The organism is Affinirhizobium capsici, assembly GCF_977018625.1.
The window spans coordinates 1,929,249-1,986,451 of sequence record NZ_CDRNXD010000004.1; the positions used below are offsets into that span (position 1 = coordinate 1,929,249).

The window sequence follows — 57,203 nt, forward strand, 5'->3', positions numbered from 1 at the left end:
GCCAATTTCAGGCAGACTTACCGGATGACGCGCCAAAGCGCAATCATCCGGTCAGAGACTTCACTTACTCGCGGCCAATTCCCGCAGCGCCTGGGCATCCCGCGCAGAGACATCCGGGTAGTCGGGATCGGAGCCGACATCCTTCGTGATCTTCCACGAACGGGCGCATTTCGTGCCTTCCGCAAGCTTGGGCTCAACGGCAACCTTGGTGCCATCGTCCAAACGGAATGCATCGGATGGGCCTTCACCTGCCACCACGGAAATATCCGAGGTGATGCAGATTTCCGCGAAATCCAAGCCATCCAAAGCCTTCAACAGCTCATCATCGCCCACATGAACGACGGGAGCCGCTTCGAGCGAAGAACCGATACGCTTTTCCTTGCGCTCGACTTCCAGAGCACCCGTCACCGCACGGCGAACGGCACGAACGCTTTTCCACTTGTTCGAAACAGCATCGTTTGCCCATTCAGCCGGAACCACCGGGAACTGTTCCAGATGAACCGATTCCGCCTGTGGATTGCGCGAAAGCCATGCCTCTTCCGTGGTGAACGGCATCATGGGCGCAAACCAGAGCACGAGGCAATCAAACAGCTTGCGGATGACATAGAGTGCCGCGCGGCGCTTCAGGCTGGACGGCGCATCACAGTAAAGCGTGTCCTTGCGGATATCGAAATAGAAGGCCGACAGTTCCACATTGGCAAAATCCGACAAAGCGCGAACGATGCGCTTGAAATCGAAATCGTCATAGCCCTTTCGCACCAGCTGATCGAGTTCGCTGAGGCGATGCAGCATGAGCTTTTCAAGCTCTGGCAGATCGGCGTAAGCAATCTCATCGCCGTGGTCATGCGCCAGCGTGCCAAGCATCCAGCGGATCGTGTTGCGGATCTTGCGATAGGCATCGATATTGGTCTGGATGATCGTCTTGCCGAGGCGCTGGTCCTCCGCATAATCCGTGCTCATGACCCAGAGACGCAGGATATCGGCACCCGATTCCTTCATCACATCCTGCGGCGTCACCGTATTGCCGAGAGACTTCGACATCTTGCGGCCATCTTCCGCCATGGTGAAACCATGCGTGATGACAGCATTATAGGGCGCGCGGCCGCGGGTGGCGCAGCTTTCGAGCAGCGAGGAATGGAACCAGCCGCGATGCTGGTCTGAGCCTTCCAGATAGACATCGGCTGGCCATTTCAGGTCTGGCCGGTCTTCCAGCGTAAAGGTGTGGGTGGAACCGGAATCGAACCAGACATCGAGAATGTCAGTGACCATCTGCCACTTCTCACCGTCATGCTCGGTTCCGAGGAAACGCTCTTTCGCGCCCTCGGCAAACCAGGCATCGGCCCCTTCCTTCTCGAAGGCTTCGAGAATGCGGGCATTGACCTCCCCATCCTGAAGCACATTGCCTGCCGCATCGGCAAACACGCAGATCGGCACACCCCAGGCGCGCTGACGCGAGAGAACCCAATCCGGGCGCTGCTCGATCATGGCGCGAAGGCGGTTCTGCCCTCCGGCGGGAACGAAACGCGTCTGGTCGATGGCGTTCAAAGCGCGGGTACGCAGCGTCGTGCCGTCGGAGAGGTCCTTGTCCATATAGACGAACCACTGCGGCGTGTTGCGGAAGATAACCGGCTTCTTGGAGCGCCAGGAATGCGGGTAATCATGCTTGATGCGACCACGGGCAAACAGGTTGTTCGCAGCAATCAAGGCTTCGATGACGCGCTTGTTGGCATCGCCCTTCTTGCCGTTATCGTCGATCACGCGGGCAGCACCACCTTCAGCCGATGGGCCGAAACCGGGTGCTTCTTCCGTATAGAAACCGGCATCGTCAACCGGGAATGGAATCTTGGTGTCAATGCCGCGGACTTCGAGCTGGCGGACATTTGCCATCCAAGCCTCAAAGTCTTCGCGACCATGCGACGGCGCGGTGTGAACGAAGCCGGTGCCAGCGTCATCGGTGACGTGATCACCGTCGAGCATGGGGACGTCAAACAAATAACCGTCAGCGAGGTTCCTGAGCGGATGTGCACATACCACGTTGCCCAACTCATCGCCACTTACGTCACGGATGAACTTGAAACCTACCTTGGCCTTTGCAGCCGCTTCTTCAGCAAGTCGCTTGGCGAAGATCAACTTTTCACCCGGCTGTGGACCAAACTCATTCGTCGCTTCGGAGACCTCGTAGAGACCGTACTCGATCTTCGAGGAATAAGAGATCGCCCGATTGCCAGGGATGGTCCAAGGTGTGGTGGTCCAGATCACCACGTATGCTTCCTCTTGCACCAGAGGGGCATTGACCTGTTCAGGGGTAGGACTTGTTCGGTATCCTTCAGTCACTCCCCGCACTACCGGGAACTTCACCCAGATCGTGTCGCTCTCAACCTCGGCATATTCCACCTCAGCCTCGGCCAGAGCTGTGCGCTCCACAACCGACCACATGATGGGCTTGGAGCCGCGATAGAGCTGGCCGCTCATGGCGATTTTCAGGAGTTCGCCTGCGATGCGGGCTTCCGAATGGAAGGCCATGGTCGTGTAGGGATGATCGAAATCGCCTTCGATGCCAAGGCGGCGGAATTCTTCCGATTGGATATTGATCCAGCCTTGGGCAAATTCGCGGCATTCCTTGCGGAATTCGTTGATCGGAACTTCGTTCTTATCCTTGCCCTTGGCGCGGTAGGCTTCCTCGATCTTCCACTCGATCGGCAGGCCGTGGCAATCCCAGCCGGGAACATAGTTGGAATCGAAGCCGCGCATCTGGAACGAGCGGGTGATGACATCCTTCAGCACCTTGTTCAGCGCATGGCCAATGTGGATGTTGCCGTTGGCGTAAGGAGGGCCATCATGCAGCACGAATTTTTCGCGGCCAGCAGCGGAGGCGCGCAGGCGCTTGTAAAGCCCCATCTGCTTCCACTTCTGTGCCATTTCCGGCTCTTTTTGCGGAAGACCGGCGCGCATAGGAAAATCCGTTTGGGGCAGGAAAAGCGTGGTGGAGTAATCTAGTTTGTCCGTGGTCTCGGTCATGATCTTGCCATTGAATGGGCGGCCTTCAAAAAGCGCGCCTCGAACTGAAATGTAGGAGAGCGAGAAGCGTCGGGCGGCAGTCACAGGCGCCAGATCAGCGCAAACAGCCGGGAAACGCCAAAAACCCGGACCTTTCAGCGCCGTCAGGCTGCCAGAAAGGCCGGGCCAATAATTCGAAGCGTGCTTATTGGCTTAAGCTGTGTCATCGGGCGGTTGTTTAAGCGGTTTTGCCCGGAAAGAAAAGAGACAAGTCCGACCCTTAAAAACGAAAGAAGCGGAATGTCCAGCCATTCAGGCGAGACTATTCCGCTTCAATTTAAAAAGATGGGTAAATCAGGCAGCGCGGGATAGGCTTGCATTGCCGCTCATGAGCTCTACCACTGTAGAAGCGGGAGCGCGGCGAATATCCCTTTGGTCCTTGCTGACGAGTGTTGCATATTTCAGCGCTGCTTCCTCGCTGGCGAAAAGACCGCCGAAACGATTGGCTTCATCCTGAAGGACCCAATAACCGTGCTGGTCGCGGCCAATGGTAAAACGTGGAGAAGACCGGAAATTTGAACGCTGATTTGCAAATTCACTCATGACACGCACTCCTTCTGGTAAAAGGCCGGACGCCATGCCCGGCCATGAAGGCGCATCTTTTAGCGCATCTTGAACACAAAAGCCTATGACTTTCTGCAATCCTGTCATGCAACTTGTTCAAAGACCAATGTCAAAGGGCGAATGCTCAAGCTTCGCTGGCTGCGAAGGCAAGCTTTCGGTCGAGTTCGGTCAACGGCTGCACGCCGGCCAGAAGCGCCCGCGCCTCTTCCTCATCCCGTTTCATCTGCGCTACCAGTGGGTCCAACCCATCGAACTTCAGTTCTGGCCGCAGATAACCGAAGAAGGAAACGGCAGCGGTTTCGCCGTAAAGGCTTCCTGAAAAGCCAAAAACGAAGGTTTCCAACAGTGGCGCGCCATTATCCGTTACCGTCGGGCGGCGACCGTAGCTTGCCACACCATCAAAAATCTCACCGTTTTGCCTGCGAAAGCGCACAGCATAAATGCCGGGTTTCAAACCAGCTTCTGCGGCAATGCGCATGTTGGCGGTAGGATAGCCCAATGTGCGACCCAGTTTTTCGCCGTGCACCACTTCCGCTTCCACCGTGTAGCGATAACCCAGCAGCCCTGCTGCCTGCACAACATCACCATCGGAGAGACAATCACGGATGCGGCTGGAGGAAATTACCTCGGCATTCTCATCGCGGAAGGCATCAACCAAGGAAACTTCGAAATTATGCCGACGTCCCGCTTCAATCAGGAATGCAGGCCCGCCTTCGCGCCCCCGCCCGAAGTGGAAATCAAAGCCGGTGACCACAGCGCCCGCCGCCAGCCACTCCACCAGCACGGCCTGTACGAACTCTTCGGCGCTACGCTTTGAAAACTCGCGGTCGAAGGGATATTCAAGCACCGCATCGAAGCCCATCGCCTCTAAAAGACGCGCCTTCAAAGGTGCTGGCGTCAGGCGGTAGACAGGCTGATCAGGCTGAAACAGGGTGCGCGGGTGGGGCTCAAACGTCAGCACGAGGGCCGGCACGCCCCGCGCCTTTGCAACTTCCAGCGCTTTTTCCAGAACGCTGCGGTGGCCACGATGCACACCATCGAAATTACCGATGGCAATCACGCCGCCCTTTAAGGCTTCGGGCAGCGCTTCCTTCTGTTCATTGCGGTGAAACACGGTCATCAGTCTATCAATTCCATCAGGCCAGACGTGGCATCCACCATTTCGGCGTTGCTGCCTCACGCTTCAAGTAAGCGTTCAAAATTGCCTCGTCGGTTTCACCATTCACTGTGTATTCCGCCGCGTGAATGCCGCCGGAAATGTAGAGAAGATCGAGCCCGTAAGAGAGAGCGCCCTTTACATCGGTCGGCATTCCATCTCCCACCGCAATCACCTTTGAGAGATCCACTTCGCCCTTCACCTCACGGGCGGCGGCAAGCGCTGCCTCGTAGATCGGGCGGTGGGGCTTGCCGGCAATGCGGGTTGAGCCACCCAGCTGTTCGTAATAGGCGGCAACCGCCCCGGCGCAAGGGATGATGCGATGACCGCGCTCCACCACCAGATCAGGGTTGGCGCAAATCAGCGGCGCACCCTTCTCTTGAAAACGCGTCAGCATGTCATGATAATCTTCCGGCACTTCCTTTTCGTCATCGAAAAAGCCGGTGCAGACAATTGCATCCGCCTCTTCCTCACCGGTGACCTTAACATCCAGTCCATCGAAAAGCGGCATATCCCGCTCAGGCCCAAGCAGGAACACGCTTTTGGGACCTTCCGCGATAAGTTTACGCGTTACGTCGCCGGAGGTGACAATCCGGTCATAGGTGCCATCCGGCACGCCGATATCGCGCAGCTGGTCGATGACGCCGGGTGCCGGACGCGGCGAATTGGTGATGAGAACAACAGCGAGACCCGCCTTGCGCGCCTCACCCAATGCCTCTGCAGCAGCAGGAAATACATCAATGCCGTTATGCAGAACCCCCCATACATCGGACAGGACCACGTCATAGCCTGTCGTGATTTCGCCAAGGGTATTGATGCGCTTTGCCATAATGATCCGGTCTGTTCTGAATGCGTTTCTGCTGACATGGCAAAGCTGAGGGCCAATGGCAAGGAGTTTTGCCCCTAAAGCGTGAGGAGTGAATCTGAAAGATCGCGGCACGCTTTAGTGGCCGAAGGAGTGCCACGCCATACCGAGTGCGGCGCACAGAAGAAGCACCTTCACCATGCCCATGTTGAAGCGCATCAACAATAGGGCCGAGAGAGCAAACAGAGCAAGCGCAGCCGGATCGATGCTTGAGGGGCTTGGCCACCAGAGCCCCGGCCCATTGGGCCAACTTTCTCCCAACAGCGGATAGTGTTTCACTTCGGCAAAAATGACATGGAGACCAAACCAGAGCGCGAGATTACCGATAACGCCGACCACGGCAGAGGTAATGGCCAAAAGCGCGGCAGACACCTTGGCATTGCCCTGAAGGCGCTCGATGAAAGGCGCGCCTGCAAAAATCCAGATGAAGCTTGGAACGAAGGTGGCCCAGGCCGTCAACAAGGCGCCGATGATACCGCCAAGCACGGGATCAAGCCCCGGCACACCGCGAAAACCGACGAGATAGCCGACAAAGGAAAGCACCAGCACCAGAGGGCCGGGCGTCGTCTCAGCCAGAGCCAATCCATCCACCATCTCGCCGGGTTTCAGCCAGCCGTAATTCTCCACCGCCACCTGCGCCACATAGGCCAGCACCGCATAGGCGCCGCCGAAGGTGACCATGGCCATTTTGGAAAAGAAGGTGAACATAGCCGCCAGCCCTTCCGCCCCTGCAAGTGACCAGAGAACCAGCAGCGGCAATTGCCATATCACAACCCAGAAAATAAGTGAAAGAGCCGAGCGTCCAGGCGAAAACCGCCCTTCCCCGGCGCTAGGTGCGGCAGGCGAATATTGCGCGACTGCACGTCGGCTGCGCAAATAGCCTAAAATGCCCGCCACCAGCACCACCAATGGGAAAGGCAGGCCCAAAACAAAAAGCGATAAGAAGGCCCCAACGGCCAAAACAGCCTGGAAGCCCGTCTTTAATGTCTTGGCCGCAAGCCGCACCATGGCTTGTACGACAATGGCGAGAACCGCAGCTTTCAAGCCAAAGAAAAGCCCGCTCAACCACTGCGCATCCTGATAAAGCGCATAGGCTGTGGACAAGGCGATGATGACGGCCAGACCCGGCAACACGAAGAGCAGGCCAGCAACAATGCCACCGCGCACGCCAAACTTCATCCAGCCAATATAGGTGGCCAATTGCTGTGCTTCCGGCCCTGGCAGCAGCATGCAATAGCTGAGCGCATGGAGAAAACGCTGCTCATCCACCCAGCGGCGCTCTTCCACAATGGCCTTGTGCATGAGGGCGATTTGTCCCGCCGGACCGCCAAAACTCAGGAAACCAATGCGGGCGAACACTTTGACAAGCTCTGAAAAACTAGGGCTTTCAGCGACTTGGGCCGTGTCATCAGCCTGCCATGATGATGAACGAAAAAAATTGGACATTTTTTGATGCGACCCGTTCTTGACTCGGCGGAAGCCCAATCTTATCTCTGCGCCGCTGGCACTCGAAAGTGACGAGTGCTAACAGCAGAGATACGGGTCTCTAAAGCCCGTCAATGTCATTTGATCGAGGGAATAGACAATGGCAAGCACCAATTTCCGCCCGCTGCACGACCGCGTTGTCGTTCGTCGCGTCGAATCCGAAGCAAAGACGAAGGGTGGCATCATCATTCCTGACACCGCGAAGGAAAAGCCGCAGGAAGGCGAAATCGTCGCCGTCGGTTCCGGCGCTCGCGATGAGTCTGGCAAGATCGTAGCGCTCGACGTCAAGGTTGGTGATCGCGTTCTGTTCGGCAAGTGGTCCGGCACGGAAGTGAAGCTCGACGGCGAAGACCTTCTGATCATGAAGGAAGCCGACATCATGGGCATCATCGGCTGATTTTTGCCGACTGACACGTCCACCACAAGATTCGAACGACAGTGAGCTTGAATAGCTCAGAGGAGTTTTAAAATGGCAGCTAAAGAAGTAAAATTCGGCCGCACAGCCCGCGAAAAGATGCTGCGTGGCGTCGACATTCTCGCTGATGCCGTCAAGGTAACGCTCGGCCCGAAGGGTCGTAACGTTGTTATCGACAAGTCCTTCGGCGCTCCGCGCATCACGAAGGACGGTGTATCGGTCGCCAAGGAAATCGAACTGGAAGACAAGTTCGAAAACATGGGCGCCCAGATGGTTCGCGAAGTAGCGTCGAAGACCAACGACATCGCGGGCGACGGCACCACCACTGCAACCGTTCTTGCCCAGGCTATCGTTCGCGAAGGCCAGAAGGCCGTTGCTGCCGGCATGAACCCGATGGACCTGAAGCGCGGTATCGATCTGGCCGTTGCTGAAGTTGTCAAGGACCTGCAGGCCAAGGCAAAGAAGATCAACACCTCTGAGGAAGTTGCTCAGGTTGGTACGATCTCTGCTAACGGCGACACGCAGGTTGGCAAGGACATTGCCGAAGCCATGCAGAAGGTTGGCAACGAAGGTGTTATCACCGTCGAAGAAGCCAAGACTGCTGAAACCGAACTGGAAGTCGTCGAAGGCATGCAGTTCGACCGCGGCTACCTTTCGCCTTACTTCGTCACCAACCCTGAAAAGATGGTTGCTGACCTGGAAGATGCTTTCATTCTCCTTCACGAGAAGAAGCTTTCCAACCTGCAGGCCATGCTGCCGGTTCTCGAAGCCGTTGTTCAGACTGGCAAGCCGCTCCTCATCATCGCTGAAGATGTTGAAGGCGAAGCTCTTGCGACCCTCGTTGTCAACAAGCTGCGTGGCGGCTTGAAGATTGCTGCGGTCAAGGCTCCTGGCTTCGGCGATCGCCGCAAGGCCATGCTGGAAGACATCGCGATCCTCACCGGCGGTACCGTGATCTCTGAAGATCTCGGCATCAAGCTCGAGAACGTGACCCTCGACATGCTTGGCCGTTCCAAGAAGGTTTCGATCTCCAAGGAAAATACCACGATCGTTGACGGTGCTGGCCAGAAGTCCGACATCGAAGGCCGCGTTGCGCAGATCAAGGCTCAGATCGAAGAAACCTCTTCCGATTACGACCGCGAAAAGCTGCAGGAGCGTCTTGCAAAGCTCGCTGGCGGCGTTGCCGTTATCCGCGTTGGCGGTGCAACGGAAGTGGAAGTGAAGGAGCGCAAGGATCGCATCGACGACGCTCTGAACGCAACCCGCGCTGCTGTTCAGGAAGGTATCGTACCGGGCGGTGGTACTGCTCTGCTGCGTTCTTCCACGAAGATCGCCGTCAAGGGTGCAAACGACGACCAGGAAGCTGGCATCAACATCGTTCGCCGCGCTCTGCAGGCTCTGGTTCGCCAGATCGCAGACAACGCCGGTGACGAAGCTTCCATCGTTGTTGGCAAGATCCTCGAAAAGAACGAAGACAACTTCGGCTACAACGCTCAGACCTCTGAGTATGGCGACATGATCGCCATGGGTATTGTTGACCCGGTCAAGGTTGTTCGCACCGCTCTGCAGAACGCAGCATCCGTTGCTTCGCTGCTGATCACGACGGAAGCCATGATCGCAGAACTGCCGAAGAAGGACGCACCTGCAATGCCAGGCGGCATGGGCGGCATGGGCGGCATGGACATGATGTGATAGGCGACAAGCCTATCACAGGACAGGTCCATCCAAGCCGCCCATCATCTAAAAGTGGTTCAGTGCGTCAAGCGCACTGAACAGGCGGCATGGACATGATGTAAGACCTGCGGGTCTTTGCATCTGGGCCATCCGGTTCAGGAATACGGAAAGGGCGTCGGGAAACCGGCGCCCTTTTTGGTTGCCCGCAACGCTGCCGGACTTGTAACCAATCATGGTACCGAGAATATCGGGGGGAGAAAAACAATCATGAGCGAGCGACCGCCAATTTTTCTCATCAGGCACGGCGAGACCGTCTGGAACTCGCTTGGGCGCTACCAAGGCCGACTGGATTCACCGCTTACGACGAATGGACGCGCCCAAGCCGAGAAGGTTGCGGCACTGCTGAAAAGCCAGATTGGCCACTCGGCTTCAGAGATGAATTTTGTTGTAAGTCCGCTTGGAAGGACGCAGGAGACCGCCAAGATCATCACGGCCCACACAGGCTATCACTTTTCGACGGAGGAGAAGCTTGTGGAAGTCTCAATAGGCCGTTGGGATGGGATGACCCGATACGAGATCGAAATGGAATACCCGGTTCAAATCGCAAATTCCAATGAGTTCAATTGGTTCTTCCGATCTCCAGATGGAGAAACCATTGAGGCCGTGCTGGACCGCGTCCGTCTCTGGTTCGACACTTTGACACAGCCCACTATCGCAGTTTCGCACGGTCTACTTGGGCGTATGATCCGCGGTCTCTATTTAGGAATATCGCATCAAGAGATGCTGAGCCTGCCCGTACCTCAAGATGGGTTGTTTCGCCTATCAAAAGGCATGGTTGAGACCATCAACTAGAAAGGGAGGGCCAATGCCCTCCCCCAAACCGGCTGTATTTAAATCTCAGTAGTAGCCATATCCATTATGGCTCTTGCGGTAGATGTTGCGAGAGGCGCGATCCTGCATCCGCTCTATTTTATGGCGCTCGCGGCGGGTGACGTAGCCATCGCGGGCGGCACGCGCCTGGGCGCGATCAATGCGTTGCTGCTGGCGCATGAGCCTATGGGCTTCACGCGGCGTCAACTCGCCTTGGCGCAGAGCCCGATGGATGCGATGCTCCTGTCGATATTCCCGCGCCTCTGAGCGATAGGTCTGCGCAAACACCGGCACAGACGACGCCATGACAAGAGCTAGCGCGCTGATGATGAGCTTTTTCATGAGTATCTCCTTCCAATCTTTATTTTGTTAGAGACAGGATGAAGTAGCGTGGCTGAATGCGAGATGAAGTCGTCATTCATGAAATGGCCGGTCACGACGGCTCACACCCCGATCACGGTGATGTCGTCAACCATTATCGAACAATGCGTCTCCTACTGTTCATCTTTCTTGCTGCGACGTTCTGGCGCATAGTCCGTCCATCAAGTTAACGCCGCCACGGCAAATTCGGAGACATCCTATGTCCGCCACCAATAATGCGCTGATCCTCGTCGCGCGCATCCTGCTCTCCTACATCTTCATCACATCCGGTTTTGGCAAGTTGACCGATCCTGCTGGTACGGCTGGCATGATCACCGGCGCTGGCCTGCCTGCTGCCACGGCTCTGGCCTACCTTGCTGGCGCATTCGAGCTGCTAACCGGCCTTGCCGTTCTGGTTGGTTTCCAGACCAAGATCGTTGGTTTCGCCCTTGCTGCCTTCTGCATCTTCACTGGCGCTGTTTTCCATTCCGGCACGGTTGCCGTTCCTGGCTGGCCTGATGCGGCCCTCGGCTGGATCAATACGCTGAACGGCATCATGATGATGAAGAACTTCACGCTGGCTGGCGCTTACATCCTGCTTGCTGCTGTCGGTGCTGGCGCTTACTCCATCGACGCCCGCCGCGGTGCAGCACCTGCCATCGCATAAAGCTTAGTCTGACCTCCCAGACATGAAGAACCCGCCGGAAGCCACTTCCGGCGGGTTTTCCATGCGATAATCTGACGAAAATCAGGTGTCTTGCAGTCAGCCGTTAAAAACCACGGCAATTTTATTACCTGTTGGGTCGCGCATGTAGGCCGAATACCAGTTTGCCCCATAATCTGGCCGAGGTCCGGCGGCTCCTTCATCTGTCGCACCAAGTGCCATAGCGCGCGCGTAGAACGCATCAACTTCTGAGGAAGATGCCGCAGGAAAGCCTACCATGGTTCCGTTTCCGCTGCTGGCCGGTTCATCGTTAAATGGCTGACGACCCAGACCGTTATGCCGTCTTTTTGTCCCTTGGCGGAATAGCCGCGCCAACTGCCAAATGTTGTATGGGCCGACCAGCCAATCGTTGCCAGCACTTCATCATAAAATGCATGTGCTGCCGCTGCATCGCAGGCACCCAGTGTGACGTAGAATTGCATTGGCTTTCCCCCTCGCGGTGAGAGGAAAAGCTAGCGCAAAGATCGGAACAAATAAAGAACAAAATTTCCGACGCTGGCGCGGTTAGCCACGCCACCGCCAGTCGCACCATTTACAACACGCTTTGAATAGCCCTGACGATGCGGGCGACGGTTTCATTGCCCTCATGCTCCGGCTTTCTGGCACGCACGAGGCAGGCTTCAGAGCGCAGGATCACGCCATCGGAAAGAAGCTTCAGATGGTTCGCCTTCAGCGTGGAGCCGGTGGAGGTGATGTCCACGATGATATCCGCCTGCCCTGCCGCTGGTGCGCCCTCGGTGGCACCAAGGCTCTCGACAATGCGGTAGAGCTGGATGCCGTGGCTGTGGGAAAAATGCTGCTGCGTTAGCCGCCAGTACTTCGTGGCAATCGCCAGACGACGACCATGGCGGGAGCGGAATTCCGCTGCCACATCACCAAGGTCCGCCATGGTTTCCACATCGAGCCAGATGTCCGGCACGGCCACCACGACATCCGCATGGCCAAAGCCAAGGCGGGCGGCAATCTCTACACGCTTATCCGCTTCCGCTAAACCTTCGCGGATAAGGTCTTCGCCAGTCACGCCGAAATCGACCGTGCCATTGCCGATTTCGCGGGAAATCTCCGAGGCTGAGAGGAAAGCGATTTCCACATCGTCCCAGCCTTCGACGCGCCCGCGATAGGAGCGGTCATTGCCAACGGCGACGATCTTCATGCCTGCCCGCTCGAACACGGCGGAGGCATCGTCCTTCATGCGACCCTTGGAGGGCAGACCGATGGTAATCGTCATCGTGATGCCTCCACCGACTTTTCAATTCTGTCCAGCCACATGGAAAAGCCCACGGCTGGAATATGATCTTTCGCGCCAAGCAGCGTCAGCATCCGGTCATAGCGACCGCCACCCACCAGCACATCATGGTCGCCGCGCACGGTGATCTCGAACACAAGTCCGGTATAGTAATCGAGCGGACGCCCGAAGGCCGCCCGCCAGGTGATATCGGCCAGCGAAGCGCCTGCTTTTGCCAAAGCCGCGACACGCGCGTCGAAGCCCGCAATCGCCTCATCCAACGGCAGACCGGCGGAGCGGGCAAAATCCGCCAGCACGCCCGGCGCATAGCGCAGCGATACATTGATGGAGAGAAACTCCTTCAGCGCATCGAGCTTTGCAGTATCCAGCGAAGCGCCAGCCAGCAGCCGCTTTTCCTTCAGGCGACGCACAATTTCTTCCGGCGCACGGCTGGCATTGGTGAGGTAGCCGGTGCGCTCCATCTCACCCTTCAGGTGCAGTGTAAGGCCCGCGTCATCGCCCGCTTCCAGCAGCATTTCCACTTCAGGCGACAAACCGGCGACAGGTTGCGGCTTGGCGAGACGCGCAATCATCGCTTCCAGCACATCGGTCTGGCCGAAGGCGCGCACAAGGCGGCGCTGCCAGCCGGAGGGCAGACCAAGAGCCGCGACGACCGCCTCGAACACCGCCTGATCACCAATGGTGACGGCAAAGGCGCGGCCCGGCAAAATCTGCTGCAGGCAGGCCAGCGCGTCCGCCACGCTGCGGGCATCGGCTGTTGCTGCATCCTTCTCGCCGAGATCCTCGATCCCCGCCTGATAGAACTCGTTTGCGCCTTCGCGGCGCTGGCGAAACACCTGCCCCAGATAGGAATAACGCTTCGGCGTGCCGGTTGCGGTTTCGATATGGCGCAGACAGACGGGAATGGTGAATTCCGGGCGAAGGCAGAGGCTGTCTCCCCGCTCACTCTCGGTCAGGAAAATCCGGCGGCGTAGATCCTCACCGGCCATATCCAGAAACGGCTCGGCGGGTTGAATGACCGGCGTATCCACCCGCGACGTGTTGCGGGCGGCGAACTCGCTCAGGATCGTTTCGGCAAAATCCGGCATATCGGTCAGCGGCATGGGCTCAGACGCCCTTTGCCCGACGACGGTCTTCCGCCTGATGCTCGAGGATTTCTTTTACCTTCGCTACCAGCTCCGCTTCCGGCACCATGACTTGTGCCACACGGGCCTCACGCCACTCGGTGTTATCGGTAATTTCGCCGGAGAGGCGCTTGCCCTCGATCAGATCCTTGATCTGCACCACGCCCTCAGCGCGTTCATCACCGCCCTGGATGATGGCAATGGGTGAGCCGCGACGGTCAGCATATTTCAACTGGTTGCCGAACTTCTTCCAATTGCCCTGATACATCTCGGCGCGAATGCCTTCATTGCGCAGCGCCTGCGTGAAGCGCTGGTAGCGGCCCATGGCCTCCACATCTCCATCCATGACGGTGACGAGAACCGGAGCCAGAACCTCATCCTGCCCCAGCTTGCCGAGATTTTTCAGTGCCGTCATGAGACGCGACACGCCGATGGAAAAGCCCGTGGCCGGGACCGGCTGCCCCATGAAGCGGGAGACGAGACCATCGTAACGACCACCACCACCGACAGAGCCGAAAACGACCTTGTCTCCCTTCTCGTTGGTCACATCGAAGGTAAGTTCGGCTTCGTAAACGGGGCCGGTGTAGTATTCGAGGCCGCGAACGACTGAAGGGTCGATCTTGATGCGTGAGGCGTCATAGCCTGCGCTTGTGACGAGCGCACCAATGGTGTTGAGCTCATCAACGCCCTCTGCGCCCTTGGAGGTTGCGGCAACCATTTCGGCCAGTTCAGCCGCACTTTCCGCATAGTTCTTGATGCCGACGAAGAAGAGTACCTTCTGGATCTGCTCGTCATCCAGCCCCGCACCCTTGGTGAAATCGCCGCTTTCATCCTTGCGGCCCGGACCCAGCAAAAGCTTCACCCCTTCCGGGCCGAACTTGTCTAGCTTATCAATTGCCCGCAGCACGTTCAGACGCCGCGCCGCATTCTCATCACCGCCGAGGCCAATGGCTTCCATCACACCATCCAGAACCTTGCGGTTGTTTACCCGGATCACATAATCGCCGCGCTTGATGCCAAGCGCTTCCAGCGTATCGGCCATCATCATGCACATTTCAGCATCGGCCTGAACGCCCGGTGCGCCGACCGTATCGGCATCGAACTGCATGAACTGGCGGAAGCGGCCCGGGCCGGGCTTTTCGTTGCGGAACACATAGCCAGCGCGATAGGTGCGGTAAGGCAGCTGGATTTCGTTGAAGTTTTCCGCCACATGGCGGGCGAGCGGCGCGGTCAGGTCGTAGCGCGCCGACATCCACTGCTCGTCATCATCCTGAAGTGAGAAAACGCCTTCGTTCGGGCGGTCGCTATCGGGCAGGAATTTGCCCAGCGCATCGGTATATTCAAACAGCGGTGTCTCGATGGGGTCGAAACCGTAGCGTTCATAGACTTCGCGGATCTTGGCAACCATTTCATTCGTGGCATGGATATCGGTGGCTGTCCGATCGACAAAGCCGCGCGGCAGGCGGGCCTTCAGTTTCTGCTGTTTTTGCTTCTTGTCGCTCATGATCGTCTTCCATTGCCACGGCTCTGCTAAAAAGCCGGAATTTTGACCGGTTTCTTAGAGGATGGCGCTGCAAGCGGCAAGGGCGAAGGGTAGAAGTGCGGCATCCTCATGGATATAAATGCCGCCAATTTTCTGCTTCCTCTCCCTAACCTTGCAAGGCCCATGATTTTAGAAGCCCTGAACTATGGCGCAAGCTGGCCGCTGACGCCGAAAGCCTTTCGCCCGCATGTTTCCTCGTCAATCGCGCTCTGGGCGCGGGCGCGCCGTTGCGCGGCACATTGGGCACCTCATGAGGTGCAATCGAAAGCGCATATCATCAGCGCTATGAAGGGGCTGAAACAGCGCCGCACAGCGGTGGTTCTCGGCTCCGGCCTGTTGCGCGATGTGCCGATCCACGAACTGCTTGCGGCTTTCGATACGGTGGTGTTGGTCGATCTGGTGCATCTGGCGAGCGTCCGAGCCTGGGCGGTCCTGAAGGGTAAGAAGAAGCTGCGGTTGATCTCTCGCGATTTGTCCGGTCTGGACACAGCAAGAACGGGCCAGATGCCCGAGCCGCTCTCTTTCCTGCGACAGGTGCCTTATCTGGATTTCGTGGTCTCTGCCAATCTTCTCTCTCAGATCGGGGTGGGCGCACGACGGGTGCTGGAAACGGAACGGCGCGATGCGAATGCCATTCTGCCGCTGATGATCCGCGCGCATCTGGAAGGTCTCGCCGCCTTGCCCTGCAAAACCTGTATTGTGACAGATGTGGATTACGAGGTGCGCAACCGACAAGGGCTTTTGGTGGAACAGGGCGACCTTCTGGCGGGTGTCGATGCTCCCAATGCGCTTTCCACCTGGGAGTGGACCGTCGTTCCCTATGGCGAAATGAGCCCGGACACCATTGCCGTGCATCGCGTGATTGCTGCTTGAGGCACTCAAGCAAGTGAAACAGAAATTCACTTGCCAACGGCCGCGCCATGTCTAACTCTCAGCTCATGCGCCGATTTTCTGTCCTCGCCATGTTTGTGAGCCTATTGATGCAGCTTGCCATGCCTGCCATGGCAATGCCTGTGACACAGGCCATGAGCCAGATGGAGCACAGCGGGCATGACAATTCCGAGCATCACGCCAAAGCAGGGCATGAGAAAGAGGCACAAGCTCCGCACTGCCCGCTGGCAGCGCTGGGCTGTAATATGGCCATGTGCATTGTCTGTACGGCTTTGAGCCCTATCGTTCCTGTTGCCGCTACACCGAGCCTGCTTGGCGGCGCACCGGCACCGGATCTGGTTCAACCCATGGCGCAATCTGTTCCCCGCCCACTTCTCCCTCCTCCACGCGCCTAAACTCTGTTTCCCCGAGTGAAGACAATTCAAACGCTTATGGAGAAGATGACAATGAACATCTCAACCCTGTCCGCTGCCGTTCTGGCACTTGGCCTCGTGGCTTCCCCCGTCCTTTCGCAAGAGATGAAGGGGCATGATGGACATGCGGACATGTCCACGCACGGTTCCGCCTCCACCAAGGCTTTCGAGAAGGCCAATGCCGACATGCATAAGAACATGATGATCAAGTTCAGCGGCAAGACGGATGTGGATTTCGTGCGGTCCATGATCCCGCATCATCAGGGCGCTATCGACATGGCGCGCATCGAACTTGAGCATGGAAAAGACCCGGAAATCCGCAAATTGGCCGAAGAGGTGATCAAGGCACAGGAGGCGGAAATCAAAATGATGAAGGATTGGCTGGCCAAGAACGGCGGCTGATTTTTCAGTATCCAATCAAAGTGCGGCAGACGCTCGTCATGCGGCACTCGAGGTAGACTCCACTGCCGCCCCCTCTGTCCGGCTGGACAGAGGGGGTCTATTGCCTTGGTTCATTCGCTGCTTAAATTGAGAAAAAGCAAGGGAGGCAGGGCATGACAATCCGTCCCATCACCACCATTGGCTTCGATGCCGATGACACATTGTGGCAGAACGAGCAGTTCTACAGGCTGACGGAGCAGAGCTTTCGCGACCTATTGGCCGATTATGCTGAAGGTGAGTCGGTGTCCGAGCGATTGCTGGAAGCGGAGCGCCGCAACCTTGCCCATTACGGCTTCGGCATCAAGGGATTCACCCTTTCCATGATCGAGACCGCGCTTGAGGTGACCGAAGGCAAGGCTCCCACCAAGGTGGTGGGCGATATTTTGGAAATCGGTCGTGAACTCCTAAAGCATCCGGTGGAATGCCTGCCCCATGCGCGGGCTGCTTTGGAAGCCTTGCGGGGCCAGTATTTTCTCGTGCTGATCACGAAAGGCGATCTGTTCGATCAGGAGCGAAAGCTCGCCCAATCCGGCCTTGGCGATTTCTTTGACGCGGTGGAGATTGTCTCGGACAAGACGGCCACCACCTATCGCCGAATTTTCGGCAAGCATGGTGAGGGGCCGGAACGGGCGATGATGGTGGGCAATTCGCTGAAATCAGACGTGGTGCCCGCCCTCGCCTCAGGTGCCTGGGGTGTGTTCGTGCCACACGAACTGACCTGGATTCTGGAGCATGTAGAGAAACCCACGGAGGCACCGCGCTTTCGCGAAATCCTCGATCTCGGCGAACTGCCGGCCCTGATTGAGGAGATAGGATCAGGGCCGAGCGAAGGACGCGCGTAGAGCATCAATCTCCGGCTGCTTGTAGCAGCCATCCAGATGGTCGTTCACCAACCCCATGGCCTGCATGAAGGCATAGACGGTGGTGGGGCCAACGAATGTCCAGCCCCGCTTCTTCAGATCCTTGGAAAGACGAACCGATACAGCCGTGGTGGGATTAGCGCGCAGGGTCTCCAGATCCATCACCGTTGGCCGCTCATCCGGCTTTGGCTCGTAGGACCAGAAGAAGCGGGCAAGTGAGCCGAACTCCTCACGCATTTCAATGGCGCGGCGGGCATTGTTGATGGTGGAGGTAATCTTGCCGCGATGGCGAATAATACCCGCATCACTGACCAGCCGTTCCACATCCCCCTCATCGAAGCCAGCCACCTGATGGAAATCGAAGCCTGCGAAAGCGGCGCGGAAATTCTCGCGCTTGCGCAGGATCGTGAGCCAGGACAGACCTGACTGGAAACCTTCCAGGCAAATCTTTTCAAACAGGCGCACATCATCCGTCACCGGATGGCCCCATTCATTATCATGATAGCGCTGGTAATCCTCAAGGTTCTGATGCCAGGCGCAGCGGCAGCGGCCATCCATACCCTCGATAATGCCCGGCTTTGTCATCCCCAAACCTTCCCCCTCAGACCCGCGATTCAGCGGCTATCAACCATATTTGCGAACCGGCAATTAACCTTGCCAAAAGCTTTCGCGCAATCCGCACATTCGAACCACCCGAAATTTACCATTCGCTTGGTTCTCAGGCGGCAGGGTCTTTCCACGTTCAAAGCTCGTTGCAAGAGATGTGAAAAAGAGGGATGCCTTCGATGTCGAAGAAAGCGATGATGTTGATCAGTGCCGCGATGATCGGCCTCATCTCCGGGCAGGCGCAAGCCGATGATCGTTACCGCGAGCGTCCGCCGGTGATCGTTAGCCCCGATCTCAGCGCGCCTTGGGTCATGCAGCTTGGTGCGCAACCCCGTCCACAGGCAGGTTATCGCGTTCAGCCGCAGGTCAGGGACTACCGCGCCCCTTCAACGCGCAATGTGGACCAGCAGCGCTATGTCTATCAACCGCGCCAACCGGCCTATGTGGTGCCGCAAACGCAATCGACCCGGCTTCGCACCGATCGCGGCTTTGCGGATCGCCCTGTTCGCGCACCTGTTCAGGCCGCTGCCATGCAGCGTGTTCCAGTGATCAAGGGCCGCATCGAACCGCAATTCCTGCCACAGATGGTTTCCTACGAGACAAAGCATCCGGCTGGCACCATCGTCATCGATACCAACAACCGCTTCCTCTACCTCGTCATGGAAAATGGCCAAGCCAAGCGCTACGGCGTGGGCGTTGGCAAGCCAGGTTTCGAATGGGCTGGCAGCCACACCGTGACGCGCAAGGCGGAATGGCCAAGCTGGCATCCGCCACAGGAAATGATTTCGCGCGAAGCCGCCAAGGGCCATTACCTGCCCGCATCCATGGAAGGCGGGCCGGAAAATCCGCTCGGCGCACGGGCGCTCTATCTCGGCTCCACGCTTTACCGCATCCATGGCACCAATGCGCCCTGGACGATTGGCAGCGCGGTTTCCTCCGGCTGCATTCGTATGCGCAATGAGGACGTGACGGATCTTTATGGCCGCGTGAAAGTGGGCACCAAAGTTATCGTGATGTAAATGCCGCAACCGGGGCGAAGAATTTGCTTTTCGCCAAATCATTCTCGCCCCGGACACTTGCTTTTAAAATGCAACCGGCAAATTCTCGGCTTGGTTGTTTCTACACAAACTGGGGATGGGGATGAAACTGACGAAAACCCGGCTGGGCTTCATGCTGGCCGCTTCCACGCTGCTGGCCTTCACGGATACGGCTTTTGCCTTCACCCGCACGGCCGAACCGACACATGCAAATGGCGTGACACAGGTTGTTCAGCGCAAGCAGGTGGATGAGAAGTTCCAGCGCCGCATGGTGCGCCTTGCAACCAATGAAGCCCCCGGCACCATCATCATCGATACCAACAACAAGTTTCTCTACTTCGTGGAAGGCAATAACCGCGCCACCCGATATGGCGTGGGCGTTGGCCGTGAAGGCTTCGGCTGGTCAGGTGTGGTTAATATCGGCCGCAAGGAAGAATGGCCGGAATGGCGTCCGCCCAAGGAAATGATTGCCCGCGAAGCGCGCAAGGGCCATATCCTGCCGACCGTGCAGAAGGGTGGCGAAGACAATCCGCTTGGCGCCCGCGCCATGTATCTCTACAAGGGCGGGCGTGACACGATCTTCCGCATCCACGGCACCAACCAGCCCTGGACAATCGGCCTCAACATGTCATCCGGCTGCATCCGCATGATGAACAAGGATGTTGAGCATCTTTATTCACGCGCTCAAATGGGCGCGAAGGTCATCGTAATCGGCCCCGGCAACAAACAGGGCAATGTCGCTTTCGAAGATCGGGGCATCGATATTCTGCGCACGATTTTCGGTGGGTGAGCATTTCCAGGAAAAGTGCGTAGCGGTTTTCCGTCCGGGAATGCGTAAAAACAAAAGCTTAGAGCATTTCCAGGAAAAGTGGAAACCGGTTTTCCGTCCGGAAAATGCGCATAAACAAAAGCTTGGAGAGGCTCGGCGTTTTCGTGAAAAAATGACCCGCTCTAAGACAAGTGTCGGCGGCGGAGCAATCCGCCGCCTTTCCATTCAACCAAGCTTTTCCGGCTTTGGGCCACCATAGGCCCAATCCAGTAGTTCCACCGTATGAACGATGGGCATTTTCGTGCCGCTGCCGATCTGGGTCATGCAACCAATATTGCCGGTCGCAATGACATCCGCCTTCGTAGCTTCGATGTTCTTCACCTTGCGGGCCTTCAACTGCGCGGAAATTTCCGGTTGAAGGATGTTGTAGGTGCCAGCCGAACCACAGCAGAGATGGCCTTCCGCCGGATCACGCACGGCAAAACCCGCCTGGCGCAAGAGCGCTTTCGGCTGAAGCGTGATTTTCTGGCCGTGCTGCATGGAACAGGCGGAGTGATAGGCAACCGTCAGCCCCCGGCTTTCCTGTTTCGGCAAATCCAGCGCCGCCAGATATTCGGTTATATCCTTGGCGAGAGCTGAGACGCGCCGGGCTTTTTCGGCATAGGCAGGGTCCATCCGCAGCATGTGGCCATAATCCTTGATGGTGGTGCCACAGCCGGATGCGGTGATGATGATGGCGTCCAGACCTCCGGCTTCGATTTCGCGCGTCCAGACATCCACATTGCGGCGAGCAAACTCCAGCGCCTGTTCCTCGCGCCCCATATGGTGAACCAGCGCCCCGCAACAGCCCTCCCCTTTCGGACGCACGATCTCGATGCCAAAGCGCGTCAGCAGCCGTTCGGTTGCCTCATTGATACGCGGATCGAGCACAGGCTGGGCGCAGCCGGAGAGGATGGCAACGCGCCCTCTCACCTCTCCCACCACACTTGCACGCGCTTCACTGGAAGGAGCAGTCAGTCTTTTCGGCGCAAGCTCCAGCATGGCGGCAAGCGGCTTGGCACCGCGAAAACCGGCGAGCACGGAAGCGAAAGGCCGCCCCAGTTGCGCTGCCTTCAGCGCCAGACGAAAACGGCCCGGATAGGGCAGAATGCCCGCCAACAAGGCGCGAATGAGCCGATCCATCAGCGGCCTGCGATAGGTATTTTCCACATGCACACGCGCATTGTCGATGAGGTGCATGTAATCGACGCCGGAGGGACAGGTTGTGGTGCAGGCAAGGCAGGACAGGCAGCGATCCAGATGGGTCACCACCTCAGCATCGGCGGCACGGCCGTTCTCCAGCATATCCTTGATGAGATAAATGCGCCCGCGCGGGCTATCCAACTCATTGCCAAGCGTCACATAGGTGGGACAGGTCGCCGTGCAGAAGCCGCAGTGCACACAGCGGCGAAGGATTGCTTCGGATTCGGCCACATGGGGATCGGCAAGCTGTTCGGCGGTGAAATTGGTCTGCATGGATCACGTCCTCGCCATCTTGCCGGGATTGAAGATCCCCTGCGGATCGAATTTTTCTTTGACCCGCTTTGAGAGAAGCGCGACCGCACTCGGCAAGGGCTCAAAACTATCGCACCAGGAGCGCATCTCCTCACTGGCCCGGAGCAAGCTGGCATGACCGCCGCCAATCTGGTGCATCACATGGCGGACGAGTTCCGCTTCAGGTTCTGATTCCATGCGCATCCACACCAGCCCGCCCTGCCAATCGTAAAAGGCATCGATGCCTGCTTCCATGCGCAGGGCAGCCACCATCTGGAAGCCAGAACTGGGGGCGACGGAGACTCGCCAGAGTGGCTTCTGCGTGCCATCGCAATAGGGGTGAACATCACGAATTTCCCGCCACAAGAGGCGGCTTTCCTCTGCATCCAGCCTAGAAACAGGCGCAAGCTGGGCCATGGCTTTCTCAAGCTTATCGGCACGGACGGAAACCGAGGCGGGCAGTCCTTCCAGCCGCAGAACCGTGGCAGCGCCTTCTGCCAGGGTGCCATTGATGAAACGGCCACGCACGCTTTCCGGCAAATGGGCAGCGCCCGATACTTCCACCGGCAGGCCCATGGCAATTGCCATTGCGCGCGCGGCATCGTTATCCTCCAACCCGCTCAGCACGATGGTCTGCTGGTCCTGTGGACGCGGCAAAACGCGGAATGTCACTTCTGTCAGGAACGCCAAGGTACCGAAGGAGCCCGCCAGCACTTTCACCAGATCTAGGCCGGTCACATTCTTCATCACGCGTCCACCGGCACGCAACACCTCGCCGCGGCCATTGATGAAGCGCAGACCTAGTAGATTGTCACGCGCGGCACCGGCTGTGAGCCGCCGTGGGCCAGAAGCATTGGTGGCAACAACGCCGCCAATTGTCGGCTCGCCTTCCGTCCCCATCATGCCCCGATGATCGACAGGCTCAAAGGCCAGCATTTGCCCATGATCGGAAAGCGCCTCCTCCACCTCTGCCAGCGGTGTGCCGGAACGCACAGTCATTACCATTTCCGCCGGATCATATGAGACAATGCCGGAAAGCCCGGCAGAGCGCAGAACCGCATCGGCAGTCACGGCATTTCCGAAACCGGAACGGGTATTACCGCCTGCTATGGAAAGTGTTCGCTTGGCGTCGGCGCAAGCGCGGATCATGTCCGCCGCTTCATCTTCCCGCGTTGGCACCAGAAGTTTGGTCATGCAGCAGGCCGTCCATCCAGAGGAAACACTTTCGATGGGTTGAGCAGCCATTGCGGATCGAAGGCGGCACGTACCGCCATTTGCTGATCAAGTTCTGCCTGGCTGTATTGATGGCGCATCAGGTCCCGCTTCTCGATGCCGACGCCGTGCTCGCCGGTGAGACATCCGCCTGCATCCACGCACAGCTTCAGGATCTCATTGCCCGCCGCTTCCGCCTTCGCCGCCTCCACCGGATCATTGGCATTGAACAGGATGAGCGGATGCATATTGCCATCGCCCGCATGGAAGACATTGGCGACCCGCAGGCCGAAGCCCGCCACGATCTCGCCGGTTCGCTTGAGAACATGGGAAAGCTGGCTAAGTGGCACGGTACCATCCATGCAGATGTAATCGGCAATGCGGCCCGTTGCACCGAATGCGGATTTGCGCCCCTTCCAGATCAGCGCCGCTTCCGTTGCCGATTGGCACTCCCGCACCGTTTTCACCCCATGTCGACGGGCGATCTCGACAATGCTGGCGAGCATGGCGTCCATCTCGGCCTCTGATCCTTCCACTTCCACGATGAGCAATGCCTCGACATCCAGTGGGTAGCCAGCCTTGGCGAAGGCCTCGCAGATTTCGATGGCGGGTTTATCCATGAACTCGATGGCAACAGGAATGATGCCAGCGCCAATGACATCCGCCACGCAGGAGCCTGCCTCTTCCGAACTCTTGAAGCCGAAAAGCACCGGCCTTGCCCCTTCCGGTCGCGCAAGAATTCGCACTGTCGCTTCCGTCACGACGCCAAGCTGACCTTCAGACCCACAGACCAGGCCGAGCAGATCGTAGCCAGCGCTATCAAGATGCTTTCCGCCAAGATCGATTACCGTGCCATCGGTCAGCACCATCTTGACGCCGAGGAGATTGTTGGTGGTGACCCCGTATTTGAGACAGTGCGCACCGCCGGAATTCATGGCAATATTGCCGCCAATGGTGCAGGCGAGCTGCGAGCTGGGGTCAGGCGCATAGAAAAAGCCCTCAGGCCCCACCGCATCCGAAATGGAAAGATTGGTCACGCCCGCCTGCACGATAGCGGTGCGTGCGAAGGTATCCACCTCCAAAATCCGGTTCATCCGCGAAAGGCCCAGCACAACGGCATCTTCCTGCGGAATGGCACCGCCGCAGAGCGAGGTTCCTGCCCCCCGCGGCACCACTGGCACGCCGTAGCGATGGCAATATTTCATGACCGCCGCGACCTGTGCCGTCGTTCGGGGCAGCACCACTGCCAGGGGCAGACGGCGATAGGCAATGAAGGCATCCGTCTCGAACGGGACGAGTTCGCGCGCCTCATGCACAAGGCAATCAGCCGGCAAAAGATCAGCCAGATCGGCGATAATCGTGGCGCGGCGTTCCAGCACCGCTTTTCTCGGTTCCAAAAACGAAATTACGTCCGACAAAGCCGCCTCCCCAACATGTCTTCACATTCCTCTCATCTTTGCGTGTTGCCAGCAACAAAAACGCGAACTCTCTTTTTTTATATGCATGCGTTACCATATGAGTTGGTGGTAGCCGGTTAAGGCTGGCGCAACTTATATTACCTAAAATCAGGCTGTGGAGGACGGTTCTACAACCGGAGTAGATGCGCAATCTCTATTGAACAGCTGTGCAAAGCATGATTCAGTTAACCATCTGTCTGACGGAGTAACGTAGCAAGTGAGTCTTCTAACCCAAATAGCCCGCAACGTGATGTTGATGATACGGCGACCGCCGCGTCAGCAATATGCGGCGCTGTGCTATCGGGTGGACCCGATATTGGGCCTTCAGGTTTTGTTGCTTACCAGCCGCGAAACCCGCCGCTGGGTTATCCCCAAAGGTTGGCCGATGAAGGGAAAGAAGGCGCACGCCGTCGCAGAGATTGAATCCTACGAAGAAGCGGGCGTGAAGGGCAAGGCGGAAAAGACCGCGTTCGGCTATTATGGCTATCTCAAAAAGCTGAAAAGCGGACTTAAAGTTCCTGTTCGCGTGCAGGTTCACCTGCTGCAGGTCGAAACGCTGCTGGACGAATTTCCTGAAGTGGGAACCAGAGACCGGGTGTGGACCGATTGCCGGGATGCGGCATCGCGTGTGCAGGAGCCGGAATTGCGAAATCTGATCCTTGCATTCGGCAATCGACCGGATAACAGGGTCACCACGAAGCTGAGAGCGGTGGGACACTAACCTGGCCGCAATGCTCGATTTGAAATTGAATTTCTTTTGAATTGTCAGGAATGAACAGGTGGAGCGCAACGGCATCAAGCTGCCTTTGAACGAACAGGAAACCGACGCCTCGGAAATGTTCGCGCATGGCCGCAAGCAGACGCTCGACAAAGATCTGGAAAAGATCAATCTCGTTGAAGATGCCTCTCGAGATCTTGGCAGGCGGCTGGCAGCACCGGGTGCCGCCCTCCTGTTCATTATCGGCGTCGTTCTGATTGCTCTTTCCACAGTCAGTGGGCATCCCGGCGGCAGTATCGCTGTGATCGCAGCCGTCCTTGCAGCCTACATGGCCATGAACATTGGCGCCAATGACGTTGCCAATAATATTGGTGCGGCCGTGGGTGCGCGGGCCATGAGCCTTGGCGCGGGCCTTGCCATAGCGGCGGTGTGTGAAATTGCAGGTGCGCTGATTGCAGGCAACCGGGTGGCAGGCACGATTGCGAACGGCATTGTCCACGTGGACATGATGGCTAGTTCGGAACATCTGGCACTTGCCATGATGGCGGCACTTCTTGCCGCTGCCGCATGGATCAATATCGCAACCTGGGTGGGAGCGCCCGTCTCCACGACCCATGCCATCGTGGGTGGCGTCATGGGTGCTGGCATTGCTGCGGCAGGCTTTCATGCTGTTCAATGGCAAGTGGTAGGGGCAATCGCCATCAGTTGGCTGCTCTCCCCTCTGCTTGGGGCCATGGTCGCCATCGCGGTTCTGGCCTTTATCAACAGCTTCATCATTTACGTGCCAGATAAGATTGCCGCTGCGCGGCGATGGGTTCCCGTGCTTATGGGCCTCATGTTCGGAGCCTTCACCACCTATATGGTGCTGGTTCTGCCGGATGATGTGATCATGATGACGAGGCTGTACGCGTCTCTGATCGGACTGATGGCGGGTATCTTGACCTGGTTTATCTCCAGACCTCTGATTGCCCGGAAATCCCGTCACCTTGAGAACCGGGAACGCTCGCTTCGCACGCTATTTCAGGTTCCGTTGATTTTCTCTGCGGCACTTCTTTCTTTCGCCCATGGCACGAACGATGTGGCCAACGCAATCGGGCCATTGGCTGCCGTCGTATCGGCCCTTCAGGGCGGCCCACAGGTGGGTGAGGCAGCCATTCCAATATGGGAACTCACCATTGGCGGCCTCGGGATTTCCATCGGCCTTTTGCTGTTCGGGCCAAAGCTGGTCAATCTGGTCGGCAAGGACATTACGAAGCTCAATCCGATCCGGGCCTATTGCGTGGCGCTTTCCGCGGCAGTCACTGTCATTCTGGCCTCCAGCATTGGTGCACCGGTCAGTTCCACCCATATTGCCGTTGGTTCCGTCTTCGGCGTTGGGCTGTTTCGGGAGTGGTACAACCGTAATTCCAAACGCCGGCAGAGTTACCTCGCCATGCGTTCGCAACAATTGGCGGAGCAGAAACCAGCAAGTGAGGGCGAAGCCCCGGAAATCACGCCAAAGCAGCCCAAGAAGCGCAAGGACGTGAATATCGATGAGGTCAATCGGCGCTATCTTGTCCGGCGTTCGCATCTTTTGACAATTGTTGCAGCCTGGACGGTAACCGTTCCGCTCTCGGCTGCCCTTGCAGCAGCCGTTACGATGATTATGTTGCGGCTTTTCGGCTAATCGAGTTTTTCCATGCGCGCCAATTTCCGTATGCAGCGGCTTAATCTTTCCGCGCCGCTTCATTCCGGTGTCTCTGTTGAGGCTTCCAGTGAGCAGTTCAATTATCTCATCAACGTCCTGCGCTACCAGGAAGATGATGAGGTGCTGGTGTTCAACGGACAGGATGGGGAATGGCGAGCGAAACTTTCCCTGCCCAGCCGCAAGAAATTAATGCTCACTGCGATTGAGCAGACGCGCCAACAGACGCCGCTTCCTGACCTGCACTATCTTTTTGCGCCCCTCAAAGTGGGCCGGTTGGATTATCTGGTTCAAAAGGCGGTGGAAATGGGGGCTGGTCTGTTGCAGCCGGTGATGACGCAGCACGTTCAGGGCAAGATCACCAATCTGGATCGGCTGCAGGCCAATGTGATCGAAGCGGCGGAACAGTGCGGCATTCTTTCCGTACCGGAGGTGAAAGCACCTTTGCGCCTCAAAGACCTGCTGGACAATTGGGATAGCGAGAGGCGCATCATCTATTGCGATGAGGGCGAGGAAAGCCAAAATCCGCTGCCTGTGCTGCAAGGCGTGACCGAAAGCAGGGTTGCACTGCTGGTTGGGCCGGAGGGCGGCTTCTCCGAAGAGGAACGTGCGCTCCTGCGCTCGCTCCCCTTTGTCTCAGCCATTCCGCTTGGACCGCGCATCCTGCGGGCCGATACGGCCGCCGTTGCAGCCCTTGCCGTTGTGCAGGCAACAATCGGGGACTGGCGGTAGATGGACTGGTACAAGCTTGCTGATTAGCTTTAAAAGAAATTCACTTGCACCGTGCAGAGTTACGGTCCAAGCACCGCATTCCCGGAATTTTCTCCGAACTTCATGACTGGACAAGGTCTCATATGGCCCGCGATACGACCGATAACACGCCGCTCACTTCGACCGCAGAACTCGCTGCTTATCTGGCGCAGGGCTGCAAGCCAGACAGCGATTTCCGCATCGGCACGGAACACGAGAAGTTTGCGTTTTTCCGCGCAGATAACAGTCCGGTTCCTTACTTTGGCGACTATAGCATCTCCGCACTTTTGAAGGGCATGCAGGATAAGCTCGGCTGGGAGCCGATCATGGACGGCGCCAACATCATTGGTCTTGGGGAGGCCAATGGCATGGGTGCCATTTCCATTGAGCCGGGCGGCCAGTTCGAACTTTCCGGCGCACCGCTGGAAACACTGCACGAGACCTGTCGGGAATCAAACCAGCACCTGGCGGTTCTGCGCCAGATAGCCGAGCCCATGGGCATTCGCTTCCTTGGTATTGGCGGCAGCCCGAAGTGGACCTTGGCGGAAACGCCGCGCATGCCGAAATCCCGCTACGAGATCATGTCGCGCTACATGCCCAAAGTGGGCACCCAAGGGCTCGATATGATGTATCGCACCTGCACGATCCAGGTGAATCTCGACTTTTCCTCCGAAGCCGATATGGCCCGGAAGATGCGGATTTCGCTGAAGCTGCAATCACTCGCCACAGCCCTTTTTGCCTCCTCACCGTTCACCGAAGGCAAGCCGAACGGTCTCCTGTCCTGGCGCGGCGATATCTGGCGCGATACGGATAATGCCCGCTCCGGCCTGCTGCCTGCGGCTTTGGCCGAGGGCTTCCGTTTTGAAGACTATGTGGAGTGGGCACTGGACGTGCCGATGTATTTCATCGTGCGTGACGGGCGCTATCACGATTGCACGCATGTCACCTTCCGCCAGTTCATGAATGGTGCGTTGAAGGGTGAAGTAACCGCTTGGCAGCCCACGATGGGTGACTGGACCAATCATCTCTCCACGTTGTTTCCGGATGTGCGCCTGAAGCGCTACCTTGAAATGCGTGGGGCCGATGGTGGCCCCTGGCGTCGCATTTGCGCCCTGCCCGCCTTCTGGGTCGGTTTGCTATACGACGAGGGGGCCATGCGGGCGGCAGAGGACGTGACACGCGACTGGTCTTTCGAGGATGTCAGCGCGCTTCGCGATGCGGTTCCTGCCGAAGGACTTACCGCCACCATCAAGGGACAAAGCCTGATGGGCATTGCCCGCGAGATCGTGACGATTTCATCCGACGGCTTGAAGCGCCGCAAGCGCCTCAACTCGGAAGGTCAGGACGAATCGATCTTCCTGCAACCGCTTGAGGAAATTCTGGCGAAGAAGCGGGTGCTGGCGCAAGAGATGCTAGCCCTCTTTGATGGTAGATGGAACGGCTCGGTCGAGCCTGCCTTTGAAGACTATCAATACTAACGGGTTTCGTAGGTTTCCCTCTCCTGATCGTGTGTATGGCGGTTGAAAACCGCTGCACAGTTTTCGCGATGCGCTATAGTGCTGATCGATAACAATGATCCGGAGAGGAGCCGACCGCATGATGCCGCTGTTCGATATGATCATGAGGGCGCAGAATGGCGCTGCCATGGATGCCATGGCAAAGCAGTTCAATCTTGCGCAGGAACAGGCGGCCCAAGCCATGGCAGCATTGCTTCCGGCATTCTCAACCGGCTTCAAGCGCTCCAGCGCCAACCCCTATGACATGACTTCGCTGATGAACGCGATGTTCTCCGGCAATTACGCCAAGTATTTCGAGGATGTCGGCAAGGCATTTACTCCGCAGGGCATGGCGGATGGCAATGCCATTCTGGAACGTCTCTTCGGCTCCAAGGATGTTTCGCGAGCGGTAGCCGAACAGGCGGCTCAATTGACGGGTATTGGACAAGACGTGCTGAAAAAGATGATGCCTGCCATGGCAGATACGCTGATGGGCGGGCTGTTCAAGCAGATGAGCGGCCAGATGGCCACCTCCAATGCATTCTCGCCGGATGCCATGACAAAGATGAGCGAGCAATGGCTTCAAGCCATCGGCTTCCAGCCCAAGCAGAAGCCGCAAAGCGATCCCTTTTCGTTCGATAACCCAATGATGCAGGCCATGCGCAGCTTCTGGGGCATGGACAAGCCGGAACAGAAATCAGCCAGCAATCCCTTTCTGGACAACCCCTTCACCAAGGCATTCCAGGATATGATGACCGGCAATTTCCAGCCGCGCCAAGCCGCGCCAGAGGCGGCTGCCCAGCCAAAGCAGGAACAGGCCCCTCCTCAGACGGATGCATTCAGAGCCATGTTGAACAGCATGTTCGATAGCGGGGTGGAAGCCCACAAGGCTTATCAGAAAAACCTTGAAGCCGTTCTGGAAGGCTATCGCCGTGGCACAAGCCCCAACCAGGACGCTTGACACAAAAAAGCCCGGCGGTTGGGGAACCGGCCGGGCAAGGAGCAGGGATATTGGCGTACCCTGCGGGGAAAATGAATAAGCGTTCCGGCGCGATAGGAGGCGATTGATCACGCCGGAACTTTGCGAAGTGGAAGGGACACCCCGCAGCATAATGGCAGTTACCGGAGGGACGCCCTGTTCTCACGCCGACGTGCAATGCGCGGCAAAGCATCAAACGGATCGTGCATCAGACGTGTATTGTCTAATGCCTGCTCAAGATCGCGACGCGTCAGGCCCAGGTCGCGGAGATGATGGTCATCCAGCGCCTGCAAATGTGTCATGGCTTTACGATTTTGGAGACCGCGCAAAACGGATTTCACACGCGCCGTGAAGGTTGCCGTGAGGCCCTCCAGCGAGAAGGCCGGTGAAGAATATATAGTCCGTTCGGTCGTGCGCATGGGTCTTCCTTTCTTGCAGGCACGAGGGATCACATCCTCCCCGCTAGAGGGAAGAGTGAAAGCGTTCACAGAGCGTTTGGAGAACCAAGGAATTAGGGTCGGTGCGTTCTGTTATGTTAGTCTTATCTCAGGATTCCTATTGATCAGTCCAACGAATGTTTCTAATGATTGATATCAGTTAACCTGATGGATCAGCCATGTCCGCACCTCTTGATATTGATCAGTTGCATACCTTTGTCGCCATAGTTGACACGGGAAGCTTCACCAAAGCTGCCGATCGCGTGTTCAAAACGCAAAGCGCGGTGTCCATGCAGATGCGCAGGCTGGAAGAAAGGGTGGGAAAGCAGCTTTTTGCCAAGGACGGGCGCGGAAATCGCCTGACAACCGAGGGCGAAAAGCTTTTGAACTATGCGCGGCGAATCATTCGTTTAAATAATGAAGCCATTGCAGCATTTGATGATAATCGACTTGAAGGCACTTTGCGCATCGGTACGCCGGATGATTACGCTGATCGCTACATGCCGGAAATCATCGGGCGCTTCGCCAAAACTCATCCCAATGTCGAATTGTTCATCGTCTGCGAGCCATCAGTCGATCTTGCCGAGAAAATGGCGAAAGGCGAGCTCGACATTGCGCTGGTGACCCACAACCCGCGCACGCGCCAATCGGATGTGGTGCGCACGGAGCCGCTCTGCTGGGTTGCTTCAGCAAACCATCCCTTGAAAGAAGAGTGCCCGGTTCCGCTCGCCGTTGGCAGGCGTGATTGCAACTGGCGGCAATTGGCTTGCTCCGCTCTCGATGCGGATGGACGCGATTATCAGATCCTCTTCACTAGCTGGTCGTCCACCGTGGTGGCTGCAGCCGTTCTGGCAGGCATGGCGGTTTCCGTTCTGCCCGAATCGGCGCTGCGTCCTGGCATGCGGGTGTTGAGCCAGGCGGATGGCTTCCCGCCCCTGCCCCCGGTGCAGATCGGCTTGATGAAAAGGGCCGGCCTTTCTACGTCGCTGATGACGGCCATCACAGACCACATTACAGCCTGCCTTGATAATATCTCGCCTGCGGTGGCGCCCGATGATGTTGATGGGGCAGACATCAAGCCTTTTGGCCGAAACGGAACCCGCCTTCGCAGCGTTCCCATGATGCCTGGCTGGTAACCCAACAGGCAAGGCCCGGCGGGAACGACCGGGCCATGCATGTTTCAATTGCGCTGCGCTTGAGCGCCGTATCAGGCGGCGAACTTCCGTCGATAAGCATCGGCAGGTGCCGCTGCCGTCTGGTCCGATAGCGAGAAATGGTTGACGAGGTCCGCCAGCTCCCGCGAACGATGGCGCATATCATTCACCGCTGCCGTGGATTGTTCGACCATTGCCGCATTCTGCTGCGTGCCTTGGTCCATTTGCGCGACCGCAGCATTGATTTCCCTCAGTCCACTCGCCTGCTCATTGGCGGATGAGGCGATATCGGCAATCAGCTGATCGATTTCGGTGACTTTCTCTACAATTCCGTTCAAGGTCTGGCTCGTGGTCTCGACCAGCGTCACACCGCGTTGTACCTGGTCGGAGCTTGTGGAAATGAGCCCACGAATTTCCTTGGCTGCATCGGCAGAGCGTTGCGCCAGCGCCCGCACTTCCGAGGCGACAACGGCAAAGCCCTTACCCGCATCGCCGGCGCGTGCCGCTTCAACACCCGCATTCAGCGCCAGAAGGTTGGTCTGGAACGCAATTTCATCAATGACGGAAACGATCTGCGCAATCTGGCCGGAGCTGGTGGCAATTTCGGCCATGGCGGCTTCCGCATCACGCATGATCTGACCGGACCGCGTCGCATCCTGCTTGGCGCTGGATGCAACCGTGGTTGCCTTGGTGGCACCATCAGACGTGCGGCGAACAGTGGCCGTGATCTGGTCGAGCGCCGCTGCGGTTTCTTCCAGTGACGCTGCCTGCTGCTCCGTGCGGCGGGAGAGATCATTCGTGGAATTTGCGATCTGCTCCATGCCGTTGCGAATATCTTCCACGGTGGCGGAAATCTTCTGCATGGCGAGATCGAGTGCTTCCGTTGCGCGGTTCAAATCATGACGCGCACTGTCCGTCCCATCGGGCAAACGCTCATGGAGGCGCAGCGCAAGGTTTCCTTCTGCAAGGGCTTTCAGCGCTTCGCTGAGCACAGCCATGGCCTTGCTGTCCGCCTCGGCGGAAGCCAGTTGCTGGCGATGACGCTCTTCCTTTTCACGGGCAGCCGCCTCATTGAGGTCATTCATGACATGATGAACGCCGATGGCAAGGTCCGTCAGCACCACTTCCATCATGGTCTGGATCAGTTCTGCGCGCTTGGCACCGGAAAAACGGCTCTCTTCGATGACAGCCATGATCCACTGCGAGGCATAGACCGACGTTGCCTGATAGATGAACTTGGACAGACCAAGATGAGCGGCGACGTCTCGAATGATCTTCGCCTGACCTTCGAAAAAAGCCGTGTCGAACTGGCCCGTGAAAAGCTTGCGCGCCTTTTCTGCTTCCCGCCGCAAAAGATCGGGTGGCAATTGCTTCATGGAAGGATCGACAGACTGATAAGTCTTGGTCATCACCCGTTCCAGGTGCTTTTCCACTCGCCGGAACAGCTCCTCACCACGCGCTCTTTTCTCGCCAGACCAGGGTAAAAATTCGTTCTCAATCGTGCTCATTGCAACCTCATTCACCGCAATGCACAATCAGTGCAAGGCAAGTCTTAAATTTAAATAAAACACGCAAATATATCGTGGCCTGACTGCATTTTCCGGATGTCGGATAAGAAAATACCCGTGGTTTTACACGGGTATTCATGTATATCATAATACTCTTATCTTATGTATTGTCCGCTACTGTGCGAGATCCAGTACGATGCGGCCATCGATCTTGCCTTCTTCCATGCGCTGGAAGATTTGGTTGATGTTCTCCAGCCTGTCCCAGGAGAAGTGCGAGGCAACTTTTCCCTCACCGGCAAAAACAAGGCTCTCCTCAAGGTCCTGGCGTGTGCCGACGATGGAGCCGCGCACCGTGATGCGCTTCAACACGGTATCGAATACCGGCAGCGAGATGAAGCCGGGCGGCAGGCCAACGAGGGACATCGTGCCTTTGGCGCGCAGGAAGCCATAGGCCTGCTCCATGGCTTTCGGCGAGACAGCCGTGACCAAGGCTCCATGCACGCCGCCGGTTGCTTTCTGCACCTGCTCCACCGCATCGGGCGCCCGTCCGTTCACGGTCACGTCAGCGCCGAGTTTCTTGGCGAGTTCCAGTTTTTCGTCAAAAATGTCGGCAGCGACCACATGCATGCCCATGGCTTTTGCGTATTGAACAGCCAGGTGGCCAAGGCCACCAACGCCGGAAATGACAACCCATTCGCCGGGGCGCACTTCCGTTTCCTTCAAGCCTTTATAGACCGTCACACCGGCGCAAAGAATGGGTGCGGCAGGACCGAAATCGAGATTATCGGGCAGGCGGCCGCAGAATTCCGGGTCAGCCAGTCCATACTGCGCGAAGGTGCCGTTGACGGAATAGCCGGTATTTTGCTGCGAGGGGCAGAGCGTTTCCCAACCCGTGCGGCAAGGCGTGCAGCAGCCGCAAGCCGTGTGCAGCCATGGCACGCCAACGCGATCCCCTTCCTTCAGATGCTTGACGCCTGCGCCGAGCTTGGCGACATAGCCCACACCCTCATGGCCTGGAATGAAAGGTGGGTTTGGCTTGACCGGCCAATCCCCATTGGCCGCATGAAGATCGGTATGGCAAACACCTGTTGCCAGATATTGAACCAGGATTTGCCCCGGCCCCGGCTCCGGCACGGTAACCTCTTCAATGACAAGAGGTTGCCCGAAGGCGCGCACCACAGCGGCTTTCATCAGTTCAGCCATCACTCTCTCCATATGAAGCGAAAAGGACCGAGCGTTTTAACGCCCGGCCCTTCGTAGAACAGATTGAGTGTTTGCTTATTGATCCAGCGCAAAACCACGCTTTTGTGTCAGGTCAGCACCATCCACACAGCAAGCCAGAGCCACATGAGCGCCAGAACCGCAAAGCCGAAAATGAAAAGCGGCCTGCGGTGGCCGATACGGTTGGTCGTGACGTGAATATAGCTGTGCAGATAGCGTGATACGACAAACAACCAGGCCAGAATGACAGTCCCGATATTATCGGCATTGACGATGTAAATTGCGATGCAGCCGACGTGGAAGAAGATCGGCAGTTCAAACTGGTTCTTCAGGTTGTTGTGCACAAAGAGGCTGTCTTCCGGCTCCGTCAGGTTCTGGCGAAACTGGGAAACGGTAGCTCGCCCCGCCTTTACGGCTGCCACGCGCCGCCGGGAAAGAAGAGCATAAAGCACGAAGACCAGAACCACATGCGCGAACATGGGCCAAATCATCGATTGATCGGTAATCATTCAGGATTGTCCTTTTACTGGCGGCACGTCGCCACCTGACCTTATTTCCGTAGGCGCAGCGTCTCTGTTCCTGAACCGTCCTCGCCGGATATGGTCCATACGCCGTCCAGCACACCTTCTTCCTTCAATTCGTAGATCACAAGGCCAACATTCTTGCCGAGAATGTAGGAAGCGGCAAACGCATTATCGTAAAGCATGCAGATGCCGCTGGAAGACGTGTCGCCTGTTTTCCACTCGATTGAACAGGTCGTTTCACTGGTGAGCTTGATACGGGCAGTTCCCTGATATTTGCTGCCATCCAGGTTCGTGCCTCTGACATCATAGGTGCCAGCGGATACCGTTTGCGCTTGCGCTGGCAGAGCCAAGCCCGCAGCCAGAGCCAAACCTGCAATCATTGTTTTCATGAATATCCCATCCCCAAATCACTCGGCGCCCCTTGCCGGCCACGTCAGGATAACGGGGATATTGCGGCTGGCAACTGAGCCAGCCGCAATGAAGAGTGAGAGAAATCAGCCAGCGCCACCGGGATAGTTCGGGCTTTCGCGGGTAATCGTCACGTCATGGGCATGGCTTTCGCGAAGGCCAGCGCCAGAGATCCGAACGAAGGTTGCGCGCTCCTGGAATTCCTTGATGGTCGCACCGCCGACATAGCCCATGGCTGCCTTCAGGCCACCTGCGAGCTGGTGCAGGACACCGGAAACCGGGCCCTTGTAGGGAACCTGGCCTTCAATGCCTTCTGGAACGAGCTTCAACGTATCGCGTACTTCGGCTTGGAAATAACGGTCTGCCGAGCCGCGCGCCATGGCACCGACGGAACCCATGCCGCGATAGGCTTTGAAGGAACGGCCCTGATAGAGATAAACTTCGCCCGGGCTTTCATCCGTACCGGCCAGCAGCGAGCCCACCATGGAAGCGGAAGCACCAGCAGCAATCGCCTTGGCGAGATCGCCCGAGAACTTGATGCCGCCATCGGCGATGACTGGAATATCATATTCCTGTGCCGCCTGAACCGCTGCCATGATGGCTGCAAGCTGCGGCACGCCAACGCCTGCAACGATACGCGTGGTGCAGATGGAACCGGGACCGATACCAACCTTCACCGCATCCGCACCGGCATCGATAAGGGCACGTGTGCCATCTGCCGTTGCAACGTTACCGGCCATGACGCGCACGGAATTGGAAAGTTTCTTCACGCGGGCAACGGAGTCGAGAACGCGCTGCGAGTGACCGTGGGCTGTATCGACAACGAGAAGATCAACGCCGGCATCGATAAGGCGCTCAGCCCGCTCGAAGCCATCATCGCCAACGCTGATAGCAGCTGCGGCACGAAGACGGCCCTGCGCATCCTTTGATGCATTGGGGTTCAGCTGAGACTTTTCGATATCCTTCACGGTGATCAGGCCAACGCAATGGCCTTGCCCATCCACCACCAGCAGCTTTTCAATGCGATGCTTGTGGAGGAGGCGCTTGGCTTCTCCCTGATCGACGCTTTCCTTGACCGTGATCAGGTTTTCGCGCGTCATCAATTCGTAGATTTTCTGGGTCGGATCGGATGCAAAGCGCACATCACGGTTGGTCAGGATACCGACCAGACGACCGGTTTTCTGGCCACCGCTTCCGCCGTTTTCAACCACTGGAATGCCGGAAATGCCGTGCGCCTTCATCAAGGACAAGGCTTCTGCAAGGCTGGCATCCGGGCCGATGGTGACCGGATTGACGACCATGCCGCTTTCGAACTTCTTGACCTGGCGAACTTCTTCGGCCTGTTCAATCGGTGTAAGATTGCGGTGGATAACGCCCAGACCGCCCGCTTGCGCCATGGCAATCGCCAGACGGCTTTCGGTCACGGTGTCCATGGCGGATGACAGGATTGGCAGGTTCAGCTCAATGTCCTGTGCGATGCGGGTGGAGATGTTCGTCTGCCCCGGCATGACTTCCGAATGACCCGGCTGCAGTAGCACATCGTCAAAAGTCAGCGCGTCTGCGCCCGTTGCGGATTCAATAATTCGAGCCATGGCCAATTTCCTTCAATAAAAGGAAGCCCGTCCCGGCAGGAGGATGACCGGAAGCGTTCTTCAGGAATGGGAAGTTGGCGAGGGCTGGTAACACGGTTATGACAGGAAGGGAATAGCAAAAAGCCCGGCACGATGTCCGGGCTTTGGAGGATGACCTCAGATATCGAACTGGTAGCTCTTCGGCACGAAGCGATAGCCTGTATCCTGTTTCTCGACAAAACCGACCGCCGGGAAAGGCATGTGGTAGCCGAGGAAGGCCACTTTATCGCTCGCGATCATATCGAACACCTTCTTGCGGGTTGCAGCGGCTTGTGCCTTGTCCATGTCAAACCGCACTTCCCAATCTGGCCTTTGCAGTGAAAGCACATAGTGATTGGCCGTGTCGGCGGTCAGAATGAGGCGGCGTCCGGCGGATTCAACATTGTAAATCATATGTCCCGGCGAATGGCCGAAAGCATTCATGCCGGTGATGCCGGAGGTTACAGACGCATTGTCACCCACGAAGGTTGTCTTCTCGGCGAGTGGCTTCACATTGGCCAACACGGCTTTTTGTCCGCCTTCCGCTGGGGTCCCGGCGCGGGCAGCCGCCGTCCAGAAGTCATATTCGGTCTTTCCAGCAATGTATTTCGCGTTCGCAAACGCGGGCTTGCCATCTTCCATCAAGCCGCCGATATGGTCGCCATGCATGTGGGTGATGACGACGATGGTGACATCCTCCGGGCGGTAGCCAATGGCCTTCAACCCTTCCAGCAGGCGTCCGGTGCCTTGCGCACGACCCGCCTGGCCCATGCCCGTATCGAACAGAACCACTTCGCTGCCGGTATCGATCAACACCGGCGAGAAGGAATTGACGAACTGGTCCCTGGGCAGGAAGTTCTTTTCCAACAAATCGCCCACGGCATCAGGGCTTTGATTGGTGCCGAACGTCTCATTTGGCTTGCCGGATGGCCGAGCACCGTCCTTGATGACGAAAACCTTGAAATCTCCCAGCTTGAAGCTGTGCGTATCCGGCGGCAATTGTGTGGTCATGGTGGCATCCGTTGCAGTTGCGGGCTGTGTTGCGGTTTGCGCATAGGCGCGGCCCGACAGAATTGCAGGAGCCGCCAGCACACCTATTCCCGCGCTGCCAAGCAATACACGCCGACCCATCTCGATTTTTGCCATTCCATCCTCCGTTCACGCTGATCCGTTATTTGGCTTGTCGCTTCCAAACATAATCGCCGGATGCGATGCGAACACTCCCTTCACGCAGACGTGAGGAGTTCTTCAAGGAACTTTGCGGCCCAGAAACAATGGGTCGATTCTTTCTTGGAATTTACTAGTCAGGCAGGCCAAGCAGGCGTAGGAGTGAAAACTTAGCTCATGTCATTTCCGAGCCGTGCCCGCAATGAATCGTATTGTACCGCTGATCCTGGCCGTCGCTTTGTTCATGGAGCATATGGACTCGACTGTCATCTCAACCGCGCTGCCTGCCATAGCCCTGGATCTCGGCGTCAGCCCCATTACGTTGAAGCTGGCGCTCACCTCCTACATGGTTTCGCTTGCGGTGTTCATTCCGATTAGCGGATGGATGGCGGATAAGTTCGGGGCCAAGAATATTTTCCGCGCAGCGATCGGTATTTTCGTTATCGGCTCGATCCTGTGCGCCATCTCGTCTTCCGTTCTCGCTTTCGTACTTGCCCGCTTCCTGCAAGGCATGGGCGGAGCGATGATGACGCCGATTGGACGCTTGGTGTTGTTGCGCACGACGGAGCGAAAAGATCTTGTGTCGGCGATGTCGCTGCTGACCATTCCGGCACTGGTGGGGCCGCTCACGGGCCCGCCGATCGGGGGCTTCATCACCACCTATTTCAGCTGGCACTGGATCTTTCTCATCAATGTGCCCATCGGCGTGATCGGCATCTGGCTTTCCACCATCCACCTTCCCGAACTGCCGCCACGCAGCGCACCGCCGCTGGATGTGCGCGGCTTCTTTCTCTCCGCCATAGCGGCTTCAGGGGTCGTGTTCGGACTTTCGGTCATCAGCCTTCCGGCTCTGCCGCCCTATGTGGGCATCAGTGCGACAGTTCTCGGCTTCATCTGCTGCGCCCTCTATGTGGCGCACGCAAAGCGTCACCCGAACCCGATCCTCACACTCGGGCTGTTTCGCAACACGGCGTTTCGCGCATCCGTCACGGCAGGAAGCATGTTTCGCATTGCAACGGGAGCTGTGCCATTTCTCATGCCGCTGATGCTGCAACTGAGCTTTGGCATGACGCCGTTTCAATCAGGTCTTACCACCTTTGCCGGTGCAGCCGGTGCCATGGCAGTGAAGTTCATGGCCAAACGCGCTTTTGCAGCGACGGGCTTTCGCACGGCATTGCTGAGCGCCAGCATTGCAGGCTCGGCAATGACCGCCATCAACGGCTTTTTCACCCCCAACACGCCAGCGCTGGTGATAACTTTTTTCCTTTTCGCATCCGGCCTTGCCCGTTCGCTGTTTTTCACCGGCATTAACGCGCTTGGCTATTCGGAAATCGGCGATGAGGAGGCAAGCCAGGCCACTTCCATGAGTTCAGTTATGCAGCAGATCAGTCTGGCGCTTGGCGTTGCCTTTGCTGCGCTGGTGCTGGAAGCATCATCCTACCTCTCCGGCACGCATTTGCAGCTGTCAGATTTCCATCTGGCCTTTTTCATCGTATCGGCGATCTCGCTGTGTGCCATCCTGCCGGTCTTTGGCCTTCAGCCACACACGGGCTCTGCCGTTTCCGGTCACCGGCGCTTCTCGAAAGAACCCGCCGAAGCACCGGGGGAATAGGCCTAGAGACTGTCTTCGTTCTCGTGGGGCTGATCCTGCTGGTCAACCTGTTCCTGCTCAATGGCACGGCGGCCTTTGAAGCCCTTGGCCAGCAGGAACATTTCCACCGATTCCGAACGCGAGGACGCGGGCTTGATGTGCATGACCTGCCGGAAGTTTAGCTTGAGCATGTTCAAGAGATCGCGCTCAGTTCCGCCCTGGAAGGTCTTGGCCAGGAAGTGTCCGCCTTCTGCCAGAACTTCTACGGCAAAATAGGCTGCTACTTCGCAAAGATGCATGGTGCGCAGGTGGTCGGTTTTCTGGTGGCCCGTCGTCGGTGCCGCCATATCCGAAATGACAAGATTTGGCGTGCCGCCCACGGCTTCGATCAGCTTTGCTGGCGCTTCCTCATCAAGAAAGTCCATTTGCAGAATTTTGACGCCGGGAATGGGAACGACTTCCAGAAAATCGATGGCAGCAACGCGGATATCGTCTTCCGTGGAATTTGTCACCTTGGCGGCGATCTGCGACCAACTGCCCGGTGCGGCACCCAGATCGATAACGCGCCGCGCGCCTTTCAGGATCTGGTGCTTTTCATCGATTTCGAGCAGCTTGAAAGCCGCACGCGCACGGTAGCCTTCCAGCTTTGCGCGCTGCACGTAAGGGTCGTTGATGTGACGCTCAAGCCAGCGACGGGAGGAAGCCTTCAGCTTGCCCTTCTTCACCTTCTGGCCAAGTTTGCGCCCGATGGGAGTTTTGGTCATCGATGCATCTCCGCAGGCCTATGTGCCGATTGTTCCGCGTGGCGGCGTCCGCGCGCGCGTCTCCACACGCCGTCATCTGCCATCATATCCGTTAAAAGTCCTTCGCGAAGCCCGCGATCGGCCACGCGCATGCGCCGTGCTGGCCAGCGGCGACGAATCGCTTCCAGAATGGCGCAACCCGCCAGCACCAGATCGGCGCGATCCGGACCGATGCATGGATTGGACGCGCGACCCTGAAAATCCCAGGAAAGAAGCTTCGCCTGCATTTCGCTCACCTCAGCATCGGAGAGCCAAAGCCCATCCACCTTGCGCCGGTCGTAACGCGGAAGGTCCAGATGCACGCCCGCAAGCGTCGTCACCGTACCAGAGGTGCCGATGAGGTAGAATTCCGGATCGCTATCATCGCCCCCGGCGGACTGAAAAGTCGGGCAATCAAAGCCCGCCAGCATTGCCTCCACCTCATCCACCATGGCTGAAAACACAGCTGGCGTCACATCGCGGCCGCCATGCCTTTCCGACAAAGTGACAACGCCAACCGGAAGCGATGTCCAGTGGGTGATGTGGTTTGCCAATCGGCTGGAGCGGTTTTCCTGCATGCGCAAAACAGCGATTTCCGATGAGCCACCACCGATGTCGAACAGTACCACAGAGCGTGCCTCGCGCCCGACGAGGGAAGAGCAACCGGAAACAGCCAATCGCGCTTCCGTTTCGCGATCGATGATTTCAAGCGTCAGCCCTGTCTCGCGGGTCACGCGCTCCAGGAACAGCTCACCATTGTCGGCCGCGCGGCAGGCTTCTGTCGCAATCAGCCGCATCTTGCGGATCTGGCGGGATGCAAGCTTTGCTGCGCAAACCTTCAGGGCCTCGACAGCGCGATCCATTGCCTCATCAGAGAGGCGGCCCGTTGCGGCGAGCCCCTCGCCCAGGCGAACGATTCGCGAAAAAGCGTCCACCACGCGAAACTGCCCTGGCCTTGTGGGCTGGGCAATCAACAGGCGGCAATTGTTTGTGCCAAGGTCGAGCGCCGCATAGAGATCATCAGCGTGCGCACGGCGACGCGGCTCCATCAAGGCATCCGGAACGAGCGGATGCTTGCCCCGCTCAACACCTTGAGCATGGCCATTTCGTGCATGGCCGGGCTTGGCCGCCGGTGCAGCATGTGTTCCGTGGCGGCTAGCCGCCTTCGACGCACCCTGCGTCTTTGCCCCGCCTTGACCCTGCCCGGAGGTTAGCGGACGGCCCTGCAGACTGCGGCCCTCGCGCGATTTCTTACCTCTGCCCCGCCTGCGGTTTGGACCAGATGCTGGCGTTGCCTGTTCGGCAGAGATTGGCTTCGCATTCACGGCTGCGGCCTGGGAAGCAGGCTGCAGTGGCTGATTGTCTGCCTGTGCTGCGCGCGCACGACGACGCTTGCGCTTTCGGGGAGCAGCTTGCTCCGGCGACCCGGCCCGTTCAGCATCCGTGGTGTTGGCAGCATCGATGCCACGCACGGAAGACGATGCGGCAGGCGGCTTACCGCCCCGCTTCATCTTTCGACGCCTGCGAGATTTCCCGCCTGGTCGCCCTTCTGCCGACGCACCGCCTACGGGCGGCTTTCCGCCGCTATCGGGGTTCATCACTGTCTTATCCATTGGCCGCGCCAGAGCTTCTTGAAGCACGCAGCGGCGTTCATTGTTTCGTTGAACATAGGATAACAGTCACAAGCCCTTTCGCCAATGCCCTTGTTCAGAAAGGTTGCTGCTGCTGCGGCCAGCCGCCATCCATGCCCTTTGTGAAAAACTGAAATTCCGCTCTTGATCGCTTACAAAAATCTGTTAGAAGGCACCCACAACGCAAGCGGGTTGCAAAGCTCCGGCTCCAGCTCATCAGCTTATGCGTTCCAGTCTGACTGCACCAGTCAGCAGATTGGGGAATAGTTCAATGGTAGAACGGCGGACTCTGACTCCGTTAATCTTGGTTCGAATCCAGGTTCCCCAGCCAATTCTCCCTAAATGCCCTTACTTCCTTGATCGTGCAGCTCTACTGGTTGCTGCAATCCTTTTTTCGGCCTGCACAGAAGTCGGCGCGAGCGGCGCTGTTATCTGCCAACCGTGAGGCGCGCGGTTAGTGCGGGCTGCCCAGATGTCTGCTCCTGAGCGAAGTCATAGTCGGCCTTACGTCCGGATTGGAAGGCGCAAAGGTGCCGCACGCTCTACCGCTGCGGCACCGCAAACGTGAGCTTTGAACGCGGAAATTATTACCGATCGCCTTCCTGTTGACTGATGCCCAAGCCGGGGCACAAAGGTGGCATCCACGTTCGCTCACGGCAGTAAAACAGAGGGAATCAAGGGTTTTCATTAAGTTATTGAAATGATGTGATAATTCAGGTTACTAGGCAAAGGCAATTTTGACCGGTTTTTCGAGGCAAATTTGCTGTTGTCCCCTGCGTAGAAATGTGACGCCTTCTCAATAAGTTAGGCGATCGCTTCTACGTTCACTCACCCCACCTATTGCGTTTGAGGTGATCCGGCAAATTGGCTGGGGACCCGTGAGCGATGACCGGAAAAGATGTATCCGACTGTCCGGCCTCGGATTGCCGAGTAGAGATAGCGAACGGTCCGACTTCATCCCAAATCAGTCATTGGCGGCTAGCATTATTGCTCTGATTGCGACCGACACGCCTCGGTAATTATTACTGATCGCGCGAGCTTTTCTCAACACAACCACGCACATCAAACCAGCGACGGAGAGCCTCGTTCCGAAACAATGGAACTGCATGACGCAGAGTGCGATCTGCATGTCGGGGATAATCCGGGCCCTCAGTGTTGATATTGCTGCGGCAACACGCCCCCGGTCGCCGCTCGTCCTCTCCCGGTGCCCTAAACCTTACAACCTCACCACCAGACAAATCTGCATTGCGGTGTCCAAGACCGTTCGCCCTTTAACGCTGTATCTGAACATCATCCAATTCAACAAGGAGATCGAAATGTCTAAGCTTGAAGTCCTGACCCCCGCCAACAGCCAGCTCATCTTCATTGACCAGCAGCCACAGATGGCGTTCGGCGTGCAGTCGATCGACCGTCAGGTCTTGAAAAACAACGTGGTTGGCCTGGCTAAGGCGGGAAAAATCTTCGACATTCCGACCACGATCACAACGGTCGAAACGCAATCCTTTTCTGGCCACACATTCCCGGAACTCCTGGCCGTAGACCCAGAGAACGACATCCTCGAGCGCACGTCGATGAACTCTTGGGATGACCAGAATGTCCGCGATGCGCTGGATCGTAACGCAGCGCAGGGCCGCAAGAAGATCGTCGTCTCCGGCCTTTGGACGGAGGTCTGCAACACCACATTCGCATTATCGGCAATGAATGATCGACCGGACTATGAGATCTACATGGTCGCAGATGCCTCCGGCGGCACTTCCGCCGACGCCCACAAATACGCCATGGACCGTATGGTGCAGGCTGGCGTCATCCCCGTCACATGGCAGCAGGTTCTTTTGGAATGGCAGCGTGATTGGGCACGTAAGGAAACTTACGACGCCGTCACCACGTTGGTGAAAGAGCATTCCGGCGCTTACGGCATGGGAGTGGATTACGCCTACACCATGGTTCACGGCGCAAATGAGCGCGTTGCTCACGGTAAGCGCATTGGCCCTAACCCCGCAAATTAAAACCTGAATGGTCGCTCCTCATATGAAGACATGTTGAGCGACCGCCCTTCAACGCGAGGCGCGAATTCCATGAAACTGTATCTCATGTCTCTCAGTGCAGGCCTTCTGGTCGGCATCATCTACAGCCTGTTGCAGGTTCGCTCGCCTGCCCCGCCAATCATCGCTCTGGTCGGTCTGCTAGGTATTCTATTGGGCGAGCAGGTGGTGCCATTTGCGAAGATTCTCTGGGCAAAGGAGCCTGCTGCTGTTTCCTGGCTGAACCACATCAAACCACACATGTTCGGCCATCTGCCTGCCGGGCGGGCTGGTCAGGCACGGATCGACGTCCAAAGACCATCTCAAGACGCATAAACCAAATGCGATGCAGGGTGAGGAAACCTTCGGGTTACTCATCCAGACCCCATCCCCGAACTTTTTAATTTGGAGCGCCATCATGTTTGCCGATCTCATTCTCCGCAATGGCCGCGTCACCACTCTGAACGGTGCCAAGCCCGCAGCCACTGCCGTCGCCGTTAAAGATGGCCTTTTTCTTGAGGTAGGGAGCGATTGCGAGATCACTGCCCTGGCGGGGCCGGAGACGAAAGTGATCGACCTCAGGGGCAAGCGCGTTCTGCCGGGCCTGATCGACAATCACACGCACGTTGTTCGTGGTGGACTGAACTACAACATGGAACTGCGCTGGGATGGCATTCGGTCACTCGCGGACGCTATGGACATGCTCAAACGCCAGGTGGCAATCACGCCTGCTCCGCAATGGGTGCGCGTCGTTGGCGGCTTTACGGAACATCAGTTCGCCGAGAAACGCCTGCCGACGATCGAGGAAATCAATGCGGTTGCGCCCGATACGCCCGTCTTCCTGTTGCATCTTTATGATAGGGCGCTTTTGAACGGCGCCGCCCTTCGTGCCGTCGGTTACACCCGTGACACACCGAACCCGCCCGGCGGCGAGATCACCCGCGATGCCAGTGGCAACCCGACCGGCATGCTGCTTGCCAAGCCGAACGCTGGCATACTCTACTCAACGCTTGCCAAGGGCCCGAAGCTGCCTTTCGACTACCAGGTCAATTCCACCCGCCACTTCATGCGAGAGTTGAATCGTCTCGGCATCACCGGCGTCATCGATGCGGGCGGCGGCAATCAGAATTATCCTGATGACTATGAGGTCATCCAGAAGCTGTCCGACGAGAACCAGCTCACCGTTCGCTTGGCCTATAACCTCTTCACTCAAAAGCCGAAGCAGGAAAAGGAAGACTTCCTCAACTGGACGTCCTCGGTCAAATACAAGCAGGGCAACGACTACTTCCGCCATAATGGCGCTGGCGAGATGCTGGTCTTTTCTGCCGCCGACTTCGAGGACTTCCGCCAGCCGCGCCCGGAAATGGCCCCGGAGATGGAAGGCGAGCTCGAGGACGTCGTGCGGATTCTTGCTGAGAACCGCTGGCCCTGGCGGATGCACGCCACCTATGACGAAACGATCTCTCGGTCTCTCGACGTGTTCGAGAAGGTCAACAAGGATATCCCGCTGGAGGGCCTCAACTGGTTCTTCGACCACGCCGAGACAATCTCCGACCGATCGATCGACCGGATCGCAGCCCTTGGCGGCGGCATCGCCACCCAGCACCGCATGGCCTATCAAGGCGAGTACTTCGTCGAGCGGTACGGCCATGGAGTGGCTGAAGCTACGCCACCCATCAGGAAGATGCTGGACAAAGGCGTCAACGTCTCGGCGGGCACCGATGCCACCCGCGTCGCCTCATACAATCCATGGGTATCGCTTGCCTGGATGGTGACGGGAAAGACCGTCGGCGGCATGCAGCTCTATCCGCGCGCCAACTGCCTTGACCGAGAGACCGCGCTTCGCATGTGGACGGAGAAGGTAACCTGGTTCTCAAACGAGGAAGGCAAGAAAGGCCGCATCGAGAAGGGCCAGTTTGCTGACCTCATCGTGCCGGACAAGGACTTCTTCTCCTGCCGCGAGGACGAGATCTCTTTTCTCGTTTCCGAGCTAACCATGGTCGGCGGCAAAATCGTCTATGGTGCGGGCGAGTTCAAGGCCCTTGACGAGAACAACATCCCACCCGCCATGCCGGATTGGTCGCCGGTGCGCAAGTTCGGCGGATATGCCGCCTGGGGCGAGCCGGACGGCGCAGGCGCCCGCTCGCTGCGCCGCACTGCGATTTCCACATGCGGATGCGCAAACGACTGTGGCGTGCACGGCCACGACCATGCCGGTGCCTGGACATCGAAGCTTCCGATCAAAGACCTCAAAGGCTTCTTCGGCGCGCTTGGTTGCTCATGCTGGGCTGTCTGACTCTCAGATTTACCGAAAATCGGAGTGGCAGTTAGTACCTGCCACCGATTATGGGCAAGACTGCCCTGTTATTTCATCCAGCGCAACGAATTCGTAAATATTGCTGCAATTTTTGTCTATCAGCAGCGGCTGCACACTTTCTCCATCAAAACAATATTAGCTCTCAAGATCAGAGGAACTGCCATGTCTTCCCTGTCTCTCTCCGGGCTCCGCAGCGGTGTTTTGCAAAGCGCGTCCGCGCCTGCTTTTAAAACCACTGCATTGCTGGCCCTCTGTGCGGCGTATATCCAAGGTCCACTGTCCAAGATCGCCGACTTTCCGGGCGCCATTGCCGAGATGCAGCATTTTGGCCTTACGCCACCTTCCGCATTTGCGGTGCTGGTTATCGGCTTCGAACTCACAGCCTCCGTCATGGTCATCACAGGCTTTTTCCGCTGGCTGGCCGCATTTGCTCTAGCAGGCTTCACATTGATCGCCACGCTGATTGCCCTGCGGTTCTGGGAAATGGCTCCCGGAATGGACCGTATGATGACAACCAACGCCTTCTTCGAACATCTGGGACTGGCCGGTGCATTCGTGCTCGTTGCCATCTCCGATCTGACCAAAGGCGCCAAGTCATGAGCGCGACCAAATCCCCAAGCGGTACTTTCGCGCCGCTTTACCAACCGGTATTTGCGGTGCTTTGGGCCGCAACCGTGCTGGGCAATACCGGCAGCTTTATGCGTGATGTCGCTAGTTCCTGGCTGATGACCGACCTTTCCGCGTCGCCGGCCGCGGTTGCCATGGTTCAGGCTGCCGGAACGCTGCCGATCTTCCTGCTCGCCATTCCTGCGGGCGTACTTACCGACATCCTCGACCGCCGCAAATTCCTGATCGCCGTGCAGATATTGCTGGCTTCCGTTAGTATAACCCTGATGGTGCTTGCACAGACGGGCATGCTTTCAGTCAGTGCACTTATCGGCCTAACCTTTCTAGGCGGCATCGGCGCGGCGCTGATGGGCCCAACCTGGCAAGCAATCGTGCCGGAACTGGTCAAGCGGGAGGACGTGAAGAGCGCGGTGGCGCTGAACTCGCTTGGCATCAACATTGCCCGTTCCATCGGTCCAGCGGCAGGCGGCCTGCTACTTGCGGCTTTTGGCGCTAGTGTTACCTATGGTGCAGACGTCGCGAGCTACATCGTTGTCATCGCTGCGCTCGTCTGGTGGCCGCGTGCCAAGAATGCCGATGACGCCTTGGCGGAAGGGTTTCTCGGCGCGTTCCGGGCAGGTCTTCGCTACACCCGCGCCAGCCGTCCGCTGCATGTGGTGCTATTGCGCGCTGCCATCTTCTTTGCATTTGCCAGCGCGGTTTGGGCTCTTCTTCCACTTGTTGCCCGGCAACTGCTGGGTGGAGACGCTGGCTTCTATGGCATTTTGCTCGGCTCCGTCGGCGCGGGCGCTATTGCAGGCGCGCTTATCCTGCCGAGACTTCGGAACAACTTCGATGCTGATGCGCTTCTTCTGGGCTCTGCCATTGTGACAGCACTTGTCATGACTGCTCTTTCACTCGCGCCGCCAAAGTGGGTCGCCATTCTCGTTCTCCTCTTTCTCGGTGGAGCGTGGATTATCGCGCTTACGACCCTGAATGGAGCCGCACAGGCAATTTTGCCGAACTGGGTGCGAGGCAGAGGACTCGCCGTCTACCTCACGGTATTCAACGGAGCGATGACGGCAGGAAGCCTGGGCTGGGGCACGATAGGCGAGGCCGCAGGCGTGCCCGGCACGCTGTTGATCGGGGCGGTTGGCTTGATCGTGGCTGGGTTCGTGATGCATCGCGTCAAGCTACCCGCCGGTGATATCGACATGGTCCCTTCAAGCCATTGGCCGGAGCCGCTGGTTGCAGAGCCTGTCGCCCATGATCGAGGCCCCGTACTGATCCTGATCGAGTACAAGGTCGAGAAACATCACCGCACAGCCTTCCTCCATGCCATCGACAAGCTCTCAGAGGAGCGACGCCACGACGGGGCTTATGGGTGGGGTGTGACGGAAGATTCGGCCGATCCGCAAAAGATCGTAGAGTGGTTCATGGTCGAATCTTGGGCCGAACATTTGCGCCAGCACAAGCGCGTCTCAAATGCCGATGCGGATCTGCAGGGCACGGTGCTAAGCTATCATGCAGGCCCGGAAAAACCCGTCGTGCGACACTTTCTGACGATCAAGCGGCCAGGCATGGCGTGAAGTCACGCCCAATTATGCCCGTGTTATTCGCCCCGTGCTTCTAAGCGCGGGGCTTTTCCATTTCATGCGTGCTGAACAGCTTTACGCTCAATCCTTCGGGCGAGGATCATTGCGACAATCACAATCAAATCGCAACATTTAGGACAATTCTCGTAGCGGGGTTTCTGCGGCATGATCTCTTCATCAGACGAAAACGCCTCGCCTGATGAGATTGAAGACAACTCAAAGAGCCGAGACGATGACCTCTGAATTTTTCCCTATGACCCGCCGCAGCGTTCTCACCACGACAGCGGCGATGGCTGCTGCAAGCACGCTTTTTCCAGCATTTTTCTCTGCAGCCACGGCTGCTTCCACCACCACACCAACCGAAGGAAACAAGACAATGGCATATGTAACAACCAAGGACGGCGTTGAAATCTTCTACAAGGACTGGGGTCCGAAGGACGCACAGCCAATCGTTTTCCATCATGGCTGGCCGCTGTCTTCCGACGATTGGGACGCGCAGATGCTGTTCTTCGTCTCCAAGGGTTATCGCGTGGTGGCGCACGACCGTCGCGGTCACGGCCGCTCGGCCCAGGTCTCGGAAGGCCACGATATGGATCATTACGCTTCCGACGCTTTCGCTGTTGTCGAAGCGCTGGACCTGAGGAATGCTGTCCATATCGGCCACTCCACCGGTGGCGGTGAAGTTGCCCGCTACGTGGCAAAGCATGGCGAACCGGCTGGTCGCGTTGCCAAGGCGGTTCTGGTTTCCGCCGTTCCGCCTATCATGGTCAAGACGGATGCCAACCCTGAAGGCCTGCCGATGGAAGTCTTCGACGGCTTCCGCTCAGCACTTGCCGCCAACCGCGCGCAGTTCTTCCGCGATGTTCCGGCAGGCCCTTTCTACGGCTTCAATCGCGATGTTGCGAAGGTGCATGAAGGCGTTATCCAGAACTGGTGGCGTCAGGGCATGATGGGCGGTGCGAAGGCCCATTATGATGGCATCAAGGCTTTCTCGGAAACAGATCAGACGGAAGACTTGAAGAACATCAGCGTTCCGACACTCGTCCTGCACGGCGAAGACGACCAGATCGTTCCAATCGCGGATTCGGCCCACAAATCGGTCAAGCTATTGAAGAGCGGCACGCTCAAGACCTATCCCGGCTTCTCCCACGGCATGCTGACCGTCAATGCCGATGTGCTCAACACCGATCTCTTGGCATTTATCAAGGGCTGATGTCTCTAAACCAACAGGTGAGGCCGCAACCTTCCAGTTGCGGCCTTAGGACTTGCCACCAAGCCGACTGCCCCAGAATGTTGCGCCTTGCGTGTGCGCCAACTCTAGTGCAGCCTCGAGCGCTTTCGAAGCCTCCCTCCCGGACAGCGCAAGAAGTCGCATCATCTCCGGCGCGCACCAGCTTTCCTGCTCTCCAGTCAGCCGATCATGCAGCCAGTCGTCCGGGACAGGGGCACCGAGGGTGGCGAACACTTCCATTTGCATGGCAGTCGCATCGATGGGCAGCATCTGTTTCTTGCCAAGCCCGGCATCAAAGCCGACGGCCCAGATTTCCCAATGCCTCATGCCCTTTCTTGCCGTCGTTTCGGCAAGCATGGCATTCCACTCGGCTGCAAGATCCGGCTTTCCGGCCCAGAGCGCGACGGGAATGCAACCAATGGCGAGACCATAGCAGGTGGTCAGGTCATGGCGAAGGTCTTTCACATGGGCTGCGCAATCCAGCGCTGTCTGCACGGCCACATCATAAGCACCTTGTAGCCAGAGAATACGCATCAGAAGAGAGAGTACCGCAGTCTTTCCATCCACCTGCGCATGGTTGGTGTGATTGGTTCTATCCGGCGTCTGATCCCCCGCAATGACCTGATGGAGCATTTTCAGTGCTTCTGCCTGATGACCCATGAAGTGATGGGAAAGTGCCAGCATGTGATCGGCAGTAAGAATATGGGCGACTTCGCCTGTCTCATAGGCGGGAACTTTGAAATTCTCTGCCAAGCTAAGGCTTCGGGTGTAATCACCTGCCAGAATGGCTTGCGCCCACAGTCCCCATGCTGCGCGCAAAACACCGGGTTCGTCGTCACAGGCTTTCGCGATCTCCATGGCTCGCTGGAAGGCTGCTCTCATCTCTTCGCCCGGACCTTCTATGTGCCACAGTGCATGACCATAGGCTGCCATCACCTCCGCTTCTGCCTGCGTTCCCGCAATATCTGTACCTTCCGTAGCGCGGATCGCACGGCGCAGAAGCGAAAGATATTCGTCCGGCAAGGAGAGATGGAACCAGAGTGCCGCTGAAGCTGAAGCCAGTTCGACGCCCAACCGAGCATCGCCTGCCTTTGAGAAGCACCAGTCCAGCGCAGCACGCAGGTCGTCTACACGCCAGCCATGCTGCGCAAGGCTCTGCCTTGGATCGTTACCGTCCCAGGCTACCCGGTCGGCGGTGAAAAGAGCCAGCGTGTGTGCTGCGTGCGCGTGCCGTACCCGGCTTTCCTCGCCGCTCTCGATCAACCTTTCCTCCGCGTAAAAGCGTGTGGTGTCCAGAAGCCTGTATAGGCTTGATCGGCCATTGCGGTCCATGGTCACCAACGATTTGGACACAAGCCCCGTCAATGTCTCCATAGCTTCTGCTTCAGGCAGGCCGCTGACCGGAATCACCGCATCCAACTGAAAATAGGAGCGGAAAACCGAAAGACTGCGAAAGACGGAGCGCTCACTTTCGGACAGGAAATCATGGCTCCATTCCAGCGTTGCCCTTAGCGTCTTTTGACGGGGCAGAGCTGTCCGGCGCCCCTTGGTCAATAAGGAAAACCGGTCATCCAGACGCGCGGCGATGTCGCTGGCATCGAGTGAGTCCATGCGGGCAGCAGCCATCTCAATCGCCAAGGGAATGCCGTCTAGTTGCTGGCAGATGCGTTTCACGGCACTGACATCCACGTCCAAGAGTTCGAATTCATGATAGCTGGCCTTCGCCCTCTCGCAGAATAATTGGACAGCAGAATATCGGATGGCGTCTTGCGCAGTCTTAACATCCTCCACCGGCGCCTCAAGGGAAGGAAGGCGAAAGACCCATTCCGCTTCGGCCCTCAGCGGTTCGCGGCTTGTCACCAAAAGCACGAGGTCCGGCGCACCTTGCAGGATTGTTTCAGTCAAGGCTGCGACGGCCTCGACCAGATGCTCGCAATTGTCGAATAGCAAAAGCGCCCGCGCGGAGCGTAGGCAATTCAGGATAGCTTGCTCCACTCCCGTAACAGAGGCCGCAAGTCCGAGTTGGGTCGCAAGCGCCGTCGTCACGAGCGCAGGATCGGAAATCGGAGCAAGATCAATAAAGTAAGCAGACGTACGGTGTCGCGCGGCGTAGTCTTGAGCCACTGCAATTGCGACGGTGGTCTTCCCAATGCCTCCGGGTCCGACAATGGTTAGAAAGCGCCGCTCATCGAGAAGCTTCACCAGCCCTGAAGTAATCTCTTCGCGCCCGATGACCCGTCCAAGATTTTTAGGAAGATGAACCTCCGGCTGCGCCTGATCGTCAGAAGAGTACGCCGAAGCCTCAGAGGAGGAAATTTGCCGAATTTTACCGATGAAGCGATAGCCGCGCCCCGCTTCGTTAAGGATGAAGCGGTTCGTATCGGGTTTCTCGCCGAGCGCCTTGCGAAGGGCAGAAAGATGCACCCGGAGCGCGTTCTCATCTACGGTAGTGTCGGGCCAGACCTTCGACATCAACTCGGCACGCGTCACCAACTCGCCTTGCCGCTCCACCAAAGCAACGAGGATATCAAGCGCCCGGGATCCAATGCGTACCGATTGCCCATTCTCGCTTAGCGTGCGTGCACGCAACGAAAGCACAAAATTGTCAAACGCGATCACGTCGTCGGAAAGGAGGTTCATCAGGCAAAAATTCTCTTAAACCGGTGGTCGAGGACGACACATCTTAATACCGTTTAACAGCGCTTAATTACCGCCTTTCGCGTTGGTTTGCTAGTTTGGACCTGCAAACAACCACACCGAAAAGCGAGAAGATCAAATGTCTATTCACGTTTCAGACCTCGGTATGTCGCCCGCCGTTCCCGTTCGCATTGAAGCTAGCTCCGGGTCCGTTTACCCTGATCTCGCAGTCTTGCTCGAACAAGCCGAGCGGTCTGCCCTGGGCAGCAACAAAGCTGCGTTTGAGTATATCAGCCACGCTCGCGCCCTATTATCGGCTCCAGCTTGCACCGCTGGCGGTCTGGCACCATGGCAGATCAAGCGGATCGAACGCTACATTGCAAAAGAACTGGGAACTGGGATCACACTGACTGATCTTGCGGACGAAGTGCGTCTGTCACCAAGCTACTTTTGCAAGGCATTCAAGAAAAGCTTTGGCACATCGCCTCTCGCTCATGTGCAGATTAAACGAATTGAGCGCGCAAAGGATCTGATGCTGACGTCGAACGCGTCTTTGGCTGACATCGCGTTCGACTGCGGCTTGTGTGATCAGGCACATTTTTCCCGCATCTTCCGTAAGACTACTGGGCTTTCGCCCAGTCAGTGGCGTAAATCTTTCACCACAGACAAGGGTTGATTTGAATTATGGCCCTACAGTCCGGATCATCGCCCCTTAATCTTGTAAAAGGCACAGAAAGCTTTCCCCTCGACGCTGATGCTCAGAGGTTCGTGGAGAGTTTCAGCCAGTTACCCAGCGACCTCAAGTCTTTTCGCTCGGACCTAGTGGGGCTGCAAATGCCGGACCTATATGAATCAGACGTTGATACGACTTTCATTCAGCCTGCGTCGGAAAATGCAACACAAAATCCCTTCCGCCTCGTTCGGCCAAGAACGGAAGAGACGCTGCCACTTTTGCTCTATTTTCATGGTGGAGGATGGTCGCCAGGCAAACCACATTCTCATGACCGTTGGCTTAGACAACTCGCCGTAGAGGCGCGCATGGCTGTGGCCAGCTTGGATGACGCTCTTCCAGATGAAGTTGGGACGCAGATCAGGATCGAGCGCGCTGAGGCCGTAATCCGAGAGTTGAAAGATCATGCAGGTGATTTGCGTATTGACCCATCACGAAATGCGTTTGCCGGAGATAGCATGGGCGCTCATTTTGCGGCCTCGGCGTGCCTTCAAATCCAAGGCAAACGCATTTTCAAGCCGACAGCTTTAATACTGATCTGCCCGTTGATCATCGGCGCCCGCGACAGCTTGTCACGAGCCAAGTTTGGTTCGGGGCCTTGGCTCACCATGGACGTTGTGCGCGCGATGCTCGCTCATCCGAGTCTGGCAACCAAAGAGACGTCTTCGGCTGCGAAGCCTTTCACGGAGAAACGACATCTGGATAGAGCTCCCACGACTATCATCATTACGGCAGAATGCGATCCGCTTCGCGACGAAGGTGAAGACGCTGCGCGTGTCTTGATGGAGGCTGGTGTCAGTGTAACTGCGACACGATATCTAGGAGCAGTTCACAATTTTCCCGTACTGGATCAGCTAGCTGATAGCGCGCCTTCCAGCGCAGCATTACAGCAGATCGTTGGCACTCTCCGCGCAACTACAGCGAAGAGGGATATCTCTTAGTGGACATGCTGAATGCACAAGTCACGGCCCATTTTGAACGGAGTGAGCCTCAATGTAACCCGCTTTTGAATGCCGTTTTTGTTGCTGAGGCGGAAATTATATCCGCTCGGCGGATTTTATGGACTGATACCCAAAGCCAGGGCACAAGGGTGGCACCCACGATCGTTCATGGCAGGAAAACAGAGGGAGTTTCAAGGATTGTCCATTAGGCCTTTGAAATCATCTGATAATTAAAGTTCTCCAGGCAGGCCGTTTTAGGTCGGTTTTCCACTAGAAATCAGCGTCCGCTTCTTACAGAAAAAAGCAACACCTTCTCAACAACTTGAAGAATTCTGAGGGCCGTCGATCAAACCTTCTGTGCTCAAGCGGGTCTCGCAAAATTGGCCGGAGACCCGCAGCAATGGCTGCTATCGGCCGAAGGATGCAGGAGCAATACAATCGGATACATCGACTTGCGAGAGCACATGGTTCAAGGTTAGCCGCTCCGCTACCAGAAAGTGGCCTACATGGTTGTGATGCGGTTTCAAGTTACGCGCTCACGGATGCTGAAACTTGCTCTTGAGCCATAGAAGCATCGATGAAGTGCCAGCCAGCAATGAACCGCCATCGATCGGAACGCCACCCGTGAACGACGTAACAAGAGCTCCAGCTTCCTGAGCGATGAGTTTTCCTGCCGCATAATCGTAGTGGCTGAGGCCATCTTCGAAATAGCCGTCTAGTCGTCCCGCACCAATATAAGCGAGATCGAGTGCGGCCGAACCCAGTCTGCGGACGCCCGCTGTTTCGTTGGTGATGGCATCCAGGCTTTGAAAGAAGGTGCTGCGTTCGATTGCCTTCAACTGTCCTTGGATCGGCATGGAAAGGGAGATGATCGCCTCGTCCGGACGTTTGTCACTGAGCCGAGCGAGTCTCTTTCCGTTCAGCCATGCGCCACAGCCTCGAATGGCGGTGAACATTTCGTCACGCAAAGGGTCAAGGACGACACCCAACAATTCGCCATCGTCGTCGCATAATGCAATGCTGACGGAAAAATACGGGATGCCCCAAATGAAATTACTGGTTCCGTCGAGCGGGTCCACCACCCACCGCTGTTTGGATTCGCTCCTATGAGTACCGGTTTCTTCGCCCACAAAACCATAATTGGTGCCTGCTCGTGCGAGAACCGCGGCAATTGCATGCTCTGCGGCAAGGTCAGCCTTGGACGCATAATCTCCCAAAGCTTTTCGTTGAACATCGTTACGCGAAACATCACCAAAATGCGCTTTTAACTCGGCGCCTCCTGCAAGGGCTGCGGACGACGCAAGCTGCATGAGTTCTTCAAGGGGCAAGTCGGCCATTGCTTATGCTTCCACAGGCAGAAAAGTTATGGTCTCGAAGTCCACGCCGACGCGCGATCCCACATTGATTGCGCTTCGGGTCTCCACGGAGATGATCGCACCGTTCTCAAGCCGAAGGCTTTGCATCCAGGCCTTGCCCATGAAGCGCCGATCTTCCACTGTCGCATCGATCAGTGCGTTGCCGCACTCGCGTATCATCACCTGTTCAGGACGCACCACAAGCGTGCCCTTGCCGCTGTGGCCTCTTTCCAAAAGAGACAGCTTCGATCCATCCGCCATCTGGAAACCGGTTGCCTCAAAAGTGCCTTCCAGAAAATTCGCGCTGCCGACGAATTCGGCCACGAAGCGGTTGACGGGTCGCGAGTATATGGTTTCAGGATCTGCAAGCTGTTGCACGATGCCATTCTGCATGACCGCAATCCGGTCCGACATTTCCAGAGCTTCCTCCTGATCATGCGTCACATAGATGGCTGTCAGGCCGAGCCTTTTCTGCAGGCTGCGCAGTTCGTGGCGGAGTGACACTCGAAGACGCGCGTCGAGATTTGACATCGGCTCATCCATAAGCAGGAGCGGCGGATTGATGACAAGCGCACGCGCCAGCGCGATGCGCTGCTGCATGCCGCCACTCATTTCTGCGGGAAAGCGCTTTTCAACGTCGTGAAGTTCGACTTGCGCCAACGCGGCCCGAACTCTTTCTGCGACTTCGTCTTTGGGGACTTTACGCAGCTTCAGCCCGTAGGCGACATTGTCGAAAACCGTCTGGTTCGGCCACAATGCATAGTTCTGGAAAACGAAGCCAATATTCCTGTCCCAGGCGGCAAGCGAAGTCACGTTCTGCCCATTGAACAAAATCCTCCCACCATCAATGGGATGGAAGCCTGCGATGGCCCGCAAAAGCGTCGTCTTGCCGCAACCGGATGGCCCTAGCAGCGTGAAGAATTCACCGGGTTTTATCGTGAGGCTAACGTCTTTCAGAACCGCGTGATTACCAAAGGTCTTGGACACAGCGTCTATGACGACCTCGCAGCCTTGGGTGGGAGCTTTGGACGATAAGGTTTCAACCACCGAATTTTCCTCGAATTTGGCCGTATCGGACGATGAAATAGAGAGGGATGTAGATAATCAGCATCAGGAGAATGGTCTGTGCAGCAGAAACACCGAAATCGGCATCCACCAAGGTGTTCTCGAAGATCACGGCCGTCATCGGTTTCCACGGCGGACGATAGAGAACGATGGTGGACGACAGCTCTGTCACGATGTGGAGGAAGGTGAGCGTTGCCCCGGTCACGGCACCCGCAAGCACCAGAGGCGCGGTTATGGTGACGAACACTCTGAGCGGACGCGCTCCGAGACTGATCGCGGCCTCCTCGAGGGCCGGATGAACGCGTCTAAGGGCCGCTTCTGACGCCTTGACCGTAAAGGGAAGGTTACGAATGAGATAGGCAAGAACAAGGATGAACCATGTGCCCGTCAGTTGGACCGGCGCCTTGTTGAACATCATGATGAGGCCGATGCCCAGCACTGTGCCGGGAATGACATAGGGCATCATGACCGTGAGGCTGAGAACCGGCGCGATGATGCGATAACGCTTGCGTATGATCACATAGGCAATCCCCAGTCCGATGGCTGTGGCGGCCACCGTTCCGGCAATACCAAGCGACAAGGTCACCCAGGCAGGTCCCATCCCGGTGCGCCACATGGTGGTGTAGTTTGCCAGCGTCAGGTTCGCTGTCGGCAGACCGACCCGCCATTCCATAAAGCTGGATATGAGCACCGTGAGGTGAGGCGTGAATGCCATGAGAAGGGCAATGCAGATGGCTCCGAGG

At 57.3% G+C, this 57,203-nt stretch carries 51 protein-coding genes, 1 tRNA gene and 1 pseudogene (1 of these 53 only partly in view); 26 read left to right on the plus strand and 27 right to left on the minus strand.

Going from position 1 to position 57,203, the window contains the following annotated elements; genetic code table 11:
• Positions 1-60: 60 nt before the first annotated feature.
• The 5 genes from ileS to chrA all read right to left on the minus strand — a co-directional run bounded on the left by ileS (position 61) and on the right by chrA (position 7,088).
• A complete protein-coding gene (ileS, locus tag AC0JZ1_RS12710; RefSeq protein ID WP_471883441.1) occupies positions 61-3,018 on the minus strand; it encodes an isoleucine--tRNA ligase in 2,958 nt (985 codons plus the stop codon).
• A 333-nt stretch (positions 3,019-3,351) separates the two neighbouring features.
• On the minus strand, positions 3,352-3,600 hold the full coding sequence (locus AC0JZ1_RS12715; RefSeq protein WP_471882719.1) for a hypothetical protein: 249 nt from the start codon (positions 3,598-3,600) through the stop codon (positions 3,352-3,354).
• A gap of 145 nt (positions 3,601-3,745) precedes the next feature.
• Positions 3,746-4,741 (minus strand): bifunctional riboflavin kinase/FAD synthetase, encoded by a 996-nt coding sequence (locus AC0JZ1_RS12720; RefSeq protein WP_471882720.1) that lies wholly within the window; start codon positions 4,739-4,741, stop codon positions 3,746-3,748.
• A 16-nt stretch (positions 4,742-4,757) separates the two neighbouring features.
• Positions 4,758-5,606 carry a TIGR01459 family HAD-type hydrolase gene (locus AC0JZ1_RS12725; protein WP_471882721.1) on the minus strand — a complete coding sequence of 283 codons (849 nt, stop codon included), beginning with the start codon at positions 5,604-5,606 and terminating at the stop codon, positions 4,758-4,760.
• Positions 5,607-5,720: 114 nt separating this feature from the next.
• Positions 5,721-7,088 carry a chromate efflux transporter gene (gene chrA / locus AC0JZ1_RS12730; protein ID WP_471882722.1) on the minus strand — a complete coding sequence of 456 codons (1,368 nt, stop codon included), beginning with the start codon at positions 7,086-7,088 and terminating at the stop codon, positions 5,721-5,723.
• Between the two features lie 139 nt (positions 7,089-7,227).
• On the opposite strand from chrA, the gene groES reads away from it, so the two are divergent.
• The 3 genes from groES to AC0JZ1_RS12745 all read left to right on the plus strand — a co-directional run bounded on the left by groES (position 7,228) and on the right by AC0JZ1_RS12745 (position 10,068).
• Positions 7,228-7,524, plus strand: a complete 297-nt coding sequence (groES, locus tag AC0JZ1_RS12735; RefSeq protein WP_062553120.1) for a co-chaperone GroES — start codon at positions 7,228-7,230, stop codon at positions 7,522-7,524.
• A gap of 72 nt (positions 7,525-7,596) precedes the next feature.
• A complete protein-coding gene (gene groL / locus AC0JZ1_RS12740; RefSeq protein ID WP_471882723.1) occupies positions 7,597-9,234 on the plus strand; it encodes a chaperonin GroEL in 1,638 nt (545 codons plus the stop codon).
• 249 nt (positions 9,235-9,483) lie between these two features.
• Positions 9,484-10,068: a histidine phosphatase family protein gene (locus AC0JZ1_RS12745; RefSeq protein ID WP_471882724.1), complete on the plus strand. Its 585-nt coding sequence runs from the start codon at positions 9,484-9,486 to the stop codon at positions 10,066-10,068.
• A 45-nt stretch (positions 10,069-10,113) separates the two neighbouring features.
• Here AC0JZ1_RS12745 and AC0JZ1_RS12750 read toward each other — a convergent pair whose 3' ends face one another.
• The gene (locus AC0JZ1_RS12750) at positions 10,114-10,428 is read right to left on the minus strand and encodes a hypothetical protein (RefSeq protein WP_471882725.1); all 315 of its coding nucleotides are present in this window, start codon (positions 10,426-10,428) and stop codon (positions 10,114-10,116) included.
• Between the two features lie 238 nt (positions 10,429-10,666).
• On the opposite strand from AC0JZ1_RS12750, the gene AC0JZ1_RS12755 reads away from it, so the two are divergent.
• Positions 10,667-11,113 carry a DoxX family protein gene (locus tag AC0JZ1_RS12755; protein WP_471882726.1) on the plus strand — a complete coding sequence of 149 codons (447 nt, stop codon included), beginning with the start codon at positions 10,667-10,669 and terminating at the stop codon, positions 11,111-11,113.
• Between the two features lie 96 nt (positions 11,114-11,209).
• On the opposite strand, the pseudogene AC0JZ1_RS12760 reads toward AC0JZ1_RS12755, so the two are convergent.
• The 4 genes and pseudogenes from AC0JZ1_RS12760 to hisS form a co-directional block, all read right to left on the minus strand.
• A pseudogene (locus tag AC0JZ1_RS12760) lies at positions 11,210-11,592 on the minus strand (VOC family protein).
• Positions 11,593-11,702: 110 nt separating this feature from the next.
• On the minus strand, positions 11,703-12,398 hold the full coding sequence (gene hisG, locus AC0JZ1_RS12765; protein ID WP_471882727.1) for an ATP phosphoribosyltransferase: 696 nt from the start codon (positions 12,396-12,398) through the stop codon (positions 11,703-11,705).
• On the minus strand, positions 12,395-13,519 hold the full coding sequence (locus AC0JZ1_RS12770; RefSeq protein WP_471882728.1) for an ATP phosphoribosyltransferase regulatory subunit: 1,125 nt from the start codon (positions 13,517-13,519) through the stop codon (positions 12,395-12,397). The genes hisG and AC0JZ1_RS12770 overlap by 4 nt, the downstream gene beginning before the upstream one ends.
• 4 nt (positions 13,520-13,523) lie before the next feature.
• Positions 13,524-15,044 carry a histidine--tRNA ligase gene (hisS, locus tag AC0JZ1_RS12775; RefSeq protein WP_471882729.1) on the minus strand — a complete coding sequence of 507 codons (1,521 nt, stop codon included), beginning with the start codon at positions 15,042-15,044 and terminating at the stop codon, positions 13,524-13,526.
• A gap of 162 nt (positions 15,045-15,206) precedes the next feature.
• On the opposite strand from hisS, the gene AC0JZ1_RS12780 reads away from it, so the two are divergent.
• The 4 genes from AC0JZ1_RS12780 to AC0JZ1_RS12795 all read left to right on the plus strand — a co-directional run bounded on the left by AC0JZ1_RS12780 (position 15,207) and on the right by AC0JZ1_RS12795 (position 17,670).
• Positions 15,207-15,956, plus strand: a complete 750-nt coding sequence (locus AC0JZ1_RS12780) for a hypothetical protein (protein WP_471882730.1) — start codon at positions 15,207-15,209, stop codon at positions 15,954-15,956.
• A 47-nt stretch (positions 15,957-16,003) separates the two neighbouring features.
• Complete coding sequence (locus tag AC0JZ1_RS12785) at positions 16,004-16,369, plus strand: hypothetical protein (protein ID WP_471882731.1); 366 nt, start codon at positions 16,004-16,006, stop codon at positions 16,367-16,369.
• Positions 16,370-16,420: 51 nt separating this feature from the next.
• A complete protein-coding gene (gene copM, locus AC0JZ1_RS12790) occupies positions 16,421-16,789 on the plus strand; it encodes a CopM family metallochaperone (RefSeq protein WP_471882732.1) in 369 nt (122 codons plus the stop codon).
• Positions 16,790-16,941: 152 nt separating this feature from the next.
• Complete coding sequence (locus AC0JZ1_RS12795) at positions 16,942-17,670, plus strand: HAD family hydrolase (protein ID WP_471882733.1); 729 nt, start codon at positions 16,942-16,944, stop codon at positions 17,668-17,670.
• Here AC0JZ1_RS12795 and AC0JZ1_RS12800 read toward each other — a convergent pair.
• Positions 17,644-18,273: a DNA-3-methyladenine glycosylase I gene (locus tag AC0JZ1_RS12800; protein WP_471882734.1), complete on the minus strand. Its 630-nt coding sequence runs from the start codon at positions 18,271-18,273 to the stop codon at positions 17,644-17,646. The genes AC0JZ1_RS12795 and AC0JZ1_RS12800 overlap by 27 nt on opposite strands.
• Before the next feature lie 200 nt (positions 18,274-18,473).
• Here AC0JZ1_RS12800 and AC0JZ1_RS12805 point away from each other — a divergent pair, with 200 nt between their 5' ends.
• Both AC0JZ1_RS12805 and AC0JZ1_RS12810 read left to right on the plus strand, forming a co-directional pair.
• Positions 18,474-19,313 (plus strand): L,D-transpeptidase, encoded by an 840-nt coding sequence (locus AC0JZ1_RS12805; protein WP_471882735.1) that lies wholly within the window; start codon positions 18,474-18,476, stop codon positions 19,311-19,313.
• A 121-nt stretch (positions 19,314-19,434) separates the two neighbouring features.
• On the plus strand, positions 19,435-20,121 hold the full coding sequence (locus tag AC0JZ1_RS12810) for a L,D-transpeptidase (RefSeq protein ID WP_471882736.1): 687 nt from the start codon (positions 19,435-19,437) through the stop codon (positions 20,119-20,121).
• Between the two features lie 204 nt (positions 20,122-20,325).
• Here the strand turns inward: AC0JZ1_RS12810 and glcF are convergent, their stop codons facing one another.
• From glcF to AC0JZ1_RS12825, 3 genes are read right to left on the minus strand one after another with little or no spacing between them, the layout of a single operon-like run.
• The gene (gene glcF / locus AC0JZ1_RS12815; protein WP_471882737.1) at positions 20,326-21,615 is read right to left on the minus strand and encodes a glycolate oxidase subunit GlcF; all 1,290 of its coding nucleotides are present in this window, start codon (positions 21,613-21,615) and stop codon (positions 20,326-20,328) included.
• Positions 21,616-21,618: 3 nt separating this feature from the next.
• On the minus strand, positions 21,619-22,827 hold the full coding sequence (gene glcE / locus AC0JZ1_RS12820; protein ID WP_471882738.1) for a glycolate oxidase subunit GlcE: 1,209 nt from the start codon (positions 22,825-22,827) through the stop codon (positions 21,619-21,621).
• Positions 22,824-24,263, minus strand: coding sequence for an FAD-linked oxidase C-terminal domain-containing protein (locus AC0JZ1_RS12825; RefSeq protein WP_471882739.1), 1,440 nt, complete (start codon positions 24,261-24,263; stop codon positions 22,824-22,826). Before AC0JZ1_RS12825 ends, glcE begins: the two co-directional genes overlap by 4 nt.
• Before the next feature lie 256 nt (positions 24,264-24,519).
• Here AC0JZ1_RS12825 and AC0JZ1_RS12830 point away from each other — a divergent pair, with 256 nt between their 5' ends.
• The 5 genes from AC0JZ1_RS12830 to AC0JZ1_RS12850 all read left to right on the plus strand — a co-directional run bounded on the left by AC0JZ1_RS12830 (position 24,520) and on the right by AC0JZ1_RS12850 (position 29,911).
• Entirely contained in the window at positions 24,520-25,023 is a 504-nt protein-coding gene (locus tag AC0JZ1_RS12830; RefSeq protein ID WP_471882740.1) for an NUDIX hydrolase, read from the plus strand.
• A 58-nt stretch (positions 25,024-25,081) separates the two neighbouring features.
• Entirely contained in the window at positions 25,082-26,686 is a 1,605-nt protein-coding gene (locus AC0JZ1_RS12835; protein WP_471882741.1) for an inorganic phosphate transporter, read from the plus strand.
• A gap of 12 nt (positions 26,687-26,698) precedes the next feature.
• Positions 26,699-27,436, plus strand: coding sequence for a 16S rRNA (uracil(1498)-N(3))-methyltransferase (locus AC0JZ1_RS12840; RefSeq protein WP_471882742.1), 738 nt, complete (start codon positions 26,699-26,701; stop codon positions 27,434-27,436).
• A 122-nt stretch (positions 27,437-27,558) separates the two neighbouring features.
• Positions 27,559-28,932 (plus strand): glutamate--cysteine ligase, encoded by a 1,374-nt coding sequence (locus AC0JZ1_RS12845; RefSeq protein WP_471882743.1) that lies wholly within the window; start codon positions 27,559-27,561, stop codon positions 28,930-28,932.
• 118 nt (positions 28,933-29,050) lie between these two features.
• Positions 29,051-29,911 (plus strand): DUF937 domain-containing protein, encoded by an 861-nt coding sequence (locus AC0JZ1_RS12850; protein WP_471882744.1) that lies wholly within the window; start codon positions 29,051-29,053, stop codon positions 29,909-29,911.
• 158 nt (positions 29,912-30,069) lie between these two features.
• Here the strand turns inward: AC0JZ1_RS12850 and AC0JZ1_RS12855 are convergent, their stop codons facing one another.
• Positions 30,070-30,348, minus strand: a complete 279-nt coding sequence (locus AC0JZ1_RS12855) for a YjiS-like domain-containing protein (protein WP_471882745.1) — start codon at positions 30,346-30,348, stop codon at positions 30,070-30,072.
• A gap of 197 nt (positions 30,349-30,545) precedes the next feature.
• Between AC0JZ1_RS12855 and AC0JZ1_RS12860 the strand changes: the two genes are divergently transcribed.
• Entirely contained in the window at positions 30,546-31,502 is a 957-nt protein-coding gene (locus tag AC0JZ1_RS12860; protein WP_471882746.1) for a LysR substrate-binding domain-containing protein, read from the plus strand.
• Positions 31,503-31,573: 71 nt separating this feature from the next.
• Here AC0JZ1_RS12860 and AC0JZ1_RS12865 read toward each other — a convergent pair whose 3' ends face one another.
• The 6 genes from AC0JZ1_RS12865 to AC0JZ1_RS12890 form a co-directional block, all read right to left on the minus strand.
• Positions 31,574-33,028 carry a methyl-accepting chemotaxis protein gene (locus AC0JZ1_RS12865; RefSeq protein WP_471882747.1) on the minus strand — a complete coding sequence of 485 codons (1,455 nt, stop codon included), beginning with the start codon at positions 33,026-33,028 and terminating at the stop codon, positions 31,574-31,576.
• 174 nt (positions 33,029-33,202) lie between these two features.
• Positions 33,203-34,231: an alcohol dehydrogenase AdhP gene (adhP, locus tag AC0JZ1_RS12870; protein WP_471882748.1), complete on the minus strand. Its 1,029-nt coding sequence runs from the start codon at positions 34,229-34,231 to the stop codon at positions 33,203-33,205.
• A gap of 107 nt (positions 34,232-34,338) precedes the next feature.
• A complete protein-coding gene (locus AC0JZ1_RS12875; protein WP_471882749.1) occupies positions 34,339-34,758 on the minus strand; it encodes an MAPEG family protein in 420 nt (139 codons plus the stop codon).
• Between the two features lie 41 nt (positions 34,759-34,799).
• Positions 34,800-35,162 (minus strand): hypothetical protein, encoded by a 363-nt coding sequence (locus tag AC0JZ1_RS12880; protein ID WP_471882750.1) that lies wholly within the window; start codon positions 35,160-35,162, stop codon positions 34,800-34,802.
• Positions 35,163-35,267: 105 nt separating this feature from the next.
• Positions 35,268-36,773 carry an IMP dehydrogenase gene (gene guaB / locus AC0JZ1_RS12885; RefSeq protein WP_471882751.1) on the minus strand — a complete coding sequence of 502 codons (1,506 nt, stop codon included), beginning with the start codon at positions 36,771-36,773 and terminating at the stop codon, positions 35,268-35,270.
• Positions 36,774-36,929: 156 nt separating this feature from the next.
• Complete coding sequence (locus tag AC0JZ1_RS12890; RefSeq protein ID WP_471882752.1) at positions 36,930-37,937, minus strand: MBL fold metallo-hydrolase; 1,008 nt, start codon at positions 37,935-37,937, stop codon at positions 36,930-36,932.
• 223 nt (positions 37,938-38,160) lie between these two features.
• Here AC0JZ1_RS12890 and AC0JZ1_RS12895 point away from each other — a divergent pair, with 223 nt between their 5' ends.
• Complete coding sequence (locus AC0JZ1_RS12895) at positions 38,161-39,570, plus strand: MFS transporter (RefSeq protein WP_471882753.1); 1,410 nt, start codon at positions 38,161-38,163, stop codon at positions 39,568-39,570.
• Between the two features lie 2 nt (positions 39,571-39,572).
• On the opposite strand, the gene AC0JZ1_RS12900 is transcribed toward AC0JZ1_RS12895, so the two are convergent.
• Complete coding sequence (locus tag AC0JZ1_RS12900; RefSeq protein ID WP_471882754.1) at positions 39,573-40,313, minus strand: RlmE family RNA methyltransferase; 741 nt, start codon at positions 40,311-40,313, stop codon at positions 39,573-39,575.
• Entirely contained in the window at positions 40,310-41,944 is a 1,635-nt protein-coding gene (locus tag AC0JZ1_RS12905) for a Ppx/GppA phosphatase family protein (protein WP_471882755.1), read from the minus strand. Before AC0JZ1_RS12905 ends, AC0JZ1_RS12900 begins: the two co-directional genes overlap by 4 nt.
• A gap of 275 nt (positions 41,945-42,219) precedes the next feature.
• On the opposite strand from AC0JZ1_RS12905, the gene AC0JZ1_RS12910 reads away from it, so the two are divergent.
• From AC0JZ1_RS12910 to AC0JZ1_RS12940, 7 genes are all read left to right on the plus strand, one after another.
• Positions 42,220-42,293: transfer RNA gene (locus AC0JZ1_RS12910), tRNA-Gln, on the plus strand.
• Positions 42,294-43,278: 985 nt separating this feature from the next.
• Positions 43,279-43,968 carry a hydrolase gene (locus AC0JZ1_RS12915; RefSeq protein ID WP_471882756.1) on the plus strand — a complete coding sequence of 230 codons (690 nt, stop codon included), beginning with the start codon at positions 43,279-43,281 and terminating at the stop codon, positions 43,966-43,968.
• A 69-nt stretch (positions 43,969-44,037) separates the two neighbouring features.
• Complete coding sequence (locus tag AC0JZ1_RS12920; RefSeq protein WP_471882757.1) at positions 44,038-44,319, plus strand: XapX domain-containing protein; 282 nt, start codon at positions 44,038-44,040, stop codon at positions 44,317-44,319.
• Between the two features lie 82 nt (positions 44,320-44,401).
• On the plus strand, positions 44,402-46,279 hold the full coding sequence (locus tag AC0JZ1_RS12925; protein ID WP_471882758.1) for an amidohydrolase: 1,878 nt from the start codon (positions 44,402-44,404) through the stop codon (positions 46,277-46,279).
• Positions 46,280-46,462: 183 nt separating this feature from the next.
• Positions 46,463-46,900, plus strand: coding sequence for a DoxX family protein (locus AC0JZ1_RS12930; protein WP_471882759.1), 438 nt, complete (start codon positions 46,463-46,465; stop codon positions 46,898-46,900).
• Positions 46,897-48,495, plus strand: coding sequence for an MFS transporter (locus tag AC0JZ1_RS12935; RefSeq protein WP_471882760.1), 1,599 nt, complete (start codon positions 46,897-46,899; stop codon positions 48,493-48,495). The genes AC0JZ1_RS12930 and AC0JZ1_RS12935 overlap by 4 nt, the downstream gene beginning before the upstream one ends.
• 382 nt (positions 48,496-48,877) lie before the next feature.
• The gene (locus AC0JZ1_RS12940) at positions 48,878-49,714 is read left to right on the plus strand and encodes an alpha/beta fold hydrolase (protein WP_471883442.1); all 837 of its coding nucleotides are present in this window, start codon (positions 48,878-48,880) and stop codon (positions 49,712-49,714) included.
• 45 nt (positions 49,715-49,759) lie between these two features.
• Here AC0JZ1_RS12940 and AC0JZ1_RS12945 read toward each other — a convergent pair whose 3' ends face one another.
• Positions 49,760-52,372, minus strand: a complete 2,613-nt coding sequence (locus tag AC0JZ1_RS12945; RefSeq protein ID WP_471882761.1) for an ATP-binding protein — start codon at positions 52,370-52,372, stop codon at positions 49,760-49,762.
• A gap of 136 nt (positions 52,373-52,508) precedes the next feature.
• Between AC0JZ1_RS12945 and AC0JZ1_RS12950 the strand changes: the two genes are divergently transcribed.
• Entirely contained in the window at positions 52,509-53,045 is a 537-nt protein-coding gene (locus AC0JZ1_RS12950; RefSeq protein ID WP_471882762.1) for a helix-turn-helix domain-containing protein, read from the plus strand.
• A 158-nt stretch (positions 53,046-53,203) separates the two neighbouring features.
• The gene (locus tag AC0JZ1_RS12955; RefSeq protein WP_471882763.1) at positions 53,204-54,040 is read left to right on the plus strand and encodes an alpha/beta hydrolase fold domain-containing protein; all 837 of its coding nucleotides are present in this window, start codon (positions 53,204-53,206) and stop codon (positions 54,038-54,040) included.
• 536 nt (positions 54,041-54,576) lie between these two features.
• On the opposite strand, the gene AC0JZ1_RS12960 is transcribed toward AC0JZ1_RS12955, so the two are convergent.
• The 3 genes in view from AC0JZ1_RS12960 to AC0JZ1_RS12970 are tightly spaced (at most 3 nt apart) and all read right to left on the minus strand, a layout consistent with a single transcriptional unit that may run on beyond the window.
• A complete protein-coding gene (locus AC0JZ1_RS12960) occupies positions 54,577-55,377 on the minus strand; it encodes an inositol monophosphatase family protein (RefSeq protein WP_471882764.1) in 801 nt (266 codons plus the stop codon).
• A gap of 3 nt (positions 55,378-55,380) precedes the next feature.
• Positions 55,381-56,442, minus strand: a complete 1,062-nt coding sequence (locus AC0JZ1_RS12965; RefSeq protein WP_471882765.1) for an ABC transporter ATP-binding protein — start codon at positions 56,440-56,442, stop codon at positions 55,381-55,383.
• Positions 56,435-57,203, minus strand: partial view of an ABC transporter permease gene (locus AC0JZ1_RS12970; RefSeq protein WP_471882766.1) — the end only. It continues 1,238 nt past the right edge of the window; the window shows 769 of its 2,007 coding nt (coding positions 1,239-2,007); the start codon falls outside the window, past its right edge; it ends in the stop codon at positions 56,435-56,437. The genes AC0JZ1_RS12965 and AC0JZ1_RS12970 overlap by 8 nt, the downstream gene beginning before the upstream one ends.

Bases quoted from the DNA above. Each gene is read 5' to 3' on its own strand.
- AC0JZ1_RS12800 (WP_471882734.1), bottom strand. From the start codon at position 18,273: ATGACAAAGCCGGGCATTATCGAGGGTATGGATGGCCGCTGCCGCTGC.
- chrA (WP_471882722.1), bottom strand. From the start codon at position 7,088: ATGTCCAATTTTTTTCGTTCATCATCATGGCAGGCTGATGACACGGCC.
- hisS (WP_471882729.1), bottom strand. From the start codon at position 15,044: ATGAGCGACAAGAAGCAAAAACAGCAGAAACTGAAGGCCCGCCTGCCG.
- AC0JZ1_RS12915 (WP_471882756.1), top strand. From the start codon at position 43,279: ATGTCTAAGCTTGAAGTCCTGACCCCCGCCAACAGCCAGCTCATCTTC.
- AC0JZ1_RS12955 (WP_471882763.1), top strand. From the start codon at position 53,204: ATGCCGGACCTATATGAATCAGACGTTGATACGACTTTCATTCAGCCT.
- adhP (WP_471882748.1), bottom strand. From the start codon at position 34,231: ATGGCTGAACTGATGAAAGCCGCTGTGGTGCGCGCCTTCGGGCAACCT.
- AC0JZ1_RS12890 (WP_471882752.1), bottom strand. From the start codon at position 37,937: ATGGCAAAAATCGAGATGGGTCGGCGTGTATTGCTTGGCAGCGCGGGA.
- AC0JZ1_RS12860 (WP_471882746.1), top strand. From the start codon at position 30,546: ATGTCCGCACCTCTTGATATTGATCAGTTGCATACCTTTGTCGCCATA.
- glcF (WP_471882737.1), bottom strand. From the start codon at position 21,615: ATGCAGACCAATTTCACCGCCGAACAGCTTGCCGATCCCCATGTGGCC.
- AC0JZ1_RS12950 (WP_471882762.1), top strand. From the start codon at position 52,509: ATGTCTATTCACGTTTCAGACCTCGGTATGTCGCCCGCCGTTCCCGTT.
- guaB (WP_471882751.1), bottom strand. From the start codon at position 36,773: ATGGCTCGAATTATTGAATCCGCAACGGGCGCAGACGCGCTGACTTTT.
- AC0JZ1_RS12905 (WP_471882755.1), bottom strand. From the start codon at position 41,944: ATGGATAAGACAGTGATGAACCCCGATAGCGGCGGAAAGCCGCCCGTA.
- AC0JZ1_RS12745 (WP_471882724.1), top strand. From the start codon at position 9,484: ATGAGCGAGCGACCGCCAATTTTTCTCATCAGGCACGGCGAGACCGTC.
- groES (WP_062553120.1), top strand. From the start codon at position 7,228: ATGGCAAGCACCAATTTCCGCCCGCTGCACGACCGCGTTGTCGTTCGT.
- ileS (WP_471883441.1), bottom strand. From the start codon at position 3,018: ATGACCGAGACCACGGACAAACTAGATTACTCCACCACGCTTTTCCTG.
- AC0JZ1_RS12805 (WP_471882735.1), top strand. From the start codon at position 18,474: ATGTCGAAGAAAGCGATGATGTTGATCAGTGCCGCGATGATCGGCCTC.
- AC0JZ1_RS12880 (WP_471882750.1), bottom strand. From the start codon at position 35,162: ATGAAAACAATGATTGCAGGTTTGGCTCTGGCTGCGGGCTTGGCTCTG.
- AC0JZ1_RS12900 (WP_471882754.1), bottom strand. From the start codon at position 40,313: ATGACCAAAACTCCCATCGGGCGCAAACTTGGCCAGAAGGTGAAGAAG.
- AC0JZ1_RS12810 (WP_471882736.1), top strand. From the start codon at position 19,435: ATGAAACTGACGAAAACCCGGCTGGGCTTCATGCTGGCCGCTTCCACG.
- AC0JZ1_RS12855 (WP_471882745.1), bottom strand. From the start codon at position 30,348: ATGCGCACGACCGAACGGACTATATATTCTTCACCGGCCTTCTCGCTG.
- AC0JZ1_RS12780 (WP_471882730.1), top strand. From the start codon at position 15,207: ATGATTTTAGAAGCCCTGAACTATGGCGCAAGCTGGCCGCTGACGCCG.
- AC0JZ1_RS12850 (WP_471882744.1), top strand. From the start codon at position 29,051: ATGATGCCGCTGTTCGATATGATCATGAGGGCGCAGAATGGCGCTGCC.
- AC0JZ1_RS12840 (WP_471882742.1), top strand. From the start codon at position 26,699: ATGCGCGCCAATTTCCGTATGCAGCGGCTTAATCTTTCCGCGCCGCTT.
- copM (WP_471882732.1), top strand. From the start codon at position 16,421: ATGAACATCTCAACCCTGTCCGCTGCCGTTCTGGCACTTGGCCTCGTG.
- AC0JZ1_RS12725 (WP_471882721.1), bottom strand. From the start codon at position 5,606: ATGGCAAAGCGCATCAATACCCTTGGCGAAATCACGACAGGCTATGAC.
- AC0JZ1_RS12920 (WP_471882757.1), top strand. From the start codon at position 44,038: ATGAAACTGTATCTCATGTCTCTCAGTGCAGGCCTTCTGGTCGGCATC.
- AC0JZ1_RS12935 (WP_471882760.1), top strand. From the start codon at position 46,897: ATGAGCGCGACCAAATCCCCAAGCGGTACTTTCGCGCCGCTTTACCAA.
- AC0JZ1_RS12770 (WP_471882728.1), bottom strand. From the start codon at position 13,519: ATGCCGCTGACCGATATGCCGGATTTTGCCGAAACGATCCTGAGCGAG.
- AC0JZ1_RS12940 (WP_471883442.1), top strand. From the start codon at position 48,878: ATGGCATATGTAACAACCAAGGACGGCGTTGAAATCTTCTACAAGGAC.
- AC0JZ1_RS12715 (WP_471882719.1), bottom strand. From the start codon at position 3,600: ATGAGTGAATTTGCAAATCAGCGTTCAAATTTCCGGTCTTCTCCACGT.
- AC0JZ1_RS12930 (WP_471882759.1), top strand. From the start codon at position 46,463: ATGTCTTCCCTGTCTCTCTCCGGGCTCCGCAGCGGTGTTTTGCAAAGC.
- AC0JZ1_RS12785 (WP_471882731.1), top strand. From the start codon at position 16,004: ATGTCTAACTCTCAGCTCATGCGCCGATTTTCTGTCCTCGCCATGTTT.
- AC0JZ1_RS12845 (WP_471882743.1), top strand. From the start codon at position 27,559: ATGGCCCGCGATACGACCGATAACACGCCGCTCACTTCGACCGCAGAA.
- AC0JZ1_RS12875 (WP_471882749.1), bottom strand. From the start codon at position 34,758: ATGATTACCGATCAATCGATGATTTGGCCCATGTTCGCGCATGTGGTT.
- AC0JZ1_RS12895 (WP_471882753.1), top strand. From the start codon at position 38,161: ATGAATCGTATTGTACCGCTGATCCTGGCCGTCGCTTTGTTCATGGAG.
- AC0JZ1_RS12925 (WP_471882758.1), top strand. From the start codon at position 44,402: ATGTTTGCCGATCTCATTCTCCGCAATGGCCGCGTCACCACTCTGAAC.
- AC0JZ1_RS12865 (WP_471882747.1), bottom strand. From the start codon at position 33,028: ATGAGCACGATTGAGAACGAATTTTTACCCTGGTCTGGCGAGAAAAGA.
- AC0JZ1_RS12960 (WP_471882764.1), bottom strand. From the start codon at position 55,377: ATGGCCGACTTGCCCCTTGAAGAACTCATGCAGCTTGCGTCGTCCGCA.
- AC0JZ1_RS12755 (WP_471882726.1), top strand. From the start codon at position 10,667: ATGTCCGCCACCAATAATGCGCTGATCCTCGTCGCGCGCATCCTGCTC.
- AC0JZ1_RS12945 (WP_471882761.1), bottom strand. From the start codon at position 52,372: ATGAACCTCCTTTCCGACGACGTGATCGCGTTTGACAATTTTGTGCTT.
- glcE (WP_471882738.1), bottom strand. From the start codon at position 22,827: ATGACCAAACTTCTGGTGCCAACGCGGGAAGATGAAGCGGCGGACATG.
- hisG (WP_471882727.1), bottom strand. From the start codon at position 12,398: ATGACGATTACCATCGGTCTGCCCTCCAAGGGTCGCATGAAGGACGAT.
- AC0JZ1_RS12720 (WP_471882720.1), bottom strand. From the start codon at position 4,741: ATGACCGTGTTTCACCGCAATGAACAGAAGGAAGCGCTGCCCGAAGCC.
- AC0JZ1_RS12795 (WP_471882733.1), top strand. From the start codon at position 16,942: ATGACAATCCGTCCCATCACCACCATTGGCTTCGATGCCGATGACACA.
- groL (WP_471882723.1), top strand. From the start codon at position 7,597: ATGGCAGCTAAAGAAGTAAAATTCGGCCGCACAGCCCGCGAAAAGATG.
- AC0JZ1_RS12750 (WP_471882725.1), bottom strand. From the start codon at position 10,428: ATGAAAAAGCTCATCATCAGCGCGCTAGCTCTTGTCATGGCGTCGTCT.